Here is a 41,836-nt window from a genome sequence, read left to right as displayed (position 1 = left end):
TCTCGTACTCGACGTGAGCCGTCGAGATCGTGATGCCGCGAGCCTTCTCTTCCGGAGCCTTGTCGATCTGGTCATACGCCGTGAACGCAGCGCCGCCCGTCTCGGCCAGAACCTTCGTGATCGCAGCCGTCAGTGACGTCTTGCCATGGTCAACGTGACCAATCGTTCCAATGTTGCAGTGCGGCTTGTTCCGCGAAAACTTCTCTTTGGCCATGACACCCTTGTCCTCGAAGGCGGCCCTTCGGGCCCAGAAACGCGGTCGCATTAGGGGTTTTTGCGCGGCGACGCAAGATTGGTCGCGTTCGATCCCGCACGCGAGAGCCGTGCGACGAAAACACCCGGCTGGCACGGGCAGCTATCCCGCCCTCACCGGCTTGCGCCAAGCGCCCGCATCGGTAAGTTCCCGGAATCATACTGAGGGGGGCAGGATGGTTCGGCGAAAAACGAGGGGTTTCTGGCGCGGCGTTGCCTTGCTGAGCATGGCATGGAACGGGCCGGCGGCTGCTCTGGAACAGGCGCGACCATCGAAGCCCGCTCGGGACTGGGCTCTCCTCGTCAGCCCCTATGCCTGGGGAGCCTCCCTCAAGGGCAAGGGTTCGCTCGCCGGAATCAGCACGAGCATCGGCATTCCCTTCTCCGACGTCCTCGACGAACTCGACCTCGCCGTGATGGGCAATGCCGAGGTCACCAATGGCCGCTTCGGCTTCTATGTCGACGGGCAATATGTCGAGACCAGCCAGAGCAAGCATCTGCTGGCACATCGAGTCTCGCTCGGCGTCGCCACCACCCGGCTGTCGGCCGGCGCCTTCTTCAAGCTGTACGAAACCGAGCTTGGCGGAACGACGGTCTTCGGTCGTCCGCGGTCTCTCTCGTTCGAACCGACCGCCGGCATTCGCTGGACCAGGCTTTCCGGCGACGTCGGTGTGCCAGGCTTCGGTTTCGGCAAGGCCTCCGGATGGTACGACCCTTTTGTCGGCCTCAGGATCAATGCGGATCTGACGGATCGCTGGAACCTGTTCGCCGAAGCCGACGCAGGCGGAACCGACGCGTCGCAGTACAGCCTCCACGCGCAGGCCTATCTAGGCTACCGAATGCTGTTGCTCGGCCGTGAAACGACCTTGCGAGCGGGCTACCGCGCGATCCACCAGAACTATGCTGCCGACGACTTTACCGGGCGAAGCCGCTTCCGCTGGGACGTGACCCAGCATGGGCCGGCCGTCGGCCTGACCATGCGTTTTTAAGCGCCTATCTCAGGACAAGCAGATGATTCGAGAAAATCGTCGTCGCGGCGGCCACGTCGCGGCTTTCACCCTTGCCGCGGCCCTGATCGCACAAACAGCTGCCGAAGCCTGTACACGGCTGGTCTATTTCGGCGCGAGCGGACGGGTGGTGACTGCGCGCTCGATGGACTGGAAAAGCGATGTCGCGACCAATCTCTGGATCATGCCGCGCGGCGTCGAGCGAACCGGCGAAGCCGGACCGAACTCGATCCGCTGGACCGCGAAATACGGCAGCGTCATCGCCTCGGGCTACGACATCTCGACCACGGACGGCGTCAACGAGGCCGGGCTTTCCGCCAACCTGCTCTGGCTCGTTGAATCCGAATACCCGAAGTTCGACGCCGGCTCGAAGCCGGGCCTGACGATCGCTGCCTGGGCGCAATATGTGCTCGACAATTTCGCCACGGTCGCCGAGGCCGTCGAAGCCCTGCGCCAAGAGCCGTTCACGATCATCACCGACGCCGTGCCGGGCGAGACCCGGCTGGCGACGCTGCATCTCTCGATGTCCGACGCGACGGGCGACAGCGCCATCGTCGAATACATCGGCGGCAAGCAGGTCATCCACCACGACCGCCGCTACCAGGTGATGACCAACTCGCCGATCTTCGACAAACAGCTCGCCCTCGACGCATACTGGAAGCAGATCGGCGGCACGGTGATGCTGCCCGGCACCAACCGGGCCGCGGACCGCTTCGCCCGCGCCTCCTTCTACGCGAATGCGATCCCGAAATTCGACGATCCGAACCGGGCCGTCGCCAGCGTCTTCAGCGTGATCCGCAACGTTTCGGTGCCGTTCGGGCTGAACACACCGGAGGAACCCAATATCTCCTCGACGCGCTGGCGCACGGTCGTCGACCACGCCCGCAAGCTCTATTTCTTCGAATCGGCGCTGACGCCGAACACCTTCTGGGTCGACCTGAAGAAGATCGATTTCGCGAAGGCCGCCGGGACGCGCAAACTCGATCTCGGCACCGACCAGGATCACATCTATGCCGGCGACGCCACGGACAGGTTCGTGGCGGCAAAGCCCTTCGCCTTCCTCGGCCTCACGCCATAGAGCCGACGGCGCAGCGGCTTACTGGAACACCCGCCGGTAGCGCTTCACCATCTCCGGATCGCCAGAGACCTTCTCGGGGTTGTCGGAGAGCTTCACCGCCGGGCGCCCGTTCGCCTTGGTGACCTTGCAGACCAGCGAGATCGGGTCGAGCGCGCGCGAGCCGTCCGGCGAGCAGCCGACAAGGTCGTTGGTCAGGTCCGTGCCCCAGCCGAAGGCCATGCGAACCTTGCCGTCGAAATGATGGTAGACGCGCTCGATCGCATCGACATCGAGCCCGTCTGAGAAGACCAGCATCTTGTCGCGCGGGTCGCGCCCATGCTCGCGCCACCAGGCCATGATGGTCTCGCCGGCCGGGATCGGCGGCGCGCTGTCGGGGCGGAAGCCGGTCCAGTCGGCGACCCAGTCGGGCGCATGACGCAGGAAGCTCTGCGAGCCGAAGGCATCGGGCAGCGCGATCAGCAGGTTGCCGCCATAGACCTGGCGCCACTCGTCGAGCACGCGGTAAGGCGCGCGCAGCAACTCCTCGTCCGAATCGGCGAGCGCCGCCAGCACCATCGGCAATTCATGAGCATTGGTGCCGATCGCCTCCAGATCGGCATCCATCGCCAAGAGCACGTTCGAGGTGCCGGTGAAGGCCGATCCCAGGCCCTCCTTCAGCGCCTCGACGCACCAGCGCTGCCAGAGATGGCCATGGCGGCGGCGCGTGCCGAAATCGGAGAGCTTGAGATTCGGCAGCTTCTGCAGCCGCTCGACCTTGTCCCACATCTTGGCCTTGGCGCGGGCATAGAGCACGTCGAGCGAGAAGCGCTTCTGGCCGAGCATGACTCGGCGCGCCCTGAGCTCGTTGACGATTGCGAGCGCCGGCACCTCCCACATCGTGCTGTGGGTCCAGGGTCCCTCGAAATGCAGCTCATACTGCCCGTCGACCTTGCGAAGGTCGTAATCCGGCAACTGGAAATCGGCGAGCCAGGCCATGAACTCCGGCGAGAACATCTGCGTCTTGCCGTAGAAGCTGTTACCGGCGAGCCAGATCAATTCGTTCTTGGTGAAGCGCAGCGAGCGGGCATGGTCGAGCTGCGCCCTGAGCTCGCCCTCGTCGACGATATCGGCGAGGCGAATATGCTTCGAGCGGTTGATCAGCGAGAAGGTGACCTGCACATCCGGGTGGAAGGCCCGGATCATCTGCAGCATCAGCAGCTTGTAGAAATCGGTGTCGAGCAGGCTGCGGATGATCGGGTCGAGCCGCCAACCGTGATTGTAGGTCCGCGTCGCGATGTCGGTGAAGATCATATCGAAGTCCGGGCCGGCTCACGGCGTAGGCGTTGGAACGGCGCGGGCGCCGGGCGAAGGAGAGCGCATCAGAACAGCGCCTTGAGCCCCGGCGCAAGCGCGGGCCACGCAGCCATGCCCAGCGACAGGACCATGAGGGCCACCAGCAATACGCCCAGCAACGGCAGCACCTCTCTGAAGACCGCCCCGGCGGGCACGCGCATGATACCGCTGACGACGTAGACGAGGATGCCGAGCGGCGGCGTCAGCCCGTGGATCATCAGGTTGACGACGAGCACCACGCCGAACTGGATCGGATCGAGCCCCGCCGCCACCGCGACCGGCAGCAGCAGCGGTGCCAGCAGCAGGATCGCTGCGCCGATATCGAGGAAGAGCCCGGCGACCAGCAGCACGAGATTGGCGAGCAGCATCACCGCATAAGGTCCGGCGCCGAACGCGGTGACGAGCCCGGCCATCTGCTCGGAGACCCGGTCGACCGCAAGCAGGAAGGCGAAGGGGGCGGACGCGCCGATCAGCAACCCGATCGCCGCAGCCTCCGCTGCCGATTTCCGCAAGGCGGCGAGCACCCCGCGCCCGTTCAGGCTGCGCAGCGCGAGGCAGGCGATGACGGCATAGGCGACGGCGAGCGCCGAAGCTTCCGTCACCGTCACCACGCCGAAGCGGATACCGACGACCACGACGATGCCGAGCCCGATCGCGGGGATGGCGCCGATCAGCGCCCTGCCCCGCTCGGCCGCGCTCGCCTTCGGCGCCGCGTCGACGACGCCGCGCGCACTGAGATGGATGCCGATCGCCAAGGCCAGCGCCAGCACGCCGCCTGCGACGAAACCGCCGACCAGAAGCGAGCCAACCGAAAGATTGGTCGCGCTCGCCAGGATCAGGAAGGCGATCGAGGGCGGGATGATGTTGTCGAGCATCGACACGCCGGCGACGATCGCCGCCGCATTGGCCGGCGGATAGCCGCGCGCCACCAGGGTCGGCGCCATGACCTTGGCCCCGAAGGCAGCATTCGCGACCGAGGACCCTGATGCGCCTGAGAACAGCACGCTCGCGACCAGCGCCGTCTGCGCCAGCCCCGCCCGCCAGTGCCCGACCAGCGTCGCGGCGAAGCGGATCAGGCGTTCGGCGAGCCCGCCCGCTGTCAGCAGTTCGCCGGCCAGCAGGAAGAAAGGGATTGCCAGCAGCAGGAACTTCCCGACGCCACCGACCATGGTCTGGACGATCGCCGGCTCCGGCATCAATCCGCCGAACGGCCCGGTCAGTGAGACGCCCGCCAGCAGGGCGAAGGGCAATGGCACGCCGAGCAGAAGCCCCACTCCCGCGACGAGCGCCGCAACCAGGCTCGGCGTCGGAAAGAGATCGAAGGAGAGCTGCGCCAATCCGTAGCAACCACCGCCGAGCACCAGCGCCGCCACCGCGCCGGCCCAGCCCCGCTCCAGCCCGGCGCGCAGAAAAAGCGCTATGATCGTCAGCCCGCCCCCGCAGGCAAAGACGGCGAAGCGCAGGGCCTCCGGCAGGCCGAGCACGGTGGAATGGCCGCCAACGAGCAAAGCGACATTCGCCCCGCCGGCCGCCAGCACGAATGCGCCATGGAAAGCGATGGCATCCGCGAGAATGGAAGCAACGCGCCGAGGTATGGCAGGCAGCAAGCGGACCAGAACATCAAGCCGCATCGCCAATGTGCCGGTGACGGCAAGCGGCGCGCCGACCGCGATCAGCGCGAGATGCAGCCAGATCGCCAATTCGTCCGACCAGACGAAGCCGCCGCCGAACAGATAGCGCTGCAGGACGGCCGCCATGACCACGAGAAACAGCGCCGCCAGGATCGCGGCGCCGGCGAACTCCAGCATCGTGCGGAATACGGCCTCCGCCCGTACCGGAAAGCCGCTCCCGTGATTTCGATCCACCGACTGGCTCATCCTGCCGCCATGCCCCGTCCGGACGCCCTGTTCCGGCCTCGCGGGCCGCGCGTCAAGCGGCCTGAATTGACATCATCCCTGTATTCGCCGCAGGAGCGGACTTGTGGCGGCGCCTCGGCCGGGATTGGATGGTGCCACCGATCCGCCTTTTCCAGCCTTCCAGAAGACGCGCATGGCTTCCGAAACGACCTCGCCCTTAGCCGGCTTCGGCACGGCCCCCGCCATCCCCTACGACCTCGCCGTCATCGGCGGCGGCATCAATGGCTGCGGCATCGCCCGCGACGCGGCCGGGCGCGGCGCTTCGGTCGTCCTGTTCGAGAAGGATGATCTCGCCAGCGCCACCTCCTCGCGCTCGACCAAGCTGATCCATGGCGGCCTGCGCTATCTCGAGCATTACAAATTCCGGCTGGTGCGCGAGGCCTTGATGGAGCGCGAGCGGCTCTGGGCCATCGCGCCGCATATCATCCGGCCGCTGCGCTTCGTGCTGCCGCATCACAAGGGCCTGCGCCCGGCCTGGCTGCTCCGGCTCGGCCTGTTCCTCTACGACCATATCGGCGGCCGCAAATTGCTGCCGGCGACGCGCACGCTCGACCTCGCCCATGACGCCGCCGGCCAACCGCTGAAGGACGACCGGGCCAAGGCCTTCGAATATTCCGATTGCTGGGTCGAGGATGCCCGCCTCGTCGTGCTGAACGCGATGGACGCCGCCGTGCGCGGCGCCGCGATCCACACCCGCACCCGCGTCACCGCCGCCCGTCGCGAGAACGGCCTGTGGCAGCTCGACGCGGACGGCCCCGAAGGCCGCCAGACGGTCTGGGCGCGCACGCTCGTCAACGCCGCCGGCCCCTGGGTCGGCGAGGTCCTGAACGGTGTCATCAACACCAATGCCAAGGCCGGCGTCCGCATGGTCCAGGGCAGCCATATCGTCGTGCCCAAACTCTACGATCACGACCGCTGCTACATCTTCCAGAACGCGGACGGGCGCATCATCTTCGCCATCCCCTACGAGCAGGATTTCACGCTGATCGGCACGACCGACCGCGACTATCACGGCGACCCCGCCGAGGTCGTCGCGACGCCGGACGAGATCGCCTATCTCTGCGCCGCCGCGAGCGAGTATTTCCGCCAGCCCGTCACGTCGGAATCGGTGGTCTGGACTTATTCCGGCGTGCGCCCGCTCTATGACGACGGCGCCTCGAAGGCGCAGGAGGCGACGCGCGATTACGTCCTGACGCTCGATGCTCCCGAGGGCGAAGCGCCACTGCTGTCCGTCTTCGGCGGCAAGATCACGACCTATCGCCGCCTCGCCGAGGCCGCGATCGCAAAACTGGCGCCGCTCGCGCCTTGGGCGGCACGCGCCGAATGGACGGTTGCCGGTGCCTTGCCCGGCGGCGATTTCCCGGTCGGCGGTTTCGACAAGCTGGTTGGCGAGATTGCCGCAGCCTACCCCTGGCTCGAACGGCGCAGCGCGACGCGGCTCGCCCGCGCCTATGGCACCCGCGCCCGCGACATCCTCGGCGATACGAAGAGCCTCGCCGATCTCGGCCGGCATTTCGGCGCCGATCTCTACGAGCGCGAGGTGCGCTACCTGATGAAGGCGGAATGGGCGCGCCGGGCGCAGGACGTGCTCTGGCGCCGGGGCAAGCTGGGCCTGCGGCTCTCGAAGGCCGAGAGCGAAGCGCTCGACGCGTTCATGCGGCAAGTAGCGCTAGCGGCCTGAGCGAATTTCGAAGCTTGCCGTCGGCCCTCCGAACCGCGCCGTCATCCCGGGCTTGACCCGGGATCCATCCGAGGGCTCGGGAGCTTTACGATGGATCCCGGATCGGCGCTGCTGCGCAGCTTGTCCGGGATGACGGACACCTCGGGTTGGAGGCCTCACGCTACCTGATAGGCGAATTGCCCCCCCTCGACCGAAACCTTCGCCTCGGTCAGCGGCTTCTTCTCCAGTTGCAGGTTGAGGATCGCCCGCGACAGCGCCGGCAGCATCGAGTTGGTGATGATGTTGTCGATCATGCGCCCGCCCGAATCCGGGTCGTTGCACTGGCCGACGATGTGTTCGACCACCGCGTCATCATAGACGAAGGCGGCCTTGTGGTTCTCGGCCAGACGCTTGCCGATGCGGCCGAGCTGGAGCCGCACGATTCCCGCCAGCATGTCCGAGGACAGCGGATAATAGGGGATCGTCACGAGCCGCCCGATCAGCGCCGGCGGAAAAACCTTCAGCAGTGCAGGCCTGAGCGACACCGCCATCGCCTCGGGATCGGGCTTGGCCGCGCCATTGGCGGACAGGCTCATGATCTCGTCAGTGCCGACATTCGAGGTCAGGATGATCAGCGTGTTCTTGAAGTCGATGCGCCGGCCGGTGCCATCCTCCATCTGGCCCTTGTCGAAGACTTGGAAGAACAGCTCGTGCACGTCGGGATGCGCCTTCTCGACCTCGTCGAGCAGCACCACCGAATAGGGCTTGCGCCGGACCGCTTCCGTCAAGCGACCGCCCTCGCCATAGCCGACATAGCCGGGAGGCGCGCCCTTAAGTGTCGAGACGGTATGCGCCTCCTGGAACTCGCTCATATTGATGGTGATGACGTTCTGCTCGCCGCCATAGAGCGATTCCGCCAAGGCCAGCGCCGTCTCGGTCTTGCCGACGCCGGAGGGGCCGCAGAGCATGAAGACGCCGATCGGCTTGTTGGGATTGTCGAGCCTGGCGCGATTGGTCTCGATGCGCTTGGCGATCATGCCGATGCCGTGGCCCTGCCCGACGACGCGCTTGTTCAGCGTCTCCGCGAGGTTGAGCACGGTCTCGATCTCGTCCTTGACCATCCGGCCGACAGGGATGCCGGTCCAGTCGGAGACGACTGAGGCGACGGACTGCTCGTCGACATGGGCGTAGATCATCCGGTTGGCCGGATCGACTTCGCTCAGCGCCGCGAATTTGGCGTTGAGCGCCGCGCGCGATTCCGCCGGATCGACGGCTGGCTCGGACGCCGGAGCTTCGGCTTGGGCCGGCGCGGACGCGACATTCTCGGTCGCCTCCGGTTGGACGGCATCGGCCGTCGACTGCGGCGCCATCTCGCGGAGCTTGGCCCAGAGCGCCTTGATCTCCTTGACGATGCTAAGTTCACCCGTCCAGGCCCCTTCCAGCCCCGTCAGCTTCTCCCCCTTCTCCGCCATCTCGACCTCGATCTCGCCAAGCCGCTTGGTGGTATCCGTGCCGAGATCGGCATCGGCGGTCAGCGCCGCCTTCTCCTGCTCCAGAGAGGAGATCGCGACCCGCGCATCCTCGATCGCGGCCGGCGTCGCGCTCTGGCTGATGGCGACGCGGGCGCAGGCCGTGTCGAGCAGGCTCACCGCCTTGTCGGGGAGCTGCCGCGCCGGGATGTAGCGATGCGAGAGCGAGACCGCCGCGACGATGGCGGCATCCGAGATGCGGACCTTGTGATGCTTCTCCATCGGGCCGATCAACCCGCGCAGCATCGTACAGCAGCGCGCCACGTCGGGTTCATCGACCTGAACCGGCTGGAAGCGCCGGGTCAGCGCCGGGTCCTTCTCGAAATACTGGCGGTATTCCGACCATGTCGTCGCCGCGATCGTCCGCAAAGTGCCGCGCGCCAAAGCGGGCTTCAGCAGGTTGGCGGCATCACCCGTGCCGGCCTGCCCGCCGGCACCGATCAGCGTATGCGCCTCGTCGATGAACAGGATCACCGGCGTCGGTGAGGACTGCACCTCGTCGATCACCGAGCGCAGGCGCTGCTCAAACTCGCCCTTCATCGAGGCGCCAGCCTGCATCAGGCCGATATCGAGCGCGCAGACGCGCACACCCCGGAGCGGCGGCGGCACGTCGCCCGAAGCGACGCGCTGGGCGAAGCCTTCCGCGATCGCGGTCTTGCCGACGCCGGCCTCGCCGGTGAGGATCGGATTGTTCTGGCGCCGCCGCATCAGCACGTCGATGACCTGCCGGATCTCGTCGTCGCGGCCGAGGATCGGGTCCATCGTGCCGGAGCGAGCCTTGACGGTGAGGTCCTGCGAGAAGCGGTCGAGCGCGGTCGTGCCCTTCGCCCCTTCGGCCTGTTCGGCGCCGGGCGTGCCTGCCGCGCGCAGGCCCGATCCGTCCATCGGCCGCAGGTTTTCTTCTTCCGAGCTTTCCCAGATCTTGCCGTAGCCTGCGGCCAGTTCCTCGACCGGAATCTTGGAGAATTCCTTGGACAGACCGGAGAGCACGCGGCGCAGTTCGGTCGATTTCAGCGCGGCAACCAGCAGATGGCCGGTCCTGATCTGCGTCTCCCCGAAGAACAGGGTCGCGTAGTGCCAGCCACGGTCGAGGATATCGACAATGTGGTTGGCGATGCCCGGCATCTCCGTCTCGTTGCGGCGGAAGCCCTCGACCACGCCGCCGAGCTCCATCAGCATCTTGGCCCGGTCGAGCTTATAGTGATCGGCGGTCAGGGTCAGGTCGTTCGAGGTACCCTGCAGGATCTGGAGCAGCCAATGCGCCAGCTCGACATTGCGATTCCCCGCCCCCTTCGCCTGCCTGAGCGCCTGCAGGAAGGTGTCGTAGCCGACCCGGTTGAGCTTGCCTGTGACGGCTTCGAGGCTGATATCGGCCATGGTCGTCCCCTTCAGTGTCCGGTAGCGGCAGTGCGGCTTCGTTTCAGGCGCAGGCTTTCGGCGGGATGGAAGCGGGCGTCGCGGCGTAGCGCCCCCTCCTCGACATTCCAGTTCGGCGCCATCCAGCTCGTCCAGCCGAGATGGCCGGACTGACCGAGCCGGACCGGCTTCACCGCACCGACCGGCAGGGCAAGCTCGACATCCCATTCGAACTGCTCGCCGAGATGGAAAAACACCGCATCGGCCAGGGGCTCGCAGCGGTCGCCATCCGGCAGGAAGCGCGCGAACTGTTCGAGGTCGCGAGCAACGATCTTCACGCGGAACTTGTCCTCGACGCTGTAGACGCTGCCGCCCAGCAGCGCGTCGCTGCCCAGCGTGCAATGCGAACCACCGAGCCGCGTCCGGTCTACCGGGTCGAAGACCAGCCACATGCCCGTAAACTGCTCGATCTCGATATCAGCCTTGAACAGCCCGGCGAGGAAGCGCCGCAGGCGCGAGGCCGATTTCGCCTGCGCGCCGATCAGCCCGGCATGGGCGAGCTTCTCGGCATCGGGCACGCTGTCGCGCTTGAGATAGGGCTTCGAGCCCACCCCGATCATGCTGCCGATATACGCGGCGAAACGGTCAAGATCGGGCCGGTCATGCTGGGCGACAGGTCGCGAATCCGCCCAGGCCCGGTAGAACAACTGCAGGAAGCGGTGGTTGAAGATGTCGAGGAACCGCGGGAACGCGTCGTCGCGCGCCAGCGTCCAATGATAGCTCTCCTCGGTCGTCGCCAATGGCAATGGCCCCTGCGGGCCGAGCAGGCCGAGGAACTTGACGAAGAGCCGCAGGCGCCCTTGCCCGTCGCGATCGGCTTCCGCGATGCTCGACGCCGGAAAGTCGAGATAGGGCTGCTCGCCCAGCGCGACATACTCGTCGCGGCGCGAGGCGACGTCGCCGACGCGCGGCCGGTCGGGGAAGCTACGCTCCAGCCGGCGCATCGCCGCATAGAAATCGAAGCGCCAGGGCTCGGCCTCGAGCTGCGCCTGGTAGTCCGGCGCCTTCTCCAGCGGGGTGGCCGCGTCCTCGCTCACAGGATGCGCCTCGCACCGGCGCGCGGCGGAAAGCGCATGACTTCGCCGCGCTCGACGGTGCGGATCACCGTCTGGGTGAAATGGTTCATCGCCGCATATTCGGCGAAGAAGCGATCGAGCACCGCCCCGAGCAGGAAGACGCCCGAGCCCTCGAACGCCTTTTCATCGAGCAGCACGGTGATTTCCAGCCCGCGTGCTGCACCGGTCCCCGCCCGCTGCGGAAAGCGGCGCACCACGGCGCGGCTGTCGACGCCCTTGATGCCGCGAATACGCCGCTCGGTGGCGCTGTCGGCGAGATCGGCAAAGAGCGAGAGCAGTTCGCGCAGTGCCTCGCCGTTCTCGCCGGCGCCGCGCTGGACGAGGCCGAGATGATTGAGGCTGATCAGATTGACCAGCCGCCAAGTCACGACGCCTGTGCTCGCGGTCTCCGAGCGCAGCTTGAGCTGGGAGACGACCGGCTCGCGCGGCGGCGTCGGCCCGGCAAGGCAGGCGATGTCGAGCGAGACATTGTCGATCAGGCGGAAATCGGCGCCGCCCTGCCCCGTCGGCAGATGCTCGGTCAGGTGCCGGTTGGAGCAGAGCGCCCGCACGCTGAGCTCGGCGACGGACGCGGTATCAGACACACCGGCCGGCTCGACCAGCGAGATGAACATCTCGGTGCCCGTATAGTCTGAAGCCCTGCCCTGCCGGCGCTCGACCGAGGAGCGGCGGCGCGGCAGGCGGCGCTGCGTAAAGTGCAGCCCCTGCGTCGGCGAGGCGCCCTCCGGCGAGGAATAGAGCGGGTGGACCGGCTGTTTCTCCCGCCCGCCGACATAATGCGCGTGGACCGAGAGGATGCTGTGCGGCTCGTAGTCGAGCGCGCGGCTGCGGTCGGGCACGACATGGAACTCGTGCTGGTTCGTCTTGACCGGGATGCGGTCCGCCGTCTTCTCGAACAGGTTGATCGCCGGCGCCGCATAGAGCGCGAACATCTCCTTGCGCACGGCGGCAGGCAGCCGCGTGTTCGCCTCGTCGAAGACGAAGATGATGTCGACCGACTTGGCCTTGAGCTTCGGCATGATGCCGGCGAGCCCTTCCAGCCGGAAACCCAGGAACTTGCGCGGGAACCAGAACAGTTCGCGCAGCAGGTCGAAGCCGCGGAAGACGCGGGTATCGGCCGGCAGCAGCGCCTCATCCTCGTCGAAGCCGATCTGTTCGAGCCGGCAACCATCGCCCGATGTCACCACCGGATCGCCGAATTCGTCGAGATGGCGAAAGTGGATGCCGATGCAGTTCGAGAACAACTGCTCGTAGAGCGCCACCGCATCGGCCTCGCTGCCGAGCAGATGGACCGGCAGTTCACGGGTTCGACATCCGGCGAACCAGCTCGCCGGGTTCTTCAGCGCCTGCGCGGCCGAGGGCTCCTGCTCGCGATCGGCCATCATCCGGTGGGTCAGCGAAATGCGCAGGCCGGACAATGCCCGCGGGCCGGTGCGCAGGCCGAGCGCCTGCAAAGGCCCAGGAGCCGGGATGTACTCCGCTGCCGTGATCTCGAAGGGCCAGAGCGTGACATCGCCGCCGAGGCGATAGCGGCAGGCGACCCGGCGCTCGCGCTCCAGATAGGTCGCGTCGATATAGGAGCCGCGCGCGATCCGCATGCCCTCGCGGAGCGCCGGATCGGAATAGGTCGGCACCACGCCGGCCAGCAGCGCCGAGGGCGTCGGCGCCAGATAGTTCGGCAGCAGCTGCTCGATCAGGTTGTTGGTGAATTCGGGAAACTCGTGCCGGAGCTTCAGCTGGACGCGCGCGGCGAGGAAGGCCGCGCCCTCCAACAGGCCACCGACCATCGGGTCCATGCGCTCGCCGGCCAACCCGCCGAGCCGCTCGGCGATCCCCGGATATTCCTCGGCAAACTCCTTGCTGTGCTCCATGAAGAGCCGAAGTTCCTGATTGTAGAGGTCGAGAAACTCCTGGTTCATCGCGTCACCGGCCCTTGATGGCGATTTTACCTGTGTCCAGCTCGAGATCGGCAACGAACTGGACGGGAATATTGAGCGGTTCGCAATTCAGATCGGCGCGAACGAGGAAACGGACTTTCAGCTCGGCCGGGTCGAGGCTGTCGTCGCGCTCGACGGCGACCGATTTGCGGATCAGGCGCGGCTCGTAGCCGACCAGCACATCGGCAAGGTCCTCGCGGATGGCATCGACGCGATGCTCGTCGATCGAGAGCCGGGTCAGGTCCGGAAAGCCGTGGTTGAGCACCGAGCGGCGCACATGGTCGAGCCCGGAAAGATCGAGGCACGAGCCGAGATTGATGGTGTTGACGAGCGCATCGAGGTCGAGCGCGATCTCGCGGCGCAGCTTCTGCTCGGTAATCGCGGCGCGAGGGGCGGCCCGGCGCGGCGCAATCACGCGTTCACCGCCCTCGTCCCTCAGGTCGAGCGCGGTCTTCGCATCCTTTTCCAGATGCGCCTCCCGGAATGCGAACATCAAAGGCGGCCTGAGCCGCTTCTTCGAGACGGGATCGACCATGATCTGCCACGCTGCCGGCAAGGTATCGGCTCCGGCACGGGGCCGGAGCCGATACGCTTCGTCTTACTTCGCTTCCTTGGCCTTGATGTCGTACGACATGGTGATCGGCGACTCGAGGGTGCCGTCCGCCTTCTGCGCCTTGTACTCGTATTTGATCTTGGCGTAGTTCAGCGAGAACTGATCGGTCGGGATGCTCGAACCGCCGGCGGCGTCGCCGGACTGATAGCTCGACACCAGTAGGTCCTCCAGCGTCAGCACATAGTAGTCCTGCTGCTTGTCGCCCTGCTTGCGGACGAAGAGCACCGCCTTCTTGATGTGCTTGCCGGTGGCGCAGAACAGCGCGAGATTGGCCGAGGCCTTGCCGACCGAGGACGTGAAATGCACGTCCTGGAAGCTCGCCTTGCCGGCGCCGCCGCCCGCATTGGACGCATGCGAGCCCGCATTGCTGATGCCCCAGGAGAAGGAATCGACCTCGATCGTATCCTTGTGCTTGGAGTCCTTGCTTTCGCCCTTGATGCCGTCGATCTCGAGCAGGAAGTCGCTAGCCATTTTTACCTCCAGGGTAGGAATTGCATGGGCACGCGGATGCGAGCCCGCCGTGGACGCACTTCTCCTGTCGCGCCGCCCTCACACGGCCGGCGCGCCAAAGATCCTCGTTGTCGCCGTCACCGGATCAGGTGACGGTCACTGCTTGGGAGCTGGCAGTCGCGAGACCAGGCTCAGGCCGATATCCATGCCTTCGAGCTGGAAGTGCGGCCGCAGATAGAACTTGGCCGAGTAGTAGCCAGGGTTCTCCTCGTCCTCGAAGACGTCGATGCGCGCATCGGAGAGCGGGCGCCGCGCCTTCGTCTCTTCGCTGGAATTGACCGGATCGCCGTCGACATAGTCGGTGATCCACTCCTGCAGCCAGCGGCGCAGCGGCTCCTTTTCCTTGTAGGAGCCGATCTTGTCGCGAACCATGCACTTCAGGTAGTGCGCGAAACGCGAGACTGCGAACATGTAGGGCAGCCGCGCCGACAGGTTGTCCGAAGCCGTCGCCGCAACCCCGTCGGGGCCGGAGAACGCCTTGGGCTTGTAGAGCGACTGCGCCCCGATGAAGGCGGCCTTGTCGGTGTTCTTGCGATGGATCAGCGGGATCAGGCCGGATTTCGCCAGCTCAGCCTCGCGCCGGTCGCTGATCGCGATCTCGGTCGGGCATTTCAGGTCGACGCCGCCATCATCCGTCGGGAAGGTATGCGTCGGCAGGTTCAGAACCTCGCCACCCGACTGGACGCCGCGGATGCGCGTGCACCAACCATATTCCTTGAAGGCGCGGTTGATGTTGACCGCCATCGCGTAGGCCGCGTTCATCCAGGCGTATTTCTCGCCCTTGTGCCCGTCGGTATCCTCCTCGAAGGCGAACTCCTCGACCGGTTCGGACTTGGCGCCGTAAGGCACCCGCGACAGCACGCGCGGCAGGCACAGGCCGACATAGCGGGAATCCGCCGCATCGCGCAGGCCCTTCCAGGCCGCGTAGTCCGGCGTGTCGAAGACCTTGCCGAGATCGCGCGGATTCGACAGCTCCGTCCAGGTGTCCATGCCCATCAGGGTCGGGTCGGCCCCGGCGAAGAACGGCGCATGCGCCGCCGCCGCCACCTTCGACAGATCGCGCAGCAATTGCACATCGGTCGGGACATGGCTGAAATGGTAGTCGCCGACCAGGCAGCCGAAGGGCTGTCCGCCGAGCTGGCCGAATTCCTGCTCGTAGACCTGCTTGAACAGCGGGCTCTGGTCCCAGCGCGCGCCGGGATAGGTCTTGAGATTGCGGTAAAGCTCGCCCTTGGAGACGTTCATCACCTTGATCTTCAACTGCGCATCCGTCTCCGAATTGAAGACGAGATAGTTGAGACCGCGCCAGGCGCTTTCGATCTTCTGGTATTCGGGTGCGTGCAGCACCTCGTTCATCTGCTCGGTCAGCTTGGCATCGAGCCGGGCAATCATCTCCTCGATCGTGTCGATGACGTCGCCCTTGATCAGGGTCTGGTCCGCCAGCGCCTGGTTGACCAGGGTCGCGACCGCGTTCTCGACCTCGGTCGCCGCCCGTTCGGTCTTCGGCTTGAAACTCTGCTTCAGGATCGACGAGAAATCGTCGATCTCGCGCGTTTCGACTGCTGCCCCGCCGGGCCGTTGGGTTTGTGCTTCCGCTGCCATTGCCGCCTCGCTCGCTTAACCGCCTGCAGGCCCTGCCCCCCGTCCCAAATGGGCGGGATCGCTTCAGATCATCCGGAATATTGCTCCTGCGAAAACCGGTCCCGGCTTTCGCGGCCGGCGCAGGCCTGCGCCCTGCCCTCAGTTCGCCGTCTTGTCTTCGGAAGGCTCGCCCTTGCCGAGCTTGTCCTTCAGCGCCGCCATCAGTTGAGGATCGGCCAGCAGCGCCTTGATCTGGTCGCTCGCGGCCATCTTGCCATCCATGTAGCGCAGCAGGTTGGCGAGCTGCTCGCGCGCCTCCAGCAGCTTCCCCGTCGCCGGGATCTGGCGGGCGATGGCGGCCGGGTTGAAATCGTCGAACTTCGAGAATTTCAGCGCCACCGAGAGCTTTTCGTTGCTGTCGTCACCCAGCTTGTTGGGCACGTTGAAGGACACGGCCGGCTCGATCGCGGCCATGCGCTGATCGAAATTATCCATGTCGAAGTCGAGGAACTTGCGCTGCGAGATGTCGCTCTTCTCGACCGCCGAGGCGTTGCCCGACAGATCCGCCATGACGCCCATGACGAAAGGCAGTTCGACCTTCTGCTCCGCGTTATACGGGTCCTCGTAGGTGATATGGACCCGAGGCGGCCTGTTGCGGCGGATGAACTTCTGTCCAGAATCTCCAGCCATGTGACGTGCCCCTCTGCATTCGTGCCACGCAGACGTAACGTGACATCCTATCCGTTTTCACCCGTCCTCGATATAGTCGCTTGAGCGTGACGGGAGGTTCAAGGCGATGACGAAAAACTTCCCTAGCTATCGACTTCCGGGACCGGCACGACATCTGGCAGGATGTTGCCGAGAAGCGACATGAAATCATGCTGCGCCAGCGCACAGGCCTTGTCCATCAGGAGCGGCGTCGGGTGCGAGGGTTCGACCTGGCGATAGAAGGCGGCGACCGCCCTCATCGCGTTGACCGCATCCGCACGGCTGCCGATTGTGATCGCCGACGGCCCCGGGGCAGGCGCGGGAACGGCCTCCTCGGCCGCCTCCACGACAACATCCTCGCCATCGCTCCCGTCGGAAGCCTCCTCGCTCGCCTCGGCATCGCCGTCGGAGCTGTCCTCGGCCTCATCGGCGCTGTCGGCGTAGCTCTCGTCCGTGTCGCCGCTGGTTTCGTATTCGCTTTCCGCCTCATAGCCGTCCGGCGCGGGCAGCCGCTCCAGCGGCAGCCGGAACCGGCGCTGGTCGCCGATCTCGAAGACCGCCTTGTCGACCTGGTCGGGGAACATGATCTGGATGACCTCGATCAACGACTTTCCGATCAGCTGCTGCGCCTGCCCGATCAGCAGGACGGCCGGGCTCGAAGGCTCGGTTTTGCGAAAGTAGCCGAGGCAGGCAGCCAGCGTATCCTTCACATGGAGGATGCTCGAAAGGCTGCCGGGACTGAAGGTTGCGGTGTTTGCTGCCGACCCTTGCGGAGCGGCCGCCACGAGCTCCGGCCCCGTCGCCTGATGGCCCGGGACGCGCCGTGCGACCGCCGCGTCGAGGAAGGCGGCGATCTGGTCCAGCAGCGTCGCCAGGCGCGGAAAGCCGAGGGGATGATCGACACCGACCTTCTCCAGCCAGGTCGCGCGCAGGCGCGCGAGCGCATCCCGCGCCGCATTCACCCGGCCGAGCACCGCGACCAGATCCTCGGCTTCGACCTCGCCCAGCGCCGCCTGGATCGTGCTCGCATCGGGATGCTGCTCGCCGTCGACCAGCTTGGTCTCGCCGCTTGCCACGAGCTGGCTGCGGAACATGAACGGTCCGATCCGCCGGCTGACGAAGAGCGGCGCGTGCTGCAGCGGCAGCACCACCGTCGCCAGCTCGTCGAGCCCCTGCAGGGCGACCTCGCGCATCACGAAATCGCCGTCCATCGCCCTGGGATGCATCTCGTCCCAGTACGAGCCGAGGAGATCGGCCATGGCTGAGAGGCTGGCAGTGAAGCCCGGCACGTCGCGGTTGAGGATCGTCAGCTTGGCCGCGAGCACGAAGACCCTGAGATCGCGCGAGCGCTCCAGGAGCTTGCCGAGTTCGGCGAAGGCGGCGGGAAACTCGATGCTCGTCCGGTCGAAGGCGATCTGCCGCCCGTCATCGTCGCGGCGAAAATACGAGGCCGGCAGCGCGACCTCGAGCCGCGCCGTGGCGTTCATGAAATCGAGATCGTCTTCGAGATCCGGCCCGCAGGGCTCCTCAGCCGAGATCGGCTTCGTCAGTTCGGCGAAATTCAGGCCCGCCATCGCTCTCCCCGCGGGAGCATTTCCGCACTTCCCCGAAGCGCCAAAATGCTCCAAATCTTTGTTTTATCGCATTTTCTTCACGCGAACCGGCATCCACTTCGCTCGAAAATGCGCTAGCAGGAGCGGCGGCCCGGTCACGGCCGGGGTCGCCGCAGCCACTTCGTATCGTGCTTCACTCGGTACGCAGCCGGGTCTCCACCCGGCGATTGTCGCCGGAAAGCGGATCGGCCGCGATCGGCTTGCTCTGCCCATAGCCCTTGGCCACCAGATTGGAAGCCTTGACGCCATGCCCGCCGAGGTAGCGAACCACGGCCTGGGCGCGACGCTGCGACAGGTTGAGATTGTAAGCCGCGCTGCCGGCAGCGTCGGTATGCCCCTCGACCATGAAGGTCTGCTTCGCGAGCTGCGGCGTCTTCAGCGCCTTGGCGAACTCGTCGAGATTGAGCTTCGCCTCGGGCTCCAGCTCGTCGGAATTGTATTTGAACTTCACGACGAGATCGAAGGCGCTGACCGGCTTGGCCGGCTCGACCACCTGCCCCGCCCTGGCGCATTCGGCTTCCGTGCCGACGCAGAGGCCGCGCGTGATGGCGGGCTTCGGCGCCACGGCCGGCCCGAAATGCTTGACGATGTCGTCGGCCTTGTAGGTCTGCGCCCCCGCCCCGTTCGCCGTGGAGAGAACCAAAGCGCCGGTCAGGGCGACAAAGGCAGTGAAGCCGGGCTGCTTGCGCATGGGAACTCTCCCGCTGAGTGTCGCCATCTGGCGGTCGATGACTTAGGGATGAAAGGATGACTCCAGAAATAACCTACGTCAATATAAAAATAGCAGCACGAATCGAAAGGTTCAGTTGATGCCATCCGCCCTGAGGCAAGAAAATAGCACTGCATCTTTCTCGACACCAAAGGGGAAAGACGAATTTACTATTATAAAGTTCGAAGCCGGCGAAGCTTTGAGTGAATTATTTACGTATAATGTCGAGGCGGCCAGCAAGACTGAGAATGCCGACCTGCAAAGCATCATGAGCGAGAAATGCGCGATCAAGTTCACGCTCAAGAACAAGAGCGAGCGCGTCCTGAACGGCACGCTGGTCGACGCGCAATGGCTCGGCAAGCAGGATGATCTCTACATCTACCGCTTCACGCTCAAGCCCTGGCTCTGGCTGCTCTCGCAGCGTGCAGACTGCCGGATCTTCAAGAACAAGACCGCCTTGGACATCATCAAGGAGATCTTCAAGAAGGAGGGCTCGGCGAGCTTCGACGACCGCACCAGCGAGACGCTCCAGCCGATCGACTACTGCGTTCAGTACCGCGAGACCGATCTCGATTTAGTGCTGCGGCTGATGGAGCAATACGGCATCTACTACTATTTCAAGCACAGCGACGGCGACCACAAGCTGGTGCTCTGCGATTCCCGCTCCGGCCATGACCAGGTCCAGGCCGCGGCCGAGCCGAGCTTCCAGGGCGACGCCTCAGGCTACGCCTTCGTGCCGCAGGGAAACCGCTTCCCGCGCAGCGCCGTCGAGCACCTGACCCAGTGGTCGACGATCCGCCGCCTGCGCACCGGCAAGTTCGAGCTCAAGGACTATGATTTCGAGAAATCGGAATCCGATCTCACGGCCCGCGCCGAGGAAGGCTTCCCGAAGGCCAAGTCCTACGAGGCCTACGACTACCCGGCCGCCTACACCAAGCGCGACCAGGGCGAGCATTTCGCCCGCGTGATGGCGCAAGCCGAGCAGGCGCAAGACGACCGCCGCTATGCCGGCGGCGACGCCGCGAGCCTCTATCCCGGCGCGCTGATGAAGCTCATCGACCATCCGACCGGCGCCGAGAACAGCGAATACATCGTCGTCCGCGCGACCCATGCCTATGGCATCCAGAGCTATCGCTCCTCGGGGCGCCGGGACGAGGCGCTCTATCACGGCTCCTACGAGCTCCAGAAGAGCGACAAGCGCTTCCGCGCGCCGATCGTGACGCCCCGCCCGACCGTCTACGGGCCGCACACTGCCAAGGTCGTCGGCGAGAAGAACAAGGGCGAGGAAGGCGATATCGACGTCGACGAATATGGCCGGATCTGGCTGCGCTTCCACTGGGACCGCGAGGACGGCTCGACCTCCTGCCGCACCCGCGTCGCGCAGATGTGGGCCGGCAAGGGCTGGGGCGGCCAGATCATTCCCCGCATCGGCCAGGAGGTCATCGTCGAATATATCGAGGGCAATCCGGACCTGCCGCTCGTCGTCGGCGCCGTGGTCAACGACCAGCACAAGCCGCCCTACGAATTGCCGGCGAACAAGACCCAGTCCGGCCTCAAGTCGGAATCCACCGACGGAGCCGGCTTCTCCGACACCTATAACGAGATCAAGTTCGAGGATCGCAAGGACCAGGAGGTCCTGGAGATCCGAACCGAGAAGGATCACAAGATCACGGTCAACAACATCGAGACCCGCGATATCGGCGAGCGCTACGACGGCGGCGGCTATTCGCGCGAGACCACGCTGAAGAAGGGCGACGACAAGCTCGACGTCCAGAACGGCAAGCTCGACATCGAGGCGCTCCGGGAGATCAATCTCAAGGTCGGTGAGAGCACGATCAAGATGACGCCCGGCAGCATCGAGATCAAATCGCCGACCATCACGATCCATAGCCAGGCCAAGACGGAGGTGAAGAGCGATGGCATGCTCGTCATCAACGCCCCGATGGTGAACATCAACTGACCACGTAGACCCATCACGACAGAACGGCCGGAGCCTCCATGTCACGCCTGCGCTTCAGCACCGCCCGCGAAGTGTTCGAGACCTACCCCTCGGCCCATCAGGCCGTCACGATGGCGCCGACCACCGAGCCGCCGCTGGCTTTCCTCGGCCGGCTCGTCAGGGGTCCGGCGCCGACGGAGGCAGCGAGCTTCTGCGCCTTCCTACTGCCCCGGCGCGAGACGGTGTGGTGGGCGCTCCAGGCGGTTCGTTCCATGCAGCCACCCGGCACGCAGGACCCCGGCCTTGCCGCCGCCGAAGCCTGGGTGCGAGAGCCCGGCGACAAGACCCGCTTCGAGGCGCTGCGACAAGCGCAGGCCGGCGACAGCGCGCGACCCGGCACCTTCGTCGCCTGGGCTGCCGGCTATTCCGGCGGCAGCATGTCGGAGAGCAACCCGATCCCGACGCCCCCGGACCTGACCGCGAAGATGGCCCGGATCGCAGTGCTCAACGCGATCAACCGCCTGCCGGCGCGCGAGCGCGACGGCGCATTGCGCACCTGCGTCGAAGCATGCATTCGTTTGGCTGAAGACGATGCCGGCAAGCGCTGATACCTCGACCCAGGCCGGAACGGGACGTCCGCGATGGCGCTGACACTGACGATCGAGAACGAAACCTCGCTGCCCGATGGCGGCCCGCTCAGCGTGACCACCAGCGGCGGGCGCGGCCTCGACATCGGGCGCGACCAGCATCTCGACTGGGCGCTGCCGGACCCGTCGCGCGCCGTCTCCGGCCGCCATTGCGAGATCCGCTTCCGCGACGGCGGCTGGTGGCTGCGCGACATCTCGACCAACGGCACCTTCGTCAATGGCGGCGAGCACCGCGTGCAATCGCCCTACCGGCTCCAGAACGGCGACAGGCTGGAGATCGGCCACTACATCATCGCGGTCGCCATCGCCGACGAAGCCGGGCAGGCCTCCGGCGCAGCCGCCCCGCCCCCGCCTTATGCGGCCCAGCCGGAATCGCTGTGGGCTCCGAGCGAAGACGCCGCCCCGCCGATCGCGCGCCGCGACCTGATGCCACCGAACCACGCCAAGCCGGTCCACGCGGGCTTCATCGACTGGGCCGCCGATATTCCGGCTCCGAGCACCGACCCCGCTCCGCCACCGGCACGGGATTGGTCGCCGTCTGCCGCGCGGAACGACGAATTCGCCTGGGCGCCCCTCCAGCCGCAGCCCCTTCCGCCGGAGGAGCCGGTCGCACCGATTCCGACCCCGCGCCGTCCGCCGACGAGCAGTCTCGCCAGCGCCAGCCCATGGGACGAGCCCGCCGAAGCTGCGGTTCCGCCCGAGGCACCGGTTGAGCAGGCTCCCGAGCCTGGCTTCATGCCACCGCCCTTCCCGGCCGAGCCCGCGCCGCAACCGAATGCCCCCGCGCCGATCTCGATGGGCGAGTTCATGCAGCGCTTCGCCAAGGGCGCGGGCGTCTCGCCGCAGGCCCTCGCGACGCAGGACCCCGGCGCCTTCGCCGAGCAGCTCGGCGGCCTGATGCGGCTGATCGCCGAGGAGCTGAAGGGGCTGCTCGCCGCCCGCGCCGAGACCAAGCGCATCGCCCGCAGTACCAGCCAGACGATGATCCAGGCGCAGGACAACAACCCGCTGAAATTCTCGCCGACCGTCGACGATGCCCTGCAATTGATCTTCGGCCAGCCGCGCAGCGGCTATCTCGACGCCAAGCGTGCCTTCGACGAGAGCTTCCGCGATCTCAAGGCGCACCAGATCAAGACCTACTCGGCCATGCAGCACGCGCTGAAGATGCTGGTCGAGGACCTCGATCCGCAGGCGATCAACGAGGCGACGGCGCAGGATGGCGGTCTTGGCGGCCTGATCGGCTCGCGCAAGGCCAAGATGTGGGAGGCCTATGTCGCCCGCTGGGACGCCAAGACCGCGCCTTACGAGAACGGCCTCGTCGACGCCTTCATGATCTATTTCGCCGAGTGCTACGACCGCGGCGGGAAGTAGCCACGCTCTCCTCTCAAGGTGTCATCCCGGACAAGCGGCAAAGCCGCGCCGATCCGGGATCCATACCGGAACATTCATCGGAGAGGCTCAGGCATGGATCCCGGGTCTTCGCTTCGCTGCGCCCGGGATGACACCGCTGGATCAGCGCCGGGCGGGCCGGGCTCAGCCCTTCGCCGCGACCGCGGTGATCTCGATGGCATAGCCGGGCGAGGCCAGCTTCGCTTCGACGGTCGCGCGGGCAGGCGAATGCCCCTTTGCGACCCACTTGTCCCAGACCGCGTTCATCTCGCCGATCTTGCTGATATCGGTGAGGAAGATCTGGACGCTGAGGATGCGCTCCTTGCGGCTGCCGGCCTGCGCCAGCGTGTCCTCCAGCAGCGCCAGCACCTCCTCGGTCTGCTCGGTCAGCGAGGCGCCCTCCGTCTTCTCGGCGACATGGCCGGCGAGGAAGATGATGCCGTTGAAGATGGCGGCGTCGCAGTAGCGAGCGGCCAATCCGATGCGTTCGATGGTCATGGTCTTGCGTCCTGTCGCGGGAGAAATGGCGCAGCTCGCTTGGCCCGCCAATCCCGCCCGGTCAAGCCGGCGGCAGCGCCAGGATCTCCTGGATGGCGCGCGGCTGGAGCTGGCGCGGCGTGTCGTCCATCGCGACCTTGTAATAGCCGAGGATGCTGAGCTGCTCGTAGGTCGCCCAGATCGAGTCGTCCTCGAAAGCGGCCATCCGCTCCTCGAAATTCAGGATCATGCCGTATTCCATGCCGACGCCGCGCTCGATCGGCGGCGGGGTCGGCTTGCTGCGCTTCTGTGCCTCGGCCGCGGCGAAAGCGGCGAGCGCACCCGGCTGCCAGACCTGCTCATAGGCTGCAAAGATATCCGCGGCAGGTTCGCCCTTCCCTGTCAGCACCCTCCGGCAGGCATCGGCGAAGGCATCGGTCAGCCCGTTAGCCTCGGCCGCGGAATCGGCCTTGTTGTAGTCGGCCCGCAGCGGCTCGACATAGCCAAAGAGGTTTTCCAGCTGCCGCGCCGCCGGACCCGCCAGGAACAACCAGGGAAAAGCGCCGTCGATTGAGAGCTGGCCGGGCAGGAGATGCGCCGCCTGCTCGCCGTCATCGGCCCGGAAGAACTGGCGCACCGCCGCCGTGCAGCTGACATTCGGCACCGGCAGGATCGGCCGCTTGCGCCGGGCCGGATCACGGATAAGCGCCATGAAGCAGAGCGCCTCCGCGACGCGCCCGTTGCGGGCGAGCCCGTGGTTGAGCGCGCGCTTCTGGTCCGAGGACAGGCGCTGCACGATCTTGTGGCGGAAGCGCTCCTGCTTCGCCTCAACCCGGTCCGGGACCGTCCGCCTGCCCTTCGCCATCGCCCCTCGCAGCGAAAAAACGATTCCACCTCAGCGACTTCCGTCGCTTTCCTGAATCAATCTGCGATCAGCCGCCGATGATCACGGTCGGCAGGCCCATGATGATCTTGTTGGGTGGGCCCAGCGCTTCGATGATCGTGTCGCCCAGCCGGCAGGCCGGCAGGTTGTTGATCAGCACCGTCTGCGAGCCGTCGATGACCACGCCGAGGCCATGCGGCACCGGCGGCGGCACCGGCGTCAGGCAATTGTGAATGTCGGCACCCCCGGAGGCGCCGGTGATCATCGAGCCCATGCTGGCGGAAACGGCGTTCTTGGTCGCGATCTCGGCCGCGAGAGCGGCAGGCGCGCCGGGGGTTCCGGCGGCAGCCAGCGTCGCCGCTTCCGCCGCCTGCACCGTCGCATCGGCCGCGGCCTTGGCCGACTGGATCGCGGCGGCGGCCGCAGCCGGCACGCCGCGCCAGGCCAGCATGCCGCCGATGATCACGTTCATGCTGCCCGGTCCGGGCTGGAGCATACCCGGCAGCGGATGCAGCACCGGGTCCATGACGCGTGCGGCCGGTCCCTTGGGCATGCGGGCCTCCCTGCTCGAACGGACTCGTTCCTCTCAGCACTGCCGCGAAAATCGCTCCCCCGCATCCTTCAAGTCAATGACGGCGGTGCCTGAACGGCGCGCTAGCATTCGTTTGGTGACGCTTGGGGAGGACCCGTATAAGCTCGCCCAGCCTGCCTTCGAGTGAGCGAGACCGGAATGTCGTGGTACAGCAAGGTCGTCTGGTCGGAAGGGCTATTCCTCAGGCCACATCACTTCCAGCAGAGTGATCGCTATCTCGAAAACCTGCTGGAAAGCCGCGTCAGGACCATCACGCCCTATCCATGGGGCTTCTCGGTTCTGGAGATCGACCGCGACCTCGCCCAGCAGAGCCGCATCGGCCTGCGCCGCGCCGTCGGCGTGATGCCGGACGGCACCCCTTTCGCGCTGCCTGACAACAGTCCGCTTCCAGCCGCGATCGAGGTGCCGGAGAATGCGGCCGGCCAGATCGTCTGGCTCTCGCTGCCGCTCGCCGCCGCCAATACCCGCGAGGTCGAGAACACGCTGAACGGCTCGGCCAGCCGCTATGTCCCGGCGAACGAGATGCTGATCGATTCCACCGCCTCGCTGCGGACGGAAGAAGAGATCGACGTCGCCCATCCGCGCCTGACGCTGGAGCTGCGCAAGACCTCGAAGGCCGGTTATGTCGGCTTGGCCCTCGGCCGCATCCTCGAAGTGCGCGACCGCGCCATCCTGTTCGACGAGAAATTCGCCCCGCCGGTGCTGGTCTGCTCGGCCTACCCGGTGATCGAAGGCTGGCTCGACCGCGTCATCGGCTGGATCGACAACAAGCTGGAGGAGCTCGCGCGCTACGCCGCCGATCCGACGGCCGGCGGCGGCCTGCAGAGCGCCGATTATTTCGTGCTCCAGCTCCTCAACCGCAACATCCCCGTGCTCAAGCACATGCGCCGCTCGCGCTTCGTTCATCCCGAGCGACTGTTCTCGACCTTCCTGGCACTGGCCGGCGAGCTTGCGACCTTCACCACGGCCGAGCGCCGCGCCCGCGATTACCCGGCCTATGATCATGACGACCTGGAGAACTGCTTCGCCCCGGTGGTGCGCGATATCCAGGACTTCCTCTCGGCCAATCTCGGCCGCCGCGCGATCAGGCTGGAGATCGTCGAGCGGGCGCAGAACGCCTTCATGTCGACGATCCGCGACCGCAGCCTCGTGCGCAATGCGACGCTGGTGCTGGAAGTGGCGGCGCGCCGCCCGCTGACCGAGATCCAGGCGCAGTTCCCGCAGCTCTTCAAGATCGGCCCCAATACCAAGATGAACGAGATCGTCCATGCCCATCTGCCGGGCATCAATCTCGTCCATCTGCCGACGCCGCCGCCGCAGATCCGCGCGCTCACGGATCATGTATACTTCTATCTCGACCGCACCTCGCCGCTCTGGCCGGAGTTCAGCACGGCGAGTTCGATCGGCATGCATTTTTCCGGTGACTGGCCCGATCTCGAACTCGAGCTCTGGGCCGTTCTGGAGGGCAGGCGATGAGCGATCCGGGTTCGCCCTCAGATCCGTTCGGCCGCTCAGAGCGGACGATCATCAGGCCGAACCCCGGCGGGCGCCGCGCGCCCCTGCCGCCCGCTCCCGCCGCCCCGGCCGCGCCGCAGGCACCACAGCCCTACCAACCACCGCAGGTGCCCTCGCCCGGCGTTCCCGGCACCGGCGACGAATGGATGTCGCAGCCGGCGCCGATCCCGCAGCAGCGTCAGGCGCCGCCGCCTTCAGGCGGTGGCCAGTCCCTGCCGCGCCGCGACCAGCTCCTGACGCCGAACGCCAACCCACTGCTGCGCGCCGCCGGCCCGCTCCTGCTCCTGCTCGGGCGGATGCGCGCCAATCTCTCCAACGCCCCCTTCGCCCAGCTTCTCGGCCAGGTCGGCGAGACCATCGAAGCCTTCGAGCACGAGGTCCGCGCTGCCGGCGTCTCGGCCGAGACGGCGCAGACAGCGAAATACGTCATCGCCGCCACGGCCGACGATATCGTCCAGAACATCCCCGGCGACGACCGCCATGTCTGGACGCAATACAGCATGCTCTCGCGCTTCTTCGGCGAGCGCATCGGCGGCGTGCGCTTCTTCGAGATACTCGACAAGGCCAAGGCCGATCCGTCGGTCAATTACGACCTGCTCGAATTGATGCATGCCTGTCTGGCGCTGGGCTTCCAAGGCATCCACCGGACGTCTGCCGGCGGCGCCAACAATCTCCAGATGATCCAGCGCAACCTGTTCGAGACGCTGCGCCGGGTGAAGCAGCCCGATCCCGAACTGTCGCCGCGCTGGCGCGGACAGGCGATCGCGCAGGCCGTCGCCGGCTTCAAGGTGCCGGTCTGGTCGGTGGCGGCGATCGCGGCAGTGGCCCTGCTCGGCGTCTATTTCGTCTTCCGTGCGCTGCTCGCCGGCAATGCCGAAGCGGCCTCCACCGCCTTGCTCTCGGTCCATCCCAAGGGCGAAATCGGTATCATGCGCAAGGTCTTCTCGGCCCCGCCGCCGCCTCCCCCGCCTCCGCCGCAGCCGCCCAAGGTCTGCGCCGCCGTGCAGCCGCCGATCGTCTGCCTGGTGACGCCCAACGTCGTCATCGTGCGCCTCGTCGGCATCACCCTGTTCGAGCCCGGCCAGGCCGCCGTGCGTGCCGAGTTCCAACCGCTGATCGAGCGCATCGCCGCCGTGCTGGAACAGGAGGGCGGGGCCATCAAGGTCGTCGGCCACAGCGACAACGTGCCGATCCGCACCGCCCGCTTCCCGTCCAATCTCGCGCTCTCGCAGGCGCGCGCCAAGGCGGTGGGCGACGTGCTCATGACCAAGCTCAGCAAGCCCGACCGGATCACGACCGAGGGCAAGGGCGCCGACGCCCCGATCGCGCCCAACACCACCGCAGACGGACGCGCCCAGAACCGGCGCGTCGAGATCCTGATCCAGCGTCAGAACTAGGAGGGCGAAGCCATGAACCTCGCCACCTGGCTCCGCATCGTGGCCATCCTGATCGGCGCGCTCGCGCTCTCCGCGCTGATCTGGTTCGGCGGTCCCTTCGTCGCTTTCGGCGAGGTCCGCCCGTTCGAGTCTTTCTGGGTCCGCCTGCCGATCGCCGTGCTGCTGCTTGTCGGCGCGCTCGGCTGGATCGCCGTCATCGTCATCCGCCGCCGCAAAGCGACAGCAGCGCTGACCGAGGCGTTGGAAAAGGAAGAATCGACCGGCGACGGCGCCGCGCTCTCCAGCGCGATGAAGGATGCGCTGGCGACGCTCAAGAGCGCGCGCGGCAAGGGCGGCGACTATCTCTACGACCTGCCCTGGTACGTGATCATCGGCCCCCCCGGTGCCGGCAAGACAACGGCTCTGGTCAATTCCGGCCTGAAATTCCCGCTGGCCCGCGGCGCGACGCCGGCCGCCGTCGCCGGCTCCGGCGGCACGCGCTATTGCGACTGGTGGTTCGCCGAGGACGCGGTGCTGATCGACACCGCCGGCCGCTATACCACGCAGGACACCGACACCAAGGCGGAGAAGTCGAGCTGGCTCGCCTTCCTCGACCTGCTCAAGACCAATCGCCCGCGCCAGCCGATCAACGGCGTGCTCGTCGCGATCAGCGTCGAGGACCTGCTGACCTCCTCGCCCGAGGAGATCGCCGCCCATGCCGACGCGATCCGCGCCCGCCTGCTCGAACTGCACGAGCGCCTGAAGGTCGATTTCCCGGTCTATGCCGTCTTCACCAAGGCCGATCTGATCGCCGGCTTCAACGAGTTCTTCGGCCAGTTGACCGAGCCGCAGCGGCGCATGGTCTGGGGCCACACCTTCCAGACCGCCGACAAGACCCGCAACATGATCGGCGACGTGCCGCCGGAATACGACGCGCTGATCGAGCGGCTGAACGAGCGCCTGCCCGACCGCCTGCAGGACGAGCACAACCCGACGGCGCGCGCCCAGATCTTCGGGTTCCCGAGCCAGATGGCGACGTTGAAGCGCGGGATCGTCGATTTCCTGACCCGCGTCTTCGAGCCGACGCGCTACCACGCCAATGCGACTTTGCGCGGCTTCTATTTCACCTCGGGCACGCAGGAGGGAACGCCGATCGATCAGCTGATCGGTGCGCTCTCGCGCAATTTCGGTTCCGATCATGCCGGCGCCGCCTCCTTCTCCGGCAAGGGCAAGAGCTATTTCCTGACCGAACTGATCCAGAAGGTGGTGATCGGCGAATCCGGCTGGGTCTCGACCGATCTCGGCGCCGCGCGGCGCACGACCGCTTTGCGCATCGTCGGATTCGCTACCGTCGCGCTCCTCTCGCTCGCCGCGCTCGGCCTGTGGTGGACGAGCTTCTCGCGCAACAGCGATCTGATCACCGCGACCAATTACGGGCTCTCGGATTATCGCAGCGCCGCCGCGCCCGTGTTGCAGGAAACCACGATCTCGGACCGCAATTTCAGCCGCGTCCTGCCGCTGCTGCACAAGCTGCGGAACATGCCGGCGGGCTACGCGACGAAGAACGAGCCGACGCCGACCCTGGCCACCTTCGGGCTCAGCCAGCGCGACCGCCTGCAGAATGCGACCGAGATCACCTATCAGCAGGCGCTGGAGCGGATGCTGCGCTCGCGCATCATCTTCCGGCTGGAGGAGCAGCTCGAGGCCAACGCCAACAATCCCGGCTTCGTCTACGAGGCGCTCAAGGTCTACATGATGGTCGGCGGCCAGGCGAAGCTGGACCGCGAGCTTGTGACGTCCTGGATGCGGCTCGACTGGGCCGAGAACCTCTTCCCCGGCCCGGCCAATGCCAAGGGCCGCGAAGCGTTGGAAGAACACCTCGCCGCCATGCTCGAGCTCGATGACGGCACCGAAGAGCCGATCGTCAAGCTCAACCAGTCGCTGATCGAGCAGAGCCAGCGCACTCTGCGCCGCCTCAGCATCGCCGAGCGCGCCTATGAGCTCCTGCGCACACAATCCCGCAGCGAGAGCCAGAAGGACTGGGTGGTATCGCAGCGCGGCGGCTCCGATGTCCGCCTCGTCTTCGAAGGCGTCACCGGCGAGGATCTCGACCAAATCCGCGTGCCCTATTTCTACACCTATGACGGCTTCCAGAACGCCTTCATCGCCAAGCTCGGCGATATCGGCGACCAGATCGAGCGCGAGCGCTGGGTGCTGGGCGAAAACCTCGACCAGCAGGCGATTACCGCCCAGTACGCCACGCTCTTTCCCGACCTGATGAAGCTCTACAGCCGCGACTATGCCGCGAGTTGGCAGCGCATGCTGAAGCGCCTGAAGCTGCGGCCGCTCAATGCCGACAAGCCGCGCTATGTCGCACTCAGCGCCATCTCGGCCGCGACCTCCCCGTTCAAACAGGTGCTGGAGGCGCTCCGCGACGAGACACAGCTCACCAAGGAACGTCCCGACGCCAAGAAAGCGGTTGCCCAGGCTGCGGCACAAGCCGCCGCCGATACGCTGGCCCGGCGCGCCAGCAACGCGCTGAGCCGTCTCGGCGCCAATCTCCCGCTCGCGGCGCCCGGCATCGACCGTGTGCTGGCCGGCGGCGGTGCCGATACCGCGCTCGGCGCCGATATCGAGAGCCAGTTCAAGCCGTTCCACGTCCTGGTCGATGGCGATCTCGGCCGCCGGCCTGTGGACCAGCTCCTCCAGACCTTCTCCGAGATCAACCAGAACCTCGCCACCGCCGCGACCAATCCGGCGCAGTCGGCGGCGGCCAATGCGGCGCTGGTCCCGCTGATCGCGACCTTGCGCGCCAATTCCTCGCGCTATCCCGCGCCCTTCGACGGCATGGTGATCCAGGCGGTCAATGATTTCGAGGGCGACGCGACGGGCGCGACTGTCGCGCTGCTGCGGCAGGCCTTGGCCGAGCAGGTCACCCGCGTCTGCACCGAGGTGATGAACAACCGCTATCCCTTCACCAAGGCGAGCACCCGCGACGTGCCGCTCGCCGATTTCGCCCGGCTCTTCGCGCCCGGCCAGATCATGGACAAGTTCTACAAGGAGCGGCTGGAACCCTTCGTCGACACCTCCAAGCCGCAATGGAACTGGCGTGTCGACAGCCGCGTGGCCCGCGCGCTCTCGCCAACGACGCTGCGTGAGTTTCAGCGCGCCAGCGAGATCAAGGAGGCCTTCTTCCCGACCGGCGGCAACCTGCCCTCCTTCCAGATGGTGGTGACGCCGACCGCGCTCTCGGCCGATGCCGCCAATGCCAAGCTGGAGATCAACGGCTTCACCGTGACGAGCCAGCAGGGCGTCAACACGCCGACCCCGGTGATGTGGCCGGGCGGCGGCGTCGGCAAGACGGCGGTGACGCTGACGCTCGGCGGCAGCAGCAACAATTCCGGCGGCATGTTCAGCGGCGGCTTCTTCTCCTCCGGCCAGCAGGGCCGCGGCGCGCAGGGCGAGGCCAAGCTCTTCGAGAAAGAGGGTACCTGGTCCTTCTTCCGCCTGCTCGATGCCGGCTCGGTGCTGAAGCAGGGCGACAATGTCGGCTTCAACCTGAATGCCGGCGGCCGACAGGTCGGCTATTCCTTCGGCGTCGGCTCGCTCAAGAACCCACTGATCCTGCCGGCACTGCGGGAAATCCGCTGCCCGACCGGGATCTGAGCCTTGAGCTGCGGCCTCTTCGGCAAGCTGCCGGCCAAGCGCGACTTCATCGCGCTGAACGCCCCCTCCGGCTTCCTCGGAACTTATGAGAAATGGCTGCAGGGCGGCCTGACCGCGAGCCGGCTCGAGCTCGGCAATCGCTGGCAGGAGGCTTATCTCAACGCCCCGATCTGGCGCTTCTGGCTGGGCGGCGCCCATGGCGGACAGACGGTGGCGGGCGCCTTCATGCCCTCCGTCGACGGCGTCGGCCGCTATTTCCCGCTGACGGTCTTCGCCGCCGCCAGCCCGGGCGCTGCGATCCCGCCACCGGAACTCGACCCGCAGGACCGATGGTTCGAGGCGATCGAGGATTTCCTGCTTCAGGCGCTGGAACCGCAGGCGAGCTATGAGGCCGTGGCGCACCGCCTGACCGCCCTGCCCCTGCCCCACGACCATCATCTCGCCGCGCCGCCACAGGACATGGTCCGCCTCTCGGACGGCACGATCGTCAGCGCCGCGATCGCCTCGGGTTTCCCGGAGAGGCTGGCGGCCCTGCGGGTCGAGGACCATGCCCGCGCCTATGCCCATGCGTGTTATCTTTGGACCGTCGGCGGCCCGAATTTCGAGCCGCTGGCGCTGACCGGCCACGCCTTGCCCGACCCCTATCTCTTCGCCGGCCTGCTCACCGGCCGCTTCGACGGCCATCTCGCGCCCGAGCGCGCCGGATCATGAGGGCGATGCCATGAACGACGCCCCCCACCGGAACCCGGATTTCGAGACCGGCTGCATCAGCCATACCGGCAAGGTCCGCACGGCCAATGAGGACAATTTCATCCTGCGGCCGGAGATCGGCCTCTGGGCGGTCGCCGACGGCATGGGCGGGCACGAGAACGGCGCGCTCGCCAGCGCGACCGTCGTCGCGGCGCTGGAGGCGGTCGGCGCCGCCGGCTCCGCGCCAGACCTGCTCGCCATGCTCGAAGCCGGCGTGCTCAAGGCCAATGACGACTTACGCGCCGAGATCGACCGGCGCGGTGCGACCATGGGCGCGACATTGGTCTGCCTCCTGATCCACCAGCGCCATTTCGCCTGCCTCTGGTCGGGCGACAGCCGCATCTACCTGATCCGCAGCGGCATCATCGCGCAGGTCTCGCGCGACCACACCGAGGTCCAGGACATGGTCGATCGCGGCCTGCTCACCGCCGATGAGGCGAAGCGCTCGCCGCGCCGGCACATCATCACCCATGCGATCGGCGTGCATGAGACACCCGAGCTCGACCTCGAAAACGGCGAGATCGCCGATGGCGACACCTTCCTGCTCTGCTCGGACGGGCTGACCGAACATGTCACTGACGCCGAGATTCTGGCGGCCGTCGAGGCCGGCGGCGCGCAGGCCGCCTGCGACACGCTGCTCGCCCTGACGCTGGAGCGCGGCGCGCGCGACAACGTCACGGTGGTGATCGTGCGCTATCGACAGGGCGCAAGCGAAAGGACACGCTGGATGCCGAACCGATCGATGCGAGGGAGCACAACGCCATGAGCGACGACTCCGAGCGCACCGTCCTCGCACCCCGCGCCAATGCCCGCATCGGCACGAAGCTCAACGGCATCTACGAGATCGAGAGCCTGATCGCGGTCGGTGGCATGGGCGAGGTTTACAAGGGCCGCGCCATCCAGACCGGCGATGCCGTGGCGATCAAGATGATCCGACCCGACATGGCGCGCGACGACGCCGTGCTCGCCCTCTTCCGGCGCGAGGCGGCGGCCCTGCACAACCTCTATAACGAGGCCATCGTCCGCTACTACGTCTTCGCCATCGACCCGGTGAGCGAGACGCCCTATCTCGCGATGGAATTCGTCGACGGCCAGCCGCTTTCCGAGCGCATCCAGCAGGGGCCGCTCAGCGTCGAGGAAGCCGACATCCTGCGCCAGCGCGTCGGGCCGGGCCTGCATGCCGCGCACCGGCTCGGCATCATCCATCGCGACATCTCGCCCGACAACATCATCCTGCCGGGCGGCGATCCCTCCCGCGCCAAGATCATCGATTTCGGCATCGCCCGTTCCAGCATCCTTGGCGAAGGCACGGTGATCGGCTCCGGCTTCGCCGGGAAATACAATTATGTCTCGCCCGAGCAACTCGGCCTCTATGGCGGCGAGGTCTCCGGCCGCTCGGACATGTATTCCTTCGCGCTGGTGCTGGCGCAGGCCCTGACCGGCCGCGCCATCGACATGGGCGGCAGCCAGGTCGACATCATCGACAAGCGCCGCCGCCTGCCCGATCTCTCGGGCGTCGACGCACGCATCCGGCCCCTGCTCGCGCGCATGCTCGCGCCCGACCCGAAGGATCGCCCGACAGATATGGCCGAGGTCGCCAACTGGCAGGCCCCCACCCCAGGTAAGAAGGCCGCCGCCAAGGCGCCGAGCGGCAAGGCCGCTCCTGAAAAATCCGGGCGCTCCCCCCTGCCGCTCGTCGCCGGCATTGCCGCGCTCGCGCTGTTGGCGGGCGGCGGCTTCTACGCCTGGACGATGATGGGCGGCGGGCAGCCGGCGCGGGTGGCGACCAACGATCCGCCACCGCTCTCGGAACAGCCCTCGGCCAGCGCGCCGGCAGCAACGCTGAACGCACCGCCTGCCCTGACCGAAGCGCCTGCCGCGAAGACCCCGCCGGCAAGCGTTCCCCCGGCGCTGACCGAAGCACCGGCGCAGCCATCGCCCCCTGCGACGCCGGCTCCCACGGCCGAGAAGCCTCCGGCGCCATCGAGCCCACCCGCGCCGCCTCCGGTATCACAGCCTCCGGCCGCGCCCCCGCCGGCCACGCAGCCGCAGACCGGGCAGCAGCAGCCCTCACGGCCGCAGCGCCCCCCATCGGGCTCGCAGGTTGCCGTGAACACCGAGCCGCCACAGCAGCAAGCCCCCGCGCGTCCGCCCGCTGCCGAGCCCGTCAAGCCGCCAGCAGCCGTCGAGGTGAAGCCGCCGGAGCCGCCACCCGTCGCCGTCGTCATTCCGACGCCACCCTTAAGCCCGAGCGTCTCGCCGCCGCAGGTCGCCGCCATGGTGCCCGACCCTGAGCCGCGCACGCCGGCCGAGCGCATCGAGCGCTATGTCCGCGACTACGATGGCGGTTCCTGCTTCTTCCTCTGGCCGCTCGAGATCGGCGACCGCAAGGCGACGCTGGAAGGCTTCGGCAGCTCGTCCGCACCTTTCATCGCGTTCGACAGCGCGTTCAAGGCGGCGCAGGGCTTCGAGGCGCAGATCCATCTGCGGCCCATGACCGAGGCGCAATGCCCGATGGTCGATTTCCTGCGTCGGCCCGGCATCGGCATCGACCGCAGCCCGCGCGTCCAGATCGGTGCCTTCAACATGAAGAGCGGCGACATCCTCAACGGCTCGGTCGAGGCCGGCGGTGGCCAGAATCTCGATGTCGTGCTGATCGGCGACGATGGTCTCGTCTACAATCTCGCGAGCTTCATGAAGCGCGAGGGCGGCAAGGTGACCTTCAACCTCAAGCTCGAATCGACCGGCGGCGCCGCCCGCCCGCAGACCGTGCTCGCGCTCGTCACCAAGGAGCCGCTGCCGGCGCTCTCCGGCCCCAATCCTTCACCCGCGAGCGAGTTCTTCGCCAATCTGAAGCTCGATCTCGCCCGCCAGAGCGGCAAGCTGGGCCTGGGGATCAAGTATTTCCGGATCGAGTAAGGCGCCGGCCTGCGCTATCGGACCTGACTGCAGCGGCTTGCAGCGCTGCCTTTGTCATTCCGGGGCTTCGCAAGAGCGAAGAACCCGGAACCCACGACTGGGTGAGCCGTCCAAAGCCGGGATAAGAGGCCCAGCCCAGTCGTGGGTTCCGGGTTCGCGCCTGCGGCGCGCCCCGGAATGACAAGGGTGGAGGGCGGTCTCGAACAATCCGATCAATCCTCGCGATAGAGCACGCCCCACTCATCCTGCCAGACGCCGGCCTTGTCCTCGACCACGATCGGCGCCCTGATCTCGTTGGCGAGGCGGATCGCGGTGCGGAAGGCCTCCTTCGCGGCCAGCTCGTCGCTGATGAAATCATTGACCAGATGCCCGGCGGCGAGATCGGCCGGGCACAGCACATGCCCGAAGGCTTCCCCGCCACGCTGCGACAGCCTGAGCGTGATCGCATCGATCGGCGGCTCGTCCACCTGTTCGAAACGGTTGGCCGGCATGGGTCGTCTCCTTTCGATGCTCGCTGGGAGCGGATGGCCGCACGTGGCGGCAAGACGTCACTTCTTCGGTTGCGGCCGGGCGATGCCGGGCCCCTGCCCCGGCCTGACCGCGCTGTAGCGGTCGAGCCTGACCTTGATCATCTCGTTGAACTTCTTGTGGACCTCAGAGACCGTCAGCACCTTGGTCTCGCCGCCGGCATCGGCATAGAAGATCGGCCGGTTGGCCTGGGCCGGCTTGGGCAAAAGCTCGGCCGCCTTGACGCCGGGCTGCTCCTCCATGGTCTCGATGAAAGTCTGTGCCGCGTCGGGCCCGAGGAAGTGGATCAGGTAGATCTCGCCGCCGGTGAGATGGCGCCCCAGCGCCCGCTCCAGCCTGAGCGTGTCGCGCTTCAGCATCTCGGCGGCCAGCAGCGCCGAGATATAGGGCTCGCGGCGCATGTCGAGGATGCGCTGGCGCTGGGCAGCGTCGCTCACGACGAACTGCCGGCCTGACTTGCCGATCAGCTTGGCATCGGCGCCAAGACCGTGCTTCGTGCCGAACTCGTAGATCACGCCGAGCCAGGTCTGCTCGATGAACTGATAGAGCCCGGTCGCCGAGGAGGTCTGCGCCTTCACCGCCGTCGAGAACGAGGATTCCTTGTCGGCGACGGCCATCAGCAGGGTCGGGTCGGCACCGACGACCTTGCTGGCCCGCACGATGGTGTCGACGAGGTGGCGGCGGATCTTGATCGGCCCGAAAGTCAGGATCTGGTCGGGATCGCCGCTGGAGATCTGCGGCGGGGGCTGCGGTGCGCCGCTGGGCGAAACCGGTCCCGGCGGCGGCCCGCTTTGCATCTTCGGCGGCACCAGCAGGATGTTGGACGGCAGTTGCAACTGGTTGACCGGCACCTGTTGGGGCGGCGCCTCATCCTGCGGCTTGATCGCCGCGAGCGAGGGATCGTTGTCGAGGGCGAACTGCGCCGCCTGCCGCGCACCCTCCAGATCCTGCTCGACCGAGGACAGGATCAATGAGGGCCGGGCCGGCGCGTCCTTCAGTGCGGGAGCCTCGATAGCTGCGATCTCGATCCCGCGCTCCGGCTCCGGCCGCTCCTGCTGCTGGAGCCGCGCATAGGCCAATCCAAGTACCGCCGCCGCTACGCAGGCCACACCGGCTGCCACGGCTGCGATCGCCTTGCGGCCGGAGGAAGCCCTCTTCGGCCGGGCATCTGGCGTATCAGCCGTTTCCGCAGGCTTCGCGGATGAGGTTCGCGAAACCTGCGGAGGAGCGACCGCCGGTGGTGCCGCTGCGGCGGCAACCGCCTTTGCCGGAGCCGATCGCGACGGCTCCGGCACGGGCTGTCGCACAGGAGCGGGAGCGACCGGAGCCGGTGGAGGGCGCGGAGGCGGCGGGCTCGCAACCACCGGTGCCGCAACCGCTTCCGGCTTTCCCGTCACCAAATTCCGCAGCTTCTCCAGCCAACCAGCATCGCCCCGCCCGGCAAGCGTCGTGAGGTCGTCGACGAGGCGTTGCGCCGTCATTTGCGGCACGCCAGAATCGCGCGCGATCATGCCAGCAGCGGCCTTGCCCGACTGCTCTGACATCGTCTTCAGCGCGTAGAACCAGAGCTGGAGCGGCGTGCGCCGGCTTTCCAGCGGCGTCCCGGCCGCCGGATGGATCATGTAGTGGCAATGCTGGCAGGCGAAGCCGCGCAGCTTCGGGCGCGGCTCGAACTGCGCCGGCCGGCCGCAGGCGGGGCAGCTCATGCTCGTCCCGCCATGGCGCAGGCGCATCAGCGCGGCGAGGCAAGCCTCCTCCGGAAACAGCGCCTGGAACTGCCGGAAGCGCTCGCTCATTCCGCTGGCCCGCGCTCCATCGCCCCCTGCCGCAAGGTTACCCCTCGGAGGGGCGCTTCACAATCGTCACGCCCGCAGCAGCCCGAGCCGCGCGACATCCTTCAGGTGCATTGCCACCTCCTCCGCCGTCGCCCGCTCCGGCAGGCCGGGCACGGTGATGCCGGCCGCGCGGGTCTCGTCGAGGAAGGCGTTCATCGCGTCCAGCAGCATGCGCTGGTCGCGCGAGCCGTCGAGCAGGCTGACGAACTTGCGCACGACGACACCGTCGAGCTGGACGGTGCGGTGACGCAGATCGGTGACTTCGGCGGAGGTCGAGGCCTGCCAGCGCGCGATCTCGCTGGCAGCCGGCTTCTCGCTGATCGCCGTCGTCAATGGCGGCGCTTCCAACCTGATGTCGAGCAGCCCCGCCTTGAAGATCGCAATCAGGGCCTCTTCGAGCCGGGCGAGCTCACGCGCGCGGTCCGGCCCCATTTCGCCGGCCACGTCGCGGCAGGAACGTTCGACCAGCGCGTCCCAGGTGATGCTCGCCGGCCAGATCGCGCTGAGAATCCCCAACGCTGCCTTGCACAGCGGCAAATCGACCGCGAGCTGCACGCCCTCGTCGAAACTGAAGCGCTGGACGCCGGGCTTCTCATCGTCCTTGGCCGGCGCCTGCCGCGCATTGGCGGCCAGGTGATAGGGCCTGAGCGAGCCCGGACGGACGCCGCGCCTGAGCGGAATATCCGCCCGGCACAGCAGCGTCTCGCGAAAGGCCCGGCCGATCAGCAGGTCGAGCGTCTGCTCGCGCAGGGCCATCTGCTCCAGCGGCATCTTGTCCAGCATCTGCTGGGCCGGCCCCTTGGCGGCACCGTAGAGGTTCGGGAACGAGGCTTCCGCCAGAAACTGCAGGCCGTTCCGCTCGGCGACCGTGAGCACCTCGTGCAGTGCGAAGGCGCGCGCGCCGGGATTGAGATCGTCGTGGTAGAGGACGTTGTCAGGCAGCTCGTCGATCTGCTTCAGGCGCTGCCGCAATGCCGCGCCATGGAAGCTGTCGGGATCGCTGGCCTCGGCGATTTCCTTCAGGGCGGCGCGGGCAACCCGGACCCGTTCGCGCGGGTCCTCGATGCCCTTGACCGCGAAGAGCATGACGTCGCGCGCGAGATCGCGCAGCCGGCATCCGGGCAGCGCGTTGTAGCTGACATAGGCGACACCCTGCGGCGCCAGCAATTGCCCGAACAGCGCGATGATCCGTTCGCGCACCACATCCGGCACCCAGGAATAGACGCCGTGGACGATGATGTAGTCGAAGCTTCCGATCTCCTGCCCGACCACGAGGATGTCGCGTTGCTCGAAGGCGAGATTGGCCAAGCCGAGCTCCGCGGCATTGGCGCTGGCCTGCCGGATCGAGTCGCCGCTGAGATCGATGCCGAGGAAGCGGCTGCCGGGATATTGCGCCGCCATCGGGATCAGGTTGCCGCCGCGCCCGCAGCCCAGCTCCAGCACGCGCATCTTCGTCGGCAGGGCCGGGTCCATGCCGTGGAAATGGGCGATGGTCGCCAGCCGCGAGGGATGGGTCTGCGAGAAGGAATGGCCGGGATAGGCCACCGCATCATAGGGATTGATGGCTGGATCGCTCGTCATCGCCGCCCCCGCCCGGCTCCGTCCCCGGCATTCCAGCCGAAGCACCGCCCCGGCGCCTCATTCATTTGAAGGAGCGCCGCGCCCGACCCTGCGCCTGCCTAACGGCCGGAACAAGCACTCCGATACCCGACAATTAGGCCACACCGGCGCGATTACGCTTGAGAAACCGCTGCAACTGCCGCCTCCCAACATCAAGCGAAATCTGGAAAATATGCCCTCCGAAGCCTCTCCCGGATCGTGGTTCCTGAATGGCGATTTGAGTTGCTTGAACGGTCGGGTTTCGGGGAACCTCCATCAGATGGTGGACGCCCGTTCGAATCGCGCACGTCAGACAGGGTCCAGCGAGTCGTTCTTCTCGCGAAGGGGAGGCAGCATGCGGTTACATGCCCGGGCCTATGCGTATCTCGTCATCGCCCTTGCCGGGGCCATCGTCGCGCTCAGCCTCGGCGCCACGCCCGCTTTTGCCCAGAAGCGCTTCGCCTTCGTCGTCGGCAACGGCGCCTATGCCAATGTCACGAAGCTGCCCAATGCCCTGAACGACGCCAACGCCACCCGCGCCATGCTGCAGGAGGCGGGCTTCGACATCACGCCGGCGCTCGATCTCTCGCTCGCCGGCCTGCGCAGCGCGCTCGACGTCTTCGTCGACAAGGTCCGCCGCAGCGGCCCGGATACCACGGCACTGGTCTATTACGCCGGCCACGCCGTGCAGCTCGACGGCGCCAACTACATCCTGCCGACCGATATCCGCCCGCAGATCGCGACCAGCATCGCCGATCAATCGCTGTCGCTCGGCGATATCCTGCGCCGCCTTGACGGTGCCGGCGCCAAGTCGAAGATCGCGATCCTCGACGCCTGCCGCGACAACCCCTTCGCCAACCGCCAGGTCGCCCGCGGCCTCGCCCTGCAGATCGTCGACGGCGCCAACGAGGGCATCAGCAACGAGGCAGGTCTCGCGCGCGTCGATTCCGGCAGTGGCACCTTCGTCGCCTTCGCGACCTCGCCGGGCTCCACCGCGGCGGACGGCACCGGCACCAACAGCCCCTTCACCACCGCCTTCCTGCGTGAAGCGCGCGAGCCGGGCCTGGCTGTCGAGCAGATCTTCCGCCGCATCCGTCTCGCCGTCTACGATTCCACCAACGGCACCCAGATCCCCTGGGACACCTCGTCGCTGATCACAGAGTTCAGCTTCTTCCAGCGTCCGGCTGGAGCCCCTGCACCCCAGCCTGCCACCGCCGGACACGTGCCGCTGACGGCGCGTCCGACACTGGCGTCTCTGCGCGCCATGTCGCCGGCAGATGCCGCCCGCGCCGCAATCGCCTGGGACCGCAGCGACATCTACGGCAATACGCTGGCGATCAACCCCGAGGATCAGACCGCGCTGCGCCTGAACCGCATCCTCGCCCAGCGCACAGATGAACGAGCCTGGGCCGAAGCGGTGCTCGCCGGGGACGCCGAATCCTTCAGGCTCTACGCCCGGCTCTATCCGGTCTCGGATCATACCGCCGCCGCCCTGCGGCTGGCCACGACCGCGCCGAGCCGTAACCGCGTCCAGGTCGCGCAGACCTGCCCGGTCTGCCCGGCCGTCCAGCAGCCCCGCTCGCGTCGTGCCGACTACACGCCGCGCGGCGTCTCCCCCGCGAATGCCGGAGCGCCACGCCAGGCGCCTGCCTCATCGCCCCAGGGCGTCGCTCCGCAGGCTTTCGCGCCAGCCCTGCCCGCTCTGCTGCCGGAGCGTCCGCGCTGGACCGGTTTCTATGCCGGCGGCTCGCTCGGTGGTGGCCGGCAGACCGGCAACACCACCGTGACCGGCCCCTTCGGCAGCCCGACCTTCACGCCGACGACGACCACCACCACGACCGTCACCACGACGTCGCCCATTGCCGGGACCACGACGACGACGACAACGACGTTCGGCGCACCGGTCCTCGCGGCCAACGCGATCAATCCGTTGGCCGTGCCGCGCAGCTTGACACCTGACGGCAGCAGCATGGTCGGCGGTGCACAGTTCGGCTTCAACTACCAGATCGGGGCGGTCGTCATCGGCGCCGAAACCGATCTGTCGGCGACGCGGCTCGGCGGCAGCCAGACGACAGCGGCCAATCCCGGCGGGACCCGCTTCACGACACGGGCCGAGAACGAAGTCTCGATGCTGGGCACCGTCCGCGCCCGCGCCGGCTTCGTGCTCGGCGATTTCATGGTCTATGGCAGCGGCGGCTACGCCTATGGCCTCGTCGACCAGAAGGGTTCGATTTCGCCCGACAACCCCGGGAACACGTCCGGCGTCTCGGCCACGCGCTCCGGCCTCGCGAGTGGTTGGGCGCTGGGTGGCGGCGTCGAATACGCGATCATGCCGGGCATGACGCTCCGGCTCGACTACACGCATTACGACCTCGGCAACCAGAAGCTGACGCTGCAGGACTATACCGGGCTCGCCCCGACGCAATACGCGATCATGCGTGCCCGCACCTCGGGGGACATCGTCAAGGCCGGCTTCAACTTCGGCTTCTGAAGCCGGCAGACTTCCATCTCGCGACAAAGTCGGGCGCGCCGGGACCACATCTGGCGGACAACCCTTAGCGCCCCCTTGACACCAGCGGGTCCGATGGGGAATTTGGCGCCCGATGCGGGTGTAGCTCAATGGTAGAGCAGCAGCCTTCCAAGCTGAATACCCGGGTTCGATTCCCGGTACCCGCTCCATCTCCCCTGCCGTCCTGAAATCCCGGATTTCCGCCGTCGACGCGCGCCCGGCGGGGCCGTTCCGGCCGTCGAAAACGCCGGACCGACGTCCCCGTTTTCGCGACC

General features: G+C 66.9%; 31 protein-coding genes and 1 tRNA gene. 14 read left to right on the top strand and 18 right to left on the bottom strand.

Annotated features, from left to right (window positions below; genetic code table 11):
• Positions 1 to 214 (bottom strand): GTP-binding protein (locus ACODTJ_RS20770; protein ID WP_488849746.1); only part of this gene is annotated, 214 nt, incomplete at its 3' end.
• Between the two features lie 109 nt (positions 215 to 323).
• On the opposite strand from ACODTJ_RS20770, the gene ACODTJ_RS20765 reads away from it, so the two are divergent.
• Together ACODTJ_RS20765 and ACODTJ_RS20760 are read left to right on the top strand one after the other, a co-directional pair.
• Positions 324 to 1,241 carry a porin family protein gene (locus tag ACODTJ_RS20765; protein WP_454656583.1) on the top strand — a complete coding sequence of 306 codons (918 nt, stop codon included), beginning with the start codon at positions 324 to 326 and terminating at the stop codon, positions 1,239 to 1,241.
• Between the two features lie 22 nt (positions 1,242 to 1,263).
• Positions 1,264 to 2,337, top strand: coding sequence for a linear amide C-N hydrolase (locus ACODTJ_RS20760; RefSeq protein ID WP_454656582.1), 1,074 nt, complete (start codon positions 1,264 to 1,266; stop codon positions 2,335 to 2,337).
• A gap of 18 nt (positions 2,338 to 2,355) precedes the next feature.
• Here ACODTJ_RS20760 and pncB read toward each other — a convergent pair whose 3' ends face one another.
• Both pncB and ACODTJ_RS20750 read right to left on the bottom strand, forming a co-directional pair.
• Positions 2,356 to 3,627, bottom strand: a complete 1,272-nt coding sequence (gene pncB / locus ACODTJ_RS20755; RefSeq protein WP_454656581.1) for a nicotinate phosphoribosyltransferase — start codon at positions 3,625 to 3,627, stop codon at positions 2,356 to 2,358.
• Between the two features lie 68 nt (positions 3,628 to 3,695).
• A complete protein-coding gene (locus ACODTJ_RS20750; RefSeq protein ID WP_454656580.1) occupies positions 3,696 to 5,534 on the bottom strand; it encodes a TRAP transporter large permease in 1,839 nt (612 codons plus the stop codon).
• Positions 5,535 to 5,718: 184 nt separating this feature from the next.
• Here ACODTJ_RS20750 and glpD point away from each other — a divergent pair, with 184 nt between their 5' ends.
• Positions 5,719 to 7,266, top strand: a complete 1,548-nt coding sequence (glpD, locus tag ACODTJ_RS20745) for a glycerol-3-phosphate dehydrogenase (RefSeq protein WP_454656579.1) — start codon at positions 5,719 to 5,721, stop codon at positions 7,264 to 7,266.
• A 155-nt stretch (positions 7,267 to 7,421) separates the two neighbouring features.
• On the opposite strand, the gene tssH is transcribed toward glpD, so the two are convergent.
• From tssH to ACODTJ_RS20700, 9 genes are all read right to left on the bottom strand, one after another.
• On the bottom strand, positions 7,422 to 10,151 hold the full coding sequence (tssH, locus tag ACODTJ_RS20740; protein ID WP_454656578.1) for a type VI secretion system ATPase TssH: 2,730 nt from the start codon (positions 10,149 to 10,151) through the stop codon (positions 7,422 to 7,424).
• 11 nt (positions 10,152 to 10,162) lie between these two features.
• Positions 10,163 to 11,227 carry a type VI secretion system baseplate subunit TssG gene (gene tssG / locus ACODTJ_RS20735; RefSeq protein ID WP_454656577.1) on the bottom strand — a complete coding sequence of 355 codons (1,065 nt, stop codon included), beginning with the start codon at positions 11,225 to 11,227 and terminating at the stop codon, positions 10,163 to 10,165.
• Positions 11,224 to 13,185 (bottom strand): type VI secretion system baseplate subunit TssF, encoded by a 1,962-nt coding sequence (tssF, locus tag ACODTJ_RS20730; protein ID WP_454656576.1) that lies wholly within the window; start codon positions 13,183 to 13,185, stop codon positions 11,224 to 11,226. Before tssF ends, tssG begins: the two co-directional genes overlap by 4 nt.
• 4 nt (positions 13,186 to 13,189) lie before the next feature.
• Positions 13,190 to 13,759, bottom strand: coding sequence for a type VI secretion system baseplate subunit TssE (locus ACODTJ_RS20725; RefSeq protein WP_454656575.1), 570 nt, complete (start codon positions 13,757 to 13,759; stop codon positions 13,190 to 13,192).
• Positions 13,760 to 13,801: 42 nt separating this feature from the next.
• Positions 13,802 to 14,287, bottom strand: a complete 486-nt coding sequence (locus ACODTJ_RS20720) for an Hcp family type VI secretion system effector (RefSeq protein ID WP_454656574.1) — start codon at positions 14,285 to 14,287, stop codon at positions 13,802 to 13,804.
• Between the two features lie 135 nt (positions 14,288 to 14,422).
• Positions 14,423 to 15,928, bottom strand: a complete 1,506-nt coding sequence (tssC, locus tag ACODTJ_RS20715) for a type VI secretion system contractile sheath large subunit (RefSeq protein WP_454656573.1) — start codon at positions 15,926 to 15,928, stop codon at positions 14,423 to 14,425.
• 138 nt (positions 15,929 to 16,066) lie between these two features.
• Positions 16,067 to 16,597, bottom strand: coding sequence for a type VI secretion system contractile sheath small subunit (gene tssB, locus ACODTJ_RS20710; RefSeq protein ID WP_454656572.1), 531 nt, complete (start codon positions 16,595 to 16,597; stop codon positions 16,067 to 16,069).
• 122 nt (positions 16,598 to 16,719) lie between these two features.
• Positions 16,720 to 18,189, bottom strand: coding sequence for a type VI secretion system protein TssA (locus ACODTJ_RS20705; protein WP_454656571.1), 1,470 nt, complete (start codon positions 18,187 to 18,189; stop codon positions 16,720 to 16,722).
• A gap of 172 nt (positions 18,190 to 18,361) precedes the next feature.
• Positions 18,362 to 18,919 (bottom strand): OmpA family protein, encoded by a 558-nt coding sequence (locus ACODTJ_RS20700; protein ID WP_454656570.1) that lies wholly within the window; start codon positions 18,917 to 18,919, stop codon positions 18,362 to 18,364.
• 118 nt (positions 18,920 to 19,037) lie between these two features.
• Here ACODTJ_RS20700 and ACODTJ_RS20695 point away from each other — a divergent pair, with 118 nt between their 5' ends.
• Genes ACODTJ_RS20695 through tagH form a run of 3 tightly spaced genes read left to right on the top strand, consistent with a single transcriptional unit; the run spans position 19,038 to position 22,894 of the window.
• On the top strand, positions 19,038 to 20,897 hold the full coding sequence (locus tag ACODTJ_RS20695) for a type VI secretion system Vgr family protein (RefSeq protein ID WP_488849745.1): 1,860 nt from the start codon (positions 19,038 to 19,040) through the stop codon (positions 20,895 to 20,897).
• 38 nt (positions 20,898 to 20,935) lie between these two features.
• Positions 20,936 to 21,484, top strand: coding sequence for a DUF6931 family protein (locus tag ACODTJ_RS20690; RefSeq protein ID WP_454656568.1), 549 nt, complete (start codon positions 20,936 to 20,938; stop codon positions 21,482 to 21,484).
• Between the two features lie 33 nt (positions 21,485 to 21,517).
• On the top strand, positions 21,518 to 22,894 hold the full coding sequence (tagH, locus tag ACODTJ_RS20685; protein ID WP_454656567.1) for a type VI secretion system-associated FHA domain protein TagH: 1,377 nt from the start codon (positions 21,518 to 21,520) through the stop codon (positions 22,892 to 22,894).
• A gap of 162 nt (positions 22,895 to 23,056) precedes the next feature.
• Here tagH and ACODTJ_RS20680 read toward each other — a convergent pair whose 3' ends face one another.
• The 3 genes from ACODTJ_RS20680 to ACODTJ_RS20670 form a co-directional block, all read right to left on the bottom strand.
• Positions 23,057 to 23,410: a RidA family protein gene (locus ACODTJ_RS20680; protein WP_336812475.1), complete on the bottom strand. Its 354-nt coding sequence runs from the start codon at positions 23,408 to 23,410 to the stop codon at positions 23,057 to 23,059.
• Positions 23,411 to 23,471: 61 nt separating this feature from the next.
• Positions 23,472 to 24,254: a hypothetical protein gene (locus ACODTJ_RS20675; RefSeq protein ID WP_488849744.1), complete on the bottom strand. Its 783-nt coding sequence runs from the start codon at positions 24,252 to 24,254 to the stop codon at positions 23,472 to 23,474.
• Positions 24,255 to 24,321: 67 nt separating this feature from the next.
• Complete coding sequence (locus tag ACODTJ_RS20670) at positions 24,322 to 24,825, bottom strand: PAAR domain-containing protein (protein ID WP_454656565.1); 504 nt, start codon at positions 24,823 to 24,825, stop codon at positions 24,322 to 24,324.
• A 177-nt stretch (positions 24,826 to 25,002) separates the two neighbouring features.
• Between ACODTJ_RS20670 and tssK the strand changes: the two genes are divergently transcribed.
• The 6 genes from tssK to ACODTJ_RS20640 are packed head-to-tail and all read left to right on the top strand — an operon-like array spanning position 25,003 to position 35,090.
• The gene (gene tssK / locus ACODTJ_RS20665) at positions 25,003 to 26,340 is read left to right on the top strand and encodes a type VI secretion system baseplate subunit TssK (RefSeq protein ID WP_454656564.1); all 1,338 of its coding nucleotides are present in this window, start codon (positions 25,003 to 25,005) and stop codon (positions 26,338 to 26,340) included.
• The gene (tssL, locus tag ACODTJ_RS20660; RefSeq protein WP_454656563.1) at positions 26,337 to 27,776 is read left to right on the top strand and encodes a type VI secretion system protein TssL, long form; all 1,440 of its coding nucleotides are present in this window, start codon (positions 26,337 to 26,339) and stop codon (positions 27,774 to 27,776) included. Before tssK ends, tssL begins: the two co-directional genes overlap by 4 nt.
• Before the next feature lie 12 nt (positions 27,777 to 27,788).
• Entirely contained in the window at positions 27,789 to 31,421 is a 3,633-nt protein-coding gene (gene tssM, locus ACODTJ_RS20655) for a type VI secretion system membrane subunit TssM (protein ID WP_454656562.1), read from the top strand.
• 3 nt (positions 31,422 to 31,424) lie between these two features.
• On the top strand, positions 31,425 to 32,132 hold the full coding sequence (gene tagF / locus ACODTJ_RS20650) for a type VI secretion system-associated protein TagF (RefSeq protein WP_454656561.1): 708 nt from the start codon (positions 31,425 to 31,427) through the stop codon (positions 32,130 to 32,132).
• 10 nt (positions 32,133 to 32,142) lie between these two features.
• Positions 32,143 to 32,937 carry a PP2C family protein-serine/threonine phosphatase gene (locus ACODTJ_RS20645; RefSeq protein ID WP_454656560.1) on the top strand — a complete coding sequence of 265 codons (795 nt, stop codon included), beginning with the start codon at positions 32,143 to 32,145 and terminating at the stop codon, positions 32,935 to 32,937.
• The gene (locus tag ACODTJ_RS20640) at positions 32,934 to 35,090 is read left to right on the top strand and encodes a serine/threonine-protein kinase (protein ID WP_454656559.1); all 2,157 of its coding nucleotides are present in this window, start codon (positions 32,934 to 32,936) and stop codon (positions 35,088 to 35,090) included. The genes ACODTJ_RS20645 and ACODTJ_RS20640 overlap by 4 nt, the downstream gene beginning before the upstream one ends.
• 212 nt (positions 35,091 to 35,302) lie before the next feature.
• Here the strand turns inward: ACODTJ_RS20640 and ACODTJ_RS20635 are convergent, their stop codons facing one another.
• The 3 genes from ACODTJ_RS20635 to ACODTJ_RS20625 all read right to left on the bottom strand — a co-directional run bounded on the left by ACODTJ_RS20635 (position 35,303) and on the right by ACODTJ_RS20625 (position 39,034).
• Positions 35,303 to 35,581 (bottom strand): hypothetical protein, encoded by a 279-nt coding sequence (locus tag ACODTJ_RS20635; protein WP_454656558.1) that lies wholly within the window; start codon positions 35,579 to 35,581, stop codon positions 35,303 to 35,305.
• Between the two features lie 57 nt (positions 35,582 to 35,638).
• Positions 35,639 to 37,414: a transglycosylase SLT domain-containing protein gene (locus tag ACODTJ_RS20630; RefSeq protein WP_454656557.1), complete on the bottom strand. Its 1,776-nt coding sequence runs from the start codon at positions 37,412 to 37,414 to the stop codon at positions 35,639 to 35,641.
• A 66-nt stretch (positions 37,415 to 37,480) separates the two neighbouring features.
• Positions 37,481 to 39,034 carry a methyltransferase regulatory domain-containing protein gene (locus ACODTJ_RS20625; RefSeq protein WP_454656556.1) on the bottom strand — a complete coding sequence of 518 codons (1,554 nt, stop codon included), beginning with the start codon at positions 39,032 to 39,034 and terminating at the stop codon, positions 37,481 to 37,483.
• Positions 39,035 to 39,407: 373 nt separating this feature from the next.
• Between ACODTJ_RS20625 and ACODTJ_RS20620 the strand changes: the two genes are divergently transcribed.
• Together ACODTJ_RS20620 and ACODTJ_RS20615 are read left to right on the top strand one after the other, a co-directional pair.
• The gene (locus tag ACODTJ_RS20620; RefSeq protein ID WP_454656555.1) at positions 39,408 to 41,543 is read left to right on the top strand and encodes a caspase family protein; all 2,136 of its coding nucleotides are present in this window, start codon (positions 39,408 to 39,410) and stop codon (positions 41,541 to 41,543) included.
• 114 nt (positions 41,544 to 41,657) lie between these two features.
• Positions 41,658 to 41,731: transfer RNA gene (locus ACODTJ_RS20615), tRNA-Gly, on the top strand.
• Positions 41,732 to 41,836: the final 105 nt, after the last annotated feature.

The organism is Allobosea sp. FG18 (genome assembly GCF_057809495.1).
This window is presented reverse-complemented; position numbering and strand designations above follow the sequence as displayed.

Bases quoted from the DNA above. Each gene is read 5' to 3' on its own strand.
- ACODTJ_RS20760 (WP_454656582.1), top strand. From the start codon at position 1,264: ATGATTCGAGAAAATCGTCGTCGCGGCGGCCACGTCGCGGCTTTCACC.
- pncB (WP_454656581.1), bottom strand. From the start codon at position 3,627: ATGATCTTCACCGACATCGCGACGCGGACCTACAATCACGGTTGGCGG.
- glpD (WP_454656579.1), top strand. From the start codon at position 5,719: ATGGCTTCCGAAACGACCTCGCCCTTAGCCGGCTTCGGCACGGCCCCC.
- tssH (WP_454656578.1), bottom strand. From the start codon at position 10,151: ATGGCCGATATCAGCCTCGAAGCCGTCACAGGCAAGCTCAACCGGGTC.
- tssF (WP_454656576.1), bottom strand. From the start codon at position 13,185: ATGAACCAGGAGTTTCTCGACCTCTACAATCAGGAACTTCGGCTCTTC.
- ACODTJ_RS20720 (WP_454656574.1), bottom strand. From the start codon at position 14,287: ATGGCTAGCGACTTCCTGCTCGAGATCGACGGCATCAAGGGCGAAAGC.
- tssC (WP_454656573.1), bottom strand. From the start codon at position 15,928: ATGGCAGCGGAAGCACAAACCCAACGGCCCGGCGGGGCAGCAGTCGAA.
- tssB (WP_454656572.1), bottom strand. From the start codon at position 16,597: ATGGCTGGAGATTCTGGACAGAAGTTCATCCGCCGCAACAGGCCGCCT.
- ACODTJ_RS20705 (WP_454656571.1), bottom strand. From the start codon at position 18,189: ATGGCGGGCCTGAATTTCGCCGAACTGACGAAGCCGATCTCGGCTGAG.
- ACODTJ_RS20700 (WP_454656570.1), bottom strand. From the start codon at position 18,919: ATGCGCAAGCAGCCCGGCTTCACTGCCTTTGTCGCCCTGACCGGCGCT.
- ACODTJ_RS20695 (WP_488849745.1), top strand. From the start codon at position 19,038: ATGCCATCCGCCCTGAGGCAAGAAAATAGCACTGCATCTTTCTCGACA.
- ACODTJ_RS20690 (WP_454656568.1), top strand. From the start codon at position 20,936: ATGTCACGCCTGCGCTTCAGCACCGCCCGCGAAGTGTTCGAGACCTAC.
- tagH (WP_454656567.1), top strand. From the start codon at position 21,518: ATGGCGCTGACACTGACGATCGAGAACGAAACCTCGCTGCCCGATGGC.
- ACODTJ_RS20680 (WP_336812475.1), bottom strand. From the start codon at position 23,410: ATGACCATCGAACGCATCGGATTGGCCGCTCGCTACTGCGACGCCGCC.
- ACODTJ_RS20675 (WP_488849744.1), bottom strand. From the start codon at position 24,254: ATGGCGAAGGGCAGGCGGACGGTCCCGGACCGGGTTGAGGCGAAGCAG.
- ACODTJ_RS20670 (WP_454656565.1), bottom strand. From the start codon at position 24,825: ATGCCCAAGGGACCGGCCGCACGCGTCATGGACCCGGTGCTGCATCCG.
- tssK (WP_454656564.1), top strand. From the start codon at position 25,003: ATGTCGTGGTACAGCAAGGTCGTCTGGTCGGAAGGGCTATTCCTCAGG.
- tssL (WP_454656563.1), top strand. From the start codon at position 26,337: ATGAGCGATCCGGGTTCGCCCTCAGATCCGTTCGGCCGCTCAGAGCGG.
- tssM (WP_454656562.1), top strand. From the start codon at position 27,789: ATGAACCTCGCCACCTGGCTCCGCATCGTGGCCATCCTGATCGGCGCG.
- ACODTJ_RS20645 (WP_454656560.1), top strand. From the start codon at position 32,143: ATGAACGACGCCCCCCACCGGAACCCGGATTTCGAGACCGGCTGCATC.
- ACODTJ_RS20640 (WP_454656559.1), top strand. From the start codon at position 32,934: ATGAGCGACGACTCCGAGCGCACCGTCCTCGCACCCCGCGCCAATGCC.
- ACODTJ_RS20635 (WP_454656558.1), bottom strand. From the start codon at position 35,581: ATGCCGGCCAACCGTTTCGAACAGGTGGACGAGCCGCCGATCGATGCG.
- ACODTJ_RS20630 (WP_454656557.1), bottom strand. From the start codon at position 37,414: ATGAGCGAGCGCTTCCGGCAGTTCCAGGCGCTGTTTCCGGAGGAGGCT.
- ACODTJ_RS20625 (WP_454656556.1), bottom strand. From the start codon at position 39,034: ATGACGAGCGATCCAGCCATCAATCCCTATGATGCGGTGGCCTATCCC.
- ACODTJ_RS20620 (WP_454656555.1), top strand. From the start codon at position 39,408: ATGCGGTTACATGCCCGGGCCTATGCGTATCTCGTCATCGCCCTTGCC.